Source organism: Tabrizicola sp., assembly GCF_016792905.1.
Lineage (GTDB): Bacteria > Pseudomonadota > Alphaproteobacteria > Rhodobacterales > Rhodobacteraceae > Tabrizicola.
On sequence record NZ_JAEULP010000088.1, the window covers coordinates 110,363 to 163,851 of the forward strand.

Sequence of the window (53,489 nt, forward strand, 5' to 3'; positions counted from 1 at the left end):
CGACAGGATCATCGCCCCCTGCCCCAGATAGTTCAGCACCAGCGCAGGCAGGACCAGCGCGAACCAGGCCAGCATGATCGGTTTGCGCCCGAAATGGCCAAGGTCGGCATACAGCGCCTCGCCCCCGGTCACGGCCAGGAAGACCGCGCCAAGGACGACAAAGGCCACGCCGGGGTGATGCAGAAGGAACGACACCCCCCAGACCGGGCTGAAGGCGCGCAGCACCATCGGGCCGTCGGCGATGTGCCACAGGCCAAGGCCGCCCAGCGCCAGGAACCAGACCACGCAGACCGGGCCGAACAGGGCCGCCACGCTGGCCGTCCCGCGCCGCTGCACTATGAAGAGCGCCACAAGGATGCCCAGCGTCACCGGCAGCACATAGGCGGAAAGCCGGGGCAGGATCAGCCCCACGCCCTCGACCGCCGACAGGACGGAAATCGCCGGCGTGATCGCCGCGTCGCCAGCGAACAGCGCCGCGCCCCCCAGCGCCAGCAGGAGCACCGGCACTGACCGCCTGCCCGCCGCCAGCCGGACCAGCGTATAAAGCGCAAGAATCCCGCCCTCGCCCCGGTTGTCGGCGCGCAAAAGGACGAAAACGTATTTCACCGTGACGATCAGGATCAGCGTCCAGATCAGGAGCGACAGGATGCCCAGTACCTCCGGCGCGCCGGGGCTCACCGCGCCCGTGGCCTTCAGCGCCTCGCGGAAGGCGTAGATCGGCGAGGTGCCGATGTCGCCGTAGACCACCCCGATCGCGCCCAGTGTCAGGGCCGCGACCCCGTGCTTGCGGGTCTCGTCGGTGTGGATGTCATCCGCGCGCGGTTCGGATTTCAGATAGTCGGCGATGTCCAGCGCTTCCTCGTCGAACAGCGGCAGGACGGGCTGGTCGGCCCGGGGAATGGGGTCGTGAATCATGGTTCACCCTTGGGTGTTGATCCGGCTTGGGATGTGAAGGTTTGGGTCGGCTTGTCCGGACATTGACGCATCGCAATCATGCGGGTCTCAATCCGGTTCCCTCCTGGCAGGAGGGGCGCACTTTGGCTCCGATGCCGTTACCGACGCTGAGTCGGCGATGGCGCAACTCATACTCCGATAACGCTCCTGTGACAATATGCTGCACCTGCACGGTGGCCGAATCCGGCTTGGACGCATCGCGAACGGGCAACCTTGGATCGGGTTTTCCCAACCCGACAGCGCGGGTCTTCCGCGCTATGTCCGTCCTGAAACACATGTTTTCGTCAGGACCCCACGATGCGTTCTCTCTCCCTCACCGCCCTTGCCGCCGCCGCTTTCCTCTCGCTCTCGCCCGCCCCTGTCCGCGCGCAGGACATCTACCCCTGCGACGGAGCGGGCCCGGGCGAGGTCATCATCGGGATGGAGCCGAACGGACCCGGCATGCCAGACACCCCGATCTGCCAATATGTGGGAGAGGACGATGGCGGCGATCCCGGCGGCTACTGGGTCGACCAGTATGCCTCTCTGGCCTGGGCACAGGAGGCGAACGGGGAACCGACCTATACCTGGTACGTCAACGCCGCCAGCCAGGCCGAGGCCGACAATGGTGCCCTCGCGCAATGCGCCGCCTCGGGCTTCCGTGACTGCCGCGTCGCGACCTGGGTGGTGAACGGCGCCATCGCAATTGCCGTCGATTCTGCCGGGACGCTCTATTCCGACCACGGCGAGGATGCCCGGCAGGCCGGGAAGAAGGCCCTGCGCGCCTGCAAGCAGCAGGGCGGCAAGGGCTGCAAGGTCGAACAGACGCTGGAAAGCCTGCCCGCTTGGGTCAACGGCTAGGTGGCAACGGCAGCGCAGCACGCTTGCTGGCAAGCGCGCTGTGCCACGCAACCGGGCGTCAGCCCTGGTTGTCGACCTGCGCCCTGACCGACAGCCGCCCCAGCCGCGAGATGCGGTAGGGGCCGCCGCCTTCCGACGCGATCAGCCGTTTCCGGCGCAGGCGCTGGAAGACCGGCATTGTGCAGTCCGACAGGATCAGCCCGTCGCGGGTGATACAGAGGATCGTGTCGACCTTGTTGCCGTGGTTGCGGGTATGGTCGATGCGCCCGCCAAGGGCGAGGACGTGCAGCACGCGCTGCTCGTTCCGGGAGATGTTCATTGGGAAGTCCGAAGTCTGTCGCCATGCCGGACCAGCCGAAGGCAGACGCGCTTCGCCGGTCGTTCATGTCATCCCTGGCCCGGATTGCTCCAGGCGGATGACGTCAGCAGGCTGCCACAGGTCCCGACATAAGGCGCACTCCGGGGGGCCGTCGTGGCCCGTGCGGGATGTTGTATAAGGCGAACCGGCAGGCCGCACAATGGACAGCTTCCCCGCCAACGCATTTCCTAAGATCTGGTAAATGTCCGCGACCAACCCATTGATTTCATGGTGTCCAAAAATCTGTCCACCGTGGACAGCTTTTGTCAGCCCCTCCGCAAGGCCGCGATCAGCCCGGCCATGTCGGCAGGCAGCGGCGCGGAAAACTCCAGCCTCTCCCCCGTCACCGGATGGTCGAACCCCAGCGTCGCCGCATGCAGCGCCTGCCTCGGGAAGCCGTTCCCGACCGCCGCCCCCTGCCCCAGCGCGGCCCCCAGCCGCTTTTTCCCGCCATAGGTCTGGTCCCCCACCAATCCGTGCCCGGCATAGGCCAGGTGGACCCGGATCTGATGCGTCCGACCCGTCTCCAGCCAGCAGTCGACCAGCGCCGCCTGGCCCCCGAACCCCTCCACCACCCGCGCCCGGGTGACGGCGTGGCGGCCCTGGTCCCAGACCACCGCCTGCCGCTGCCGGTCGGTCCGGTGGCGGGCCAGGAGGGTCGCGATCCGCAGGATGCCGCCCGCCTCGAAGCTGATCCCCTTCAGCCCGCGCAGCCTTGGATCGGCGCTGGAGGGCACGCCATGGACCACCGCCAGATAGTGCCGCGTGACCGAGTGATCCTCGAACTGGCGGGCAAGGCCATGATGCGCCCGGTCCGATTTGGCCACCACGAGGAGGCCGGACGTATCCTTGTCGATCCGGTGCACGATCCCCGGCCGCCGCTCGCCGCCGATCCCCGACAGCGTGTCGCCGCAATGGTGGAGCAGCGCGTTGACCAGCGTGCCGGAGGGAGACCCCGGCGCGGGGTGGACGACCATCCCGGCAGGCTTGTCGATGACGACAAGATCGGCATCCTCCCACACCACGGTCAGGGGAATGTCCTCGGGCAGGGTCTCAACCTCGATCGCCGGGTCGAGCCGCAGGGTGTAGACCTCTCCCTCCACCACCTTCGCCTTGGGGTCGGTCACGGCCACCCCGTCGCGGAAGACGGCCCCCTCGGCGATCATCCGCATCAGGCGGGACCGCGACAGCGCCGCTTCCTCTGGCACCGCGGCGGCAAGCGCCTTATCAAGACGGCCGGGGGCGTCCTCGCCGATGGTCACGGTCAGCGTTCCGTCCCCGTCCTCGAAAGGCCCGTTCATGTCGTCTCCCATGTCCGACCCCGCCACGCCCGATGCCTCCGATCCGGTCCTGCCGCCCAGCCTGCGGCTTCTGAAGTGGCTGGTCATCCTGCTGACGCTGTCGATGATCGGGGCCGTCATAACCGTGGTCTGGCTGCTTGTCACCCGGATGCCCCAGTCTTTCGGTGCCCCGGCCCCACAGGTGCCTGCCGGGCTGGCGCTGCCCGAGGGCAAGACCGCCGCCGCCGTGACCTTCGGCCAGGGCTGGACCGCGGTCGTCACAACCGACGAACACATCCTGGTCTTCGGCGCGGATGGCAGGCTGCGACAGGAGGTCACGATCTCGCCCGCACCCGGGCCTTGACCGACCGCACAGCCATGGGGCTACTGTCGGCCCCAAGATTCATTCGGTTGGTGTGCGCAGTTGATGGCTTCCCTCGCTTCCCTGTCCAGGTCAGAAGGGGAACAGCGGCGCGAAGAATTGCAGCGCCAGTACCGCATCCTGCGCAGCGAGTTTGTCCCCCGCATCCTTCTGGTCGCCTTCGGCTACGCGATCTGCTCAATCTATGTGAGCCTGATATTGTTGGCGGCTCTGTTCCTGGTCGAGCTGGTTGGCGAGTTCATCTCTCAAGGACTGTTGCGCGGGCTTGACCCGACAAGATCGCCCGTCCGCTACCGGGCCTTCCTTCTGTCGCTGGTACCGATGGAGGCATCGCTCGTCACCGCTGCCGGGCTCTTGTGGATGCATGACGACCCCTATGCCAAGGCGATCGCCATCGCCATCACCATGACAGCGCTTCTTCACCTGTGCTCGGTCCGGTCGATCCACCTCGCGCTTGGGATGATCGGCATGGCAACGGTTGCGACCGTGGCGCTGGTGTTCAACACACTGCACTGGGTTGGCCTTGGCAACTGGACCGGGCTGGCGGTTTCAACGGTCACGGCGCTCGTCGGGCTAGGCTATGCGGCCATCGCCATGGTGTCGAACAACCGCCTGCACCGGACCGGAGACGAGGCCGCTGCAACGGCGCGAGCGGCGAATGAGGCGAAGGGGCGGTTCCTCGCGCAGATCAGCCATGAGCTGCGGACCCCTTTGAACGCGGTCATCGGATTGAGCGAGATTGAGGCGGCAGCGGCGACGGGTGCGTCGCGGAAGCGGCTGCGGACGGTCGTGACCTCGGCCCGTGACCTTGCGGTGATGCTGGATGACGCGGTCGACTATTCGGCCATCACCGAAGGGCGGGTCACGGTCACGCCGCGGCCGGTTTCGGTGCCCGCCGAGCTTTTGGGCAATCTCCTGGCCTTCGAGTTGCAGGCCCGCAAACAGGGCCGCGATCTTGTGGTCACGGTCGACGCGAATATGCCCGATGTCCTCATGATCGACGGGCAGCGGGTCCGGCAATGTCTTGGCAACATGATCGGCAATGCGCTGAAGCACACTTCGCACGGGCCGGTCGCAGTGCAGGTCCGCCATGCGAAAGGTCGCCTGGTGATCGACGTGGCCGACGAGGGCCCGGGCATCCCGCAGGAATCGCACGAGAAGGTTTTTGAGCCGTTCTATCGCGGGTCGAGCGGGACGCCAGGCGTCGGCCTGGGACTGGCGATCAGCCGGGCCGTTGCGCGGCAGATGGCGGGCGACCTCGTCGTCGTGCCCTCGGTCCGTGGTGCGACCTTCCGGCTGACGGTCCAGGCACCCGAGGCCGAAGCCGCGACCGAGCGCAAGGGCGCCGCCGATTTCCGCAATACGACGATTCTTGTCGTGGACGACATCTCCACGAACCGGATGGTGGCCGCGCAGCTTCTGGTGGCGACCGGGGCGCGAGTGATCGAGGCTTCGGGCGGCCCGGAAGCGCTGGCGCGGCTGGCCCAGGGCGGGATAGACGCGGTCCTTCTGGACCTGATGATGCCGGACATGGACGGACGCGAGACTCTGCGCCGGATCCGGGCGGCGCATGGACGGAGTGTGCCGGTGGTGGCAATGACGGCGGATGTCCTTTCAATTCATGGCGAGGACGACCTGAGTTCGGCCCTGGACGGGTTCCTGCCGAAGCCGATCCTGCCAGAAACGCTGCGCGACGTGCTGGGTTCCGTGCTGACCCGGGGTTGACCGATAGCGGCAAGCCATGTCGGTTGCGGGCATGACGGGGGCTTCGGACAGACGGCAGTCTGAAGATGTCAGCAGGGAGAGGCCGGAATGATCGGAGATCTTGGCGCAGCCGACGCAACCGAACTGGCGGCAATGGTCGCACGCCGCGAATTATCGCCAAGTGAACTGCTGGATGCGGCGCTGGCTGCGGTCGAGGCGCGAAATCCTGCGATCAACGCGGTGGTGCTGGTGCAGGAGGGCGTGGCGCGGAAGGCGATTGCCGAGGGCCTGCCGCCGGGACCCTTCCGGGGGGTGCCGTTCCTGATCAAGGACCTGGGCTGCGAGGCGAAGGATTTCCCGTCGCACAACGGCTCGCGCCTGTTCGCGAACACGGTTTACCCCGGCGATTCCGCGATCTTCGAGCGGATCAGGGCGACGGGGGTCGTGACTTTCGGGCGCACGACCAGCCCCGAGGGCGGGGTTGGTACGGTGACGGAAGCGGCGGTCTACGGCGGGCCGACACGGAACCCGTGGAACCTTGACCATACCTCCGGCGGGTCCTCCGGGGGGGCGGGGGCGGCGGTGGCGGCGGGGATCGTCGCCATGGCGCATGGGTCCGACGGGGGCGGGTCGGTGCGGATACCGGCCTCGTCCTGCGGGCTGTTCGGGTTCAAGCCGACGCGGGCGCGGCTGCCGGACGGGCCTTATGCGGGCGAAGGCTGGGCGGGCATGGCGATCGACGGGTTCCTGACGCGGTCGGTCCGCGACACGGCGGTGATGCTGGACGCCTGCGCGGGGCCGGACCTGGGCGCACCCTATGTAGCGCCGCCGCTCCACCATGGCCATGCGGCAGCGATCAGTCGTCCGCCGCGCCGGTTGCGGGTGGCGATCTGCGACACCACGCTGACCGGCGCACCGATCCATCCCGAGGTGGCCGAGGCGGTACGGGCCGCCGGGCGCCTGCTGGAATCGCTTGGCCATGCGATCGAACCGGCGCGGCCCGACGCGGATGTGCCGATGATGATGCGGGCCTGGACGGACATCGTCGGTGTCGGCACGGCCCTGTCGATCCGGTCGAAACTGGGCGACCGTGCTCCGCGCGCAGAGGAGGTGGAGGGCGTCAGCCGGGGCGCCTGGGCACATGCGCAGGGGCTGCATCCGACACGCTACCTGCAGGCGGTCGGCGAGATCCACGCCTTTGGCCGCCAGATGGCCGGGTTCTTCGACCGGGGGCCGGATGTGCTGCTGACGGCCACGCTGGCCGAGCCGCCGGCCAGGGTCGGTCGCTTCACGCCGACGACCGAGGACTATGTCGCCTATCGCACCGGCCCGCAGGGCATCTTCGCCTACTCGCCGTTCTGCGCCGCGTTCAACGCCAGCGGCCAGCCCGCCGCCTCGCTGCCTCTCGGCTGGTCCTCGGACGGGTTGCCGATCGGCGTCCATCTGGCGGCAGGCTATGGCGAGGATGAGCTTCTGATCAGTCTCTGCGCAGAAGTCGAGCGCGCGGCCCCCTGGACGGCAAAGCGCGCACCCGTGGCGGGGTGACGCGGAAGGAATCGCTTGTCAGCGCAGAATTGCTCGGATCAATATGATCAAATATGGGGAGTCGAAGGGGGACGACCGTGGCCGATGAGGTGACGATCTCTGCCCGGAATGTCGTGAAGGCCTTCGGGCAGGGCGCAGCTACGGTGCGGGCGCTGGACGACGTTTCGGTGGACATCCGGCGGGGAGAGTTCTTCACGCTTCTGGGGCCCTCGGGCTGCGGCAAGACCACGCTTCTGCGGCTGATCGCGGGCTTCGAGATGCCGACCGACGGCACGATCCTCTTGGACGGGACCGACATCACCACGCTGCCGCCGAACCGGCGGCCGGTGAACACGGTGTTCCAGAGCTATGCGCTGTTTCCGCACCTGACGGTGGCGCAGAACATCGCCTTCGGGCTGGAGATGCTGGGTAAGCCCGCTGCGGAAGTGAAGACGCGGACGGCGCAAATGCTGGCGCTGGTCAAGCTCGACGCGATGGCGGGGCGCAAGACCAGCCAGCTTTCGGGCGGGCAGCAGCAGCGGGTGGCACTGGCCCGCGCTCTGGCGCCGCAGCCGAAGGTGCTCTTGCTCGACGAGCCGCTGAGCGCACTGGACCTGAAGCTGCGCAAGGAGATGCAGATCGAGCTGAAGCGGTTGCAGCTGGAGACCGGCATCACCTTCATCTTCGTCACCCATGACCAGGAAGAAGCCCTGACCATGTCCGACCGCATCGCGGTGATGAGTGCGGGCAAGATCCAGCAGGTCGGCACGGCGAAGGACATCTACATCCACCCGAAGAACCGCTTCGTCGCCAGCTTCATCGGCGAAACCAACTTCCTGACCGGCGCCGCCGAAGACAGCACGCTGCGCCTTGGCACCGGGGAACGGATCGACGTGCCGGGTCTGCGGGCGGGTGGAAGCGCAACCGTCAGCGTGCGACCGGAGCAGTTGCGTCTCGGCAAGGCGGAAGACGGCGGGTTGCAGGCCAAGGTCAGGACGCTGGTCTATTTCGGCACCGACACGCATTGCCATCTTGCGCTTGCCGACGGCACCGAGGTCGTCGCGCGCCTGCAAAGCCCGGCCACGGGCGAGGCTGGTCTGTCCGAGGGGCAGGAGGTCGGCGTGAGCTTTGCCAAGGGCGCCGTGCAGCGGGTGGAGGACTGATGAGCCCCGCCGAGGAAACCGCCGTCCGGGATCAGGTGCGCAGCGCCTGGTATCTGTCGGCCCCGGCGCTTGCGGTGCTGACCCTGGCGGCGGTCGGCCCCTTGCTGATCGTGCTGGTCTATTCCTTCCTGACCCCCGGCACGCATGGCAACATCGAATGGATCTTCAGCCTGGAGGGATGGCGCGGCGTCCTCTTTGAATACGACATCTTCGACGACACGCTGAAGCTGGCCGACGGCAACCTGACGATCTTCTGGCGGTCGGTGAAACTGTCCTTCGTGACCACGGTGCTGACCTTCATCGTGGGCTTTCCGACCGCCTGGTTCATCGCGACGCGACCGACGAAGGCCCGGGCGGCCTGGCTGTTCCTGATCACCATTCCCTTCTGGACCAACCTTCTGATCCGGACCTTCGCCATCAACCAGATCATCCGCAACGAGGGCGTTCTGAACACTCTCCTTTTGAAAGCCGGGGTGATCTCGACGCCGATCCAGCTGACCTATACCGATACCGCTCTGCTGATCGGGATGGTCTATGTCTATTTGCCGCTGATGGTGCTGCCGCTCTTCGCGACCATCGACCGCTTCGACATGCGGCTTCTGGAGGCGGGCTACGACCTTTACGCAAGCCGCTGGCAGGTGCTGCGCCGGGTGATCCTGCCGATCATCAAGCCGGGGATCATCGCGGGCTCGATCCTGGTCTTCATCCCCTGCCTTGGCGCCTATGTGACCCCGCGCATCCTGGGCGGCGGCAAGAACATGATGATCGGCAACTTCATCGAGCTGCAATTCGGCCAGGGCAAGAACTGGCCGCTGGGCGCGGCGCTGTCGGTGGCGCTGCTGGTGATCGTGACCATCGCCCTCCTCGTCTATGTCCGCACCATCAGCGGGGAGCGCAAGAATGGCTAGGCGGCGTGATTTCGCGGTGAACGACCTGCCGGGCGCGACGCTGATCTCGATGCTCGTCTTCATCGGGCTTTACGCCCCGATCCTGGTCCTGATCGTTTATTCCTTCAACGCGGGCGACAGCGTGGCCAAGTGGCAGGGCTGGTCGCTGGACTGGTATCGCACCGCCTGGGCCAACGACGAGGTCAAGGCCGCGACCTGGGTCAGCCTGGTGGTCGCCACCGGGGCTGCGGTCCTGTCGACGGCGCTGGCCACGATGGCGGCCCTTGGCACGACCCGGCGACCGGCATTCCGGGGACAGACCTTCATCTACGTGATGATCAACCAGCCGCTGATGGTGCCGGAAATCGTGACGGCAGTGGCGCTGCTGCTGGTGACGGCGGCGATCAAGAAGGCCACCGGCTACAGCGGCCTTGGCTATCTGATCGTGGCCCATGCCGCCTTCTGCATTCCCTTCGCCTATCTGCCGATCCGCGCCCGGCTGGAGGGGATGGACCTGACGCTCGAAACCGCGGCCTCGGACCTGTACGCCAGCCGCTGGCAGACGTTCCGGCGCGTCACCCTGCCCCTCTTGATGCCCGGCATCCTGGCGGGGGCTATGCTGGCCTTCGTGACCTCGCTGGATGACGTGGTGATCACCGAATTCATCAAGTCGCCCGGACAGGACACGCTGCCGACCTATATGCTTGGCCAGCTGCGCCGGGCGATGAAGCCGGACGTGAACGCGATCTCGACACTTCTTCTGGCGCTGACGCTGGTGCTGCTGTCGGCGTTCTTCCTACTGACCCGAAACCGCAAGTGACCTGCGGGTGAAGCTGCAGGCAATGATCCAACTGAAGGAGACACCGATGAAGACACTGCTTGGCGCTGTTGCGCTCATGATGGCGGGAACCGCCCTCGCCCATGCCGAGGGCGAGCTGTTCCTTTACAACTGGGGCAACTACACCAGCCCCGACATGATCAAGAAGTTCGAGGACAAGTATCAGGTCAAGGTAACGATCACCGACTTCGACTCGAACGACACCGCGCTGGCCAAGGTCGAGGCGGGCGCCTCGGGCTTCGACCTCGTCGTCCCCTCGGCGGGTTTCGTCGGCATCTATGCCGAAAAGGGCCTGATCCAGAAGCTCGACCTGTCCAAGCTGCCGAACCACAAGAACATCGCCCCCGAATGGCTGGATGTCGCCTGGGATCCGGGCCGGGAATGGAGCGTTCCGTGGCAGTGGGGATCGACGGGCATGTCGGTCAACGTCAAGGACTATGCCGGTGACATCAACACCAGCGACATCTTCCTGAACCCGCCGGCCGAGCTGGAAGGCAAGATCAACGTCATCCCGGAAATGGGCGACGTGCTGGCGCTGGCGACGATGTGGGCGGGCGGCACGGTCTGCTCGGAAGACCCGGAAGTGATGAAGAAGGTCCGCGACGCCCTGCTGGCCGCGAAGCCCAAGTGGATGTCGATGGACTATTCCACCGTCGAGAAGATGATCAACCACGACTACGCCGCGACCGTCGACTGGAACGGGTCCGCGATGCGGGCGCGGCTGGGCAACCCCGACGTGGCCTATGGCTATCCGAAGGAAGGCTATGGCCTGTGGATGGACAACGTTGTGCTCTTGTCGGACGCGAAGAACGTCGACAACGCCTATCTGTTCCTCGATTTCATCATGGACCCGGAAAACGCGGCGATGCTGTCGGCCTTTGCTCGCTATGGCAACGGCATCGCCGGATCGGACGCCTTCATGCCGGAGGACATGAAAACCGCGCCCGAGATCGTGCCGCCGGCCGAATTTGCCGCCAAGGGCCAGTTCGTGACCGTCTGCACCGGCAAGGCGCTGGAGTACCAGACCGCGATCTGGACCGAACTGCAGAAGTAAGGTCCGGCCCGCCTGTCGAACCGGCGAAGCGGGAGGGTGTCGCACCCTTCCGCTTCCTGTGTTGAACATTACCGCCCGGAGGGTGCCCATGCTGGAATGGTCGGCCACGGAACTGTCTGCCGCGATCCATGCGCGGCAGGTCGCACCGTCCGAGGTGATGGCGGCCTGGCTGGCGCAGGTCCGGGCGGTGAATGGCGCGATCAATGCAGTCATCTCGCTGCGCGATCCCGACGAATTGATGGCCGAGGCACGGGAGCTGGACGACGCAGCGCCGCAGGGCTGGCTGCACGGGATTCCCCTGCCGGTCAAGGAGCTGGTGGCCACGAAAGGGTTGCGGACGACCTGGGGGTCGCCCGTCTACGCGGACAATGTGCCCGCAAAGGACGATATTCTCGCGGCACGGATGCGGGCGGCGGGGGCGATATTCCCGGCCAAGACCAACGTGCCGGAATGGGGCCAGGGATCGCATTCCTTCAACCCGATCTTTGGTGTCACCCGCAACCCCTATGAGCTGTCCCGCAGCGCGGGCGGCTCGTCCGGCGGGGCGGCGGCGGCGCTCGCCGCGCGGATGGCCTGGGTCGCGGATGGCAGCGACATGATGGGGTCGCTGCGCAATCCGGCCGGGTTCTGCAATGTCTATGGCCTGCGCCCGACCTGGGGCCTGGTGCCCGCGGATGCCGAGGGCGACACCTATCTTTCGACGCTTGCCACCGAAGGCCCGATGGCCCGGACGGTCGAGGATCTGGCGCGGCTTCTGATCGCGCAGGCGGGCGAGAACCCCGAGGTGCCCTTCCCCCGCCCGGTGCCCGACCTGCTGTCGGGGCTGGAACGGGGCGTCAAGGGGCTGCGCATCGGCTGGCTCGCCGACTGGGGCGGGGCCTATGCGATGGAGCCGGGCATCCTCGACGCTTGCGAAAGCGGCCTGAGGGTGCTGGAGGATCTGGGCGCGGTGGTCGAACCCCTGCCCCCGCCCTTCCCGGCCGAGAAGCTCTGGTCGTCCTGGGTCACGCTCAGGGCGATGCTGAATGCGGGCGGCAAGCGCGCCCTGGTCGAGGACGCCGCCAAGCGCGCATTGACCAAGTCCGAGACGCTGTGGGAGATCGAGCAGGGCATGGGGCTCTCGGCACAGGCGGTCTACGAGGCGAGCGTGATCCGCAGCCGCTGGCACGCGCATGCGGCGCGGCTCTTCCGGCGTTTCGACGCCGTGGTTCTGCCCACGGCACAAGTTTGGCCCTTCCCGGTCGACTGGCGCTGGCCGGAAGCGATCAACGGGCAGAAGATGGACACCTATCACCGCTGGATGGAGGTGGTGGTGCCTGCGAGCCTGATCGGCCTGCCCGCCCTGTCGGTGCCGGTCGGCTTTTCGCCCGAGGGGCTGCCCTCGGGAATGCAGATCATGGGACGGTCTGGCGATGATGCCGGAGTGCTTGCCATCGGCCAGGCCTACCACCGCGCGACCGAGTGGCCACAGCGGCATCCGCCACGGCTGGCCTCGCCGATCCCCTTGCGTTAAGCCTTGGCGAAACAGGAGGCCGGGATGATCCTTGGGCATATCGGGGCGCGCAAGGGCTCGAAGGGCGTGCCGGGCAAGAACTTTCGCCTGATCTGCGGCAAGCCGCTGATCGACTGGTCGCTGGACCAGCTTTTCGCCAATCCCCGGGTCGGCGCGGTCGTGGTCTCGACCGATGACGAGGCGATCCATGACCATGCCGTCCGGCGTGGCGCGCTGGAGATCGGCCTGCGCCCGGCCGAACTTGCCACCGACACTGCGCCGAAATGGGGGGTCTGGCAGCACGCGCTTGCCGCAAGCGAAGCGATCACCGGGCCGGTTTCGGCCTTTCTCGACCTCGATTGCACCTCACCGCTGCGTCTGCCGGAAGATATCGACGGAGCGCTCACACTTTACGAAACCGAACATCCAGATATGGTCATGAGCGTGTGCGAGGCGCGGAAGAATCCATATTTCAACCTTGTGGAACCGGATGCGACCGGAGCGCTGCATGTGTCAAAACCGTTGCCCGGAGGGGTCTGGGCGCGGCAGGATGCGCCGGTGGTCTACGAGCATGTCGGCATGGTCTATGTCGTTGACCCGCAATACCTGGCCCATGCAAGTACGATCTACGAAGGGCGGGTCATTCCCTATGTGCTGCCGAGCGAACGCTGCCACGACATCGACACGCCCTACGACATGCGGCTGGTCGAATTCCTGTTGTCCGAACAGCTGAAATCGGGCCTGGTCAAGGCCTGAGCAGCGGCGCAATCGCCTGCACCGTCCGCGCTGCAGCACCCGAATGTGCCGCAACGAAGCGGGTGATGGTTTCCGGTGCCGGGTCGGGCCAGTTCATCACATCGGCCACCAGTCGTTCGGCGCTGGTTTGCAGGCAGACCCCGGCGGCAATCGCCTCGACGGCCGGGTATTCGATGGTCTGGATGTGGGGCCCGACGATCACCGGGCGTCGCAGCGCCAGGGGCTCGATGATGTTGTGCGAGCCCTTCGGCTGGAACCCGCCGCCCACGACAACCCGGTCGGCCAGCGAGAGGTAGAAATACATCTCGCCAAGCGAATCTCCCAGCAGTACATCCACTGGCGCGAAATCCCTCCGGATAAAATCCGCCGTCAGGTCCACACTGCGTCGCGCCACACGGACGCCAAGCCCGTCGAGCAGCCTTGCCACGTCGTCGAAGCGCTCCGGCGCCCGCGGAATGAACAGGATCAGCGGCGGGTTTTCGGTCGCGAGGATGGCCTGGGTGGCAGACAGGAAAAGCGCCTCTTCCGGTTCCGTCACCGAAGCGAAGGCGATGATCCGGCGTGATCCGGCAAGGCCGGTGCGCAATCTTGCGCCCGCAGCCAGTTGCTCCGCCGGGATTGGCTGGTCGAAGCGCAATTCGCCCGTCACCGTGATATTGGACACCCCGACCGAAGCGAAGCGTTCCGCTTGCAGGTCCGACTTCACCAGCGCCCCGGCAAATCCGCGCATCAGGGCAGGCCGGACCCCGAACCGGGCGTCGCGCGCCATGGAGTCGGACGGATACTGCGCGTTGCACATCAAAAGCGGCACGCGAGCCTTCCGCGCGGCAAAGATCATCCGGGGCCAGATTTCGATTTCCATTACCAACCCGAGCTTTGGCCGGAAGGCGCGGAAGAAGCCGCGATAGGCCCAGGTCGTTTCGAAGGGCACCCAGACGGCGACAAGCCGACCAGAAGCGATTTCGGGGGCGAAGACACGCTCTGCCTCCCGTCGGCCGGCAGGGGTAAAATGGGTGGTGACGACCACCTCTCCCCGATCGAGCAGCGCACGCACCAGCGGCACGGCCGATCGTATCTCGCCAAGGCTCACGGCATGGATCCAGACCGCGCCGGGCAGGCGGGGCCGGTAGCGACCGAAGCGCTCGCCCAGATGCCGGGCATAGAGCGGGTCCTTGCGACCGCGTTTCCAGAGGTAGATCAGGACCACGGGCAGGCCGATATGCCAGAGGGCCGACCAGAGCCGCAGGAAGAGCCAGAGCCTCATCCCAGGCCTCCGAGCGCAAGGAGCTCGGCGGCGAGGGGCGCGAGCGCCTGCCGCGCGCGGTCAGAAAGCAGGCTGGCACGGGTGGCCATTTCGGCATGGTCGGCCAGAACCGCAGCGGCCAGCCCGTCGGCCGAAACCGGCTGCGCCGCGCCGAATTCGTGCAGTGTGGCGAAATCGGCGGCAAAGTTGGCGATCCGTGGCCCGTGCAGGATGGCAGAGCCAAGCGCCGCCGGTTCCCAGGGGTTGTGGCCTTCGGTCGGACCGAAACTGCCGCCGACAAGACAGGTCGGGCAGAGCCGATACCAAAGGCCCATCTCGCCCAAGGTATCGACAATCCAGACATCCGCCGTCGGCCCCTGCCCCGCGCTGCGCCGGGTTGCGGTCAGGCCGTGCTCTGCCGCCCGCGCCGCGATCTCGGCGCCACGGCCCGGATCACGCGGAGCGATGACGAGGAGCGGCCTGGGATGCAGCGCGCGGAAGGTTGAAAACACGACAAACTCATCCTCGGGATGCGAGGAGGCGAGGAGGATGGGGCGGAGGCCCGCCAGCGCCTCGCGCGCAGCCGAAAGCGCCTTCGGCTCGGCGGACAACGGCGGCGCGGCGGCCTTGAGCGAGCCCGTCACCCGCACCTCGGCCGCGCCAAGGTCCTGCAGGTGGCGCGCCGTCGTCGGGTCCTGCGCGGCGATCAGACAGAAGCGGGCGAGGAGATCGGAGTAGAGGCCCTTTCCTTTCACCCGCCGGGCATAGGCCGCGGCATTCATGCGCGCATTGATCAGCGCCAGCGGGATGCCGCGCGCGGATGTGGCGACAACCGCTCCGGGCCAGAGGTCCTGCTCGGCCCAGACCGAGAGGCTCGGGCGCCAATGGTCGAGAAAGCGGGTCAGGTAGGCAGGCGCATCGAGCGGCAGGAACTGGTGGAAAGTGCGGGGCGGCAGGTTCGCCGCAAAGACCTCGGCCGAGCCGCGGGTGGTGGACGTAACCAGAAACCCGGCAGCCGGTGCCTGGTCGGCCATCGCGGCGATGAGCCCACGCAGGGCGAGCGTTTCGCCAAGGCCCACGGCGTGGAGCCAGATGAGCGGTCCGTCCGGGCGGGGCAGCGAGGCTTCGCCCAGCTTCTCGCGCCAGCGGTCGGGCAACTCCTTGCCACGGGCCAGACGGCGGCGCAGCACCATCGGCGCAGCCAGGGGGATCGCCCGCGCGGCCAGGAGATAGGCCCGCAGCCCTGGTCCGGTCGGGCTAGTCACGGAACGCCTTCTGCAGGCTGAGCGTCCAGAACTCCGGCCGGGCCAGGACTTCGGCGAAGCGCCCCGCGGCCGAACCCTTGCCATAGCCCTGATGCCGTTCGGCGGGACGGCCCCAATGCGTTGCCAGGAAATCGAGGATCACGGCCCGCTCCCCCGCCTCGCAGGACACGACCGAGGGTGCCTCGGCGCGGTTGGTCTGGCGACTGCCGACGTCAAGCGACGGCAGGCCAAGGAACGGCGCCTCGCGCACCCCGGCGCTGGAGTTGCCGACCATGCAGGCGGCGTTCTTCATCAGCTCGGAAAAATGCGCGAAGCGCATCGAAGGCAGCACCCGGAAGCGGTCCTTCGGCAGGCGATCCAGCACCGCGAAGATTGCCGCACTTCCGGGGTCGTTGTTCGGCGCGATCACCACGAAGCTCCGGCCCGAGGCCTCAAGCGCGCCGAAAAGATCCGCCGCCTGCTGGCCGATCGTGTCCTGTTCGGAGGTGACAGGATGGAAGGTCGCGATGCCATAGTCGGCAAAGGCGATGTCGTAGCGTGCGCGCACGTCGTCCAGCGTGACACCGGAGGGTCTGGCGTGGAAGTCAAGCTCGGGCGAGCCAATGACGTGGATCGTCTCGGGCGGTTCCCCCAGCGCCATGACGCGGCGGGCGGCGGCCTTGGATGACACGAAGTGGTGCGTGCAGAGCTTGGTGTTGCAGTGGCGGAAGACCTCGTCGATGGTGCCGGACACCTCGCCGCCCTCGACATGGGCGGAACGGACGTAGTTGGTGGCCGCAACAAGCGCGCCCGCCAGCGCCTCGATCCGGTCGCCGTGCAGGACGATCAGGTCGGGCCTGGAGTCGCGGACATAGGCCGAGAAGCCGGTGACGGTGCGTGCCAGGATCAGGTCCTGCGGATCGCCCTCGTGCTGGTTCTCGAACTCCTCGACCGCGATGCCGGGCGTCCGGCGCACCTCGTTCCGGGTCAGGCCGTAGCGCTCCATCATATGCATCCCGGTGACGAAGAACGTCACGCGGTGCCCCGCATCGCGCGCCGCGGCAGCAAGCGGTTCCAGCTTGCCGAAATCGGCCCGTGTGCCGGTGAGGAAGAGGAGGTGGCGGGTCATTGGGCCTGGCTCTGGAAGCGTCTGCCTGTCTAACCCCCGGGGCGAACGCTGCGCAAGACTCGGTGCAGCGGGTTGTCGTATGCAGGCCGACCTCCTATCCTCGGTCGCGCACTCCAATTTCCCGGGGCCAGATGCCTATCCTCACCACCGTTCGCGCGTCCATCGGTCGCAAGCTTCGACCGCGCCGCGAGGTAGAGGTCAATTCGGGGGATGATCTGGTGGAATTCGCCCACTGGATCGAACGTCCCGCGCTGCGACTTCTCGTGCCGCCCGACCTGTTGCGGATGCAGGGCGGCTTCGTCTACGGACCCGGCCACCCGTTCGTCGCGGCACAGACCGAGGGGGCAGCGATCCTGCGCGCGTTCTATTCGACCTGCCAGCCCAAGACGATCAGCGATTATTACGGAATCGATGGTCGGGGTCGCGCAGGCGCGGACTTGCCCCCCTGGGAGATTCCCTGGTACGGCCGCAGCCAGCGCACCCCGCCGCCGGGAGAGCTGGAGCTGGGTCCCGAGCACGGCGTCAGCTTCTACGGCCCGGTGAGCGAGCGGAAGATCGGCCTGGAACTGCGGCGCCTCGATCGCCTTGCGCTTGGCATCAGGCAGAACGGTTACGACCCCGACGCTTTTGGCGATATCGAGGGCTATATCCTGGACAACGGCAGCGGGGCCGCCTTCTTCGTCCGGGGCGGCAAGCACCGCGCAGCCGTGTTGACGGCCCTGGGGCACCGCCGCATTCCGGTTGCGTTCCGCTCAAGCTGGCCGCGGCTGATCCACTCCGGCGATGCGGGCCGTTGGCCGCTCGTGCGGTCGGGGAGCATGGAAATCTCGCTGGCGAAGGATATTCTCGAAGCCTATATCCGGGGCCGGACGCAGTGACGGGATAGCGATGGACAAGCTTCTGGAGGCCTATTCGGGCGACAAGGCGCGCGGCTATGATGCGCGGCGGTCGCAGTCGAAACGCTGGAAACGCGAAGTTGCCGCGATGGAGGGCATGCTTGCCGCGATCCGCCCGGCAACCGTGCTGGATTGCCCCTTCGGCACCGGTCGCTGGGTCGAGCAGTACGAAGCCATCGGTGCCAGCGTAACCGGGGTCGACCTGTCGCAGGGCATGCTGGATGAGGCGGCCGGGAAGATCGCAACCCTTCCGACCGACCGTCGGTCGGCCTATGTCCTGCGCTGCGCCAGCATCTTCGACCTTGCCCCTGCCCCCGGCCCGGCGCCCGAGCTTGCGGTCTGCATCCGCTTCCTGAACTGGGTTCCGTTCGCCGATGCCGAACGCGCGCTGGAACGGCTTACCGCGCTCGGTTCGCCCGCGATGATCATCGGGGCCAGCCTTGTCCCTGATGACGCCGGCCCCTTGCGCAGGCTGTGGTATCGCCTGTCGCTCGGCCTGATCAACCTGCGCTCCCGGAACAAACCGCAGCAGCATGTTCACCGCGAGACGGCATTTCTTGCCAGCCTGACGCGCCTCGGCTGGCGGGTTGCGGACCGACGCGAGATCATGCGCCGCAACGCCAGGGTCAATTCCTTCTTCCGCCTCGAACGCGCATGACGGACGGGCGGCGCGTCCTTCTGCTGAACGACACGGACGAAGGCGGCACCCATTTCGGCTGCATTCGCGTGATGCGCACAATTCGCGATGAGCTCTCGCAGCGCGGGTTGACCGACCTCCCCTCGATCAAGGTCGGGACCGACTGGCGGCACGATCCGGCCCTCACCGCACAGATCGACGCAGCCGACCTGGTGGTGATCAACGGCGAAGGCACCCTGCACCACGGCAAGCGGCGCGGGCGCTGGCTTATGGAGGCAGGTGCCCGGGTCAAGGCGCGCGGTGGCCGCGTCGCGCTGATCAATGCGCTCTGGCAGCAAAACCCGCCGGACTGGGGCGCAATGGCACGCGACTTCGACATTCTCGCCTGCCGCGACAGCCGGTCGATGACCGATCTTGCAGCAGAGACCGGGCGCGACGTCACCTGCCTTGGCGACCTGTCGATGCTGCATCCCTGGCAGGATCCCGGCGCAAGGCGATCCGGTGTCATGGTGGGATGTTCAGTCCATGGCAAGGTGACCGAGTCCCTCGCCCGGTTTGCCGAGGAGGGCGGGCATGATCTTGTCCCGGTGACAACGGTGATCAAGGCGGTTCCCGCCCGCCTGACGGGCTGGCGGCGCTGGCTGCGGGCCCGGCGTTGCGACTGGCAGAACCGCAGGTTCATCGCCCGGCACCCGACAACCCGGCTCGTCGCCGATGACGCAGCCTATCTTGCCCAGCTGTCGCGTCACAGCCTTGTCGTCACCGGACGCTTCCATTCCGTCTGCCTTGCGATTCTCTCGGGGACGCCGTTCCTTGCCGTCTCGTCGAACAGCTGGAAGATCGAGGCCCTGATCGCCGACATCGGCCTTGATCCCGCACGGGTCCGCCCGCTTGCCGACCTTCGAGAGGCGACCCTTGCCGAACGCGACTGGAGCTATTCCTCAGAGGAGAAGGCCGCCATTGCGGCAAGCCTGCAACGCTGGCGGCTTGAAGGTCGCAACCTGTTTGACCAGATCGCCGCGCTTATCCCAGATCGGCCCACTTGAGCTGCGTGTTCCGCGTCACCGCCCGCGTCAGCCGTTTCCCCAGCACCTTGTCGAAGTCATAGGCCGCGATCTCGCCTGACCCCGGGCGGCGGGCCCAGATGTCGGTTTCGGCGATGACATGGCCCTCGGCCAGGTCGCGGTCGGCCACGACCGAGCCGCGGGCGAAGCGATAGACGTCTTCCTCCGGGGCGGAGCGGCTCTTCGGGTTGTTGGCGGCGATCCATATTTCCTTCGAGCGGTCGATCAGGAAGCGCAGTTCCGCCGGGTCCATCGAGTTGATGATGTCGGGGCCCTTGCGGTAGCGGCTGTCGGTGTAGTGGCGCTCCAGGATGCAGGCGCCCAGCGCGACCGAGGCCAGCGCCATTTCCGGGCCGATGGAATGATCGGAAAAGCCGACAACGGCTTTTGGGAAGGCCTGTCTCAATTCGGTAACGCCCCGCAGCGAGACGATCTCCGCCGGGCTGGGATACAGGTTCGTGCATTCGAGAAGCGCATAGTCGACCCCTGCCTTGTCCAGGATCTCGACCGAAGCGCGGATGGTTTCAATCGTTTGCATCCCCGTCGACAGGATCACCGGCTTGCCCTTGCGCGCGATGTGGCGGATCAGCGGCAGGTTGTCGGCCTCGCCACTGCCGATCTTGTAGGCCGGGACATCCTGCGTCTCCAGCCAGTCGGCGGCGGCGCGGGAGAAAGGGGTCGAAATCCAGATCAGCCCCAGGTTTTCGGTATAGCGCTTCAGCTCCGCCTCTTCGTCCAGCGTCAGCGCGCAGCGTTCCATCACATGCCAGATCGAGACATCGGCATTCGGCGGGAAGATCGACTTCGCCTCCTCGGTCATCTCGTCTTCGATGATATGGGTCTGGTGCTTGATCATCTCGCAGCCTGCGCCCGCCGCCAGCCGCACCATTTCCTTTGCCACGGAAAGATCTCCGCCGTGGTTGATGCCGATCTCGGCGATGACAAGCGGCGGATGGTTCTGGCCGATCTCGCGGTGGGCGATCTTCATGGGGCACTCCTTGGGCTTGGGTCCCGTGCTGCATGAGGCGCCTGCGCCTGTCAAGCCAAGGGGTAGCGGGCCAGGGGCCGGTACTGCGGACCCCTGCCGGTCAGGTGGCTTTGCCAAAGCGTCAGGTCACGGACCTCCCAGGGTTCCGTGCAAAATCCCGCCCCCATGGCAACGGCGCGTTCCAGCCGGGCGGTGTCGGCGGGGTCCGGCACCGGAAAGCGGCCCAGCGTGACATGTGGCACAAATTTGCGGGCATCGACCCTGCAACCGGCGCGGCGGGCGATCGTCTCGACCTTGGCCTGCAGATGCATCAAGGGCGCCGAGGGGGCAACCCCGGCCCAGGCAGTGTGCGGCCTTGCCTTGCCGAAAAGGCCAAGCCCTTGCAGAGCCAACGGAAAGCCGTTTTCCCGCAGCGCCTCGAAGCCCTCATGCGCAGCCTCGATCATCGGTTCGGGGCAGTTTCCAAGGAAGACCAAGGTCAGGTGCAGGTTCTCGGGCTCGACCCTGCGTGGCAGCGGCAGAAGGAACTGCTGGACCTGAAGCGCGCCACGGATGGCGGGGGGCAGGTCCAGACCAAGGAAGGCCCGGATCATGCAGCGGCCCGGCGCGGGTCGGAACCGGTCGTGTTACGGGCTGTCCGGCCCCTGGTCTGGATGCCTTTGTTCGTCATGCGGCCGGAAGGTAGGGCATTCCGACCGGGCTCGCGATCAATTCCATGGGAAAACACTATAATTTCGGCCTTTCCCATGTCATATTCATTACCGAGGATAATGGGCAGCGGCCAGACCCGGGAACCGGGCGGCCAAGTGGGCGTGACATGGGTTGGCAAGACAAGATAGCGGCACCAGGGGCCGACGCGGGTAGTACGCGCATGCAGTATGGGGCGTTGTGCTGGCGGCTCGCTGAAAAGGATGTCGAGATTCTTCTGATCACCAGCCGCGATACCGGTCGCTGGGTAATCCCGAAGGGTTGGCCGATGCCGGGGCTTTCACCGGAAGCCGCGGCGGCGCAGGAAGCCTGGGAAGAGGCGGGGGCCTCCGGCACGATGAACCCGCTTTGCGTGGGGCGCTACGGCTATCAGAAATGCCTCTCCGTGACGTCATCGGTGCCCTGCGCCGTCGCGGTCTTCGGAATGCGCGTCGACAAGCTGGCCAAGACATTTCCCGAGGCGAAGGAACGGCGGCGCAAGTGGTTCCCGCTGCGGGAGGCTGCGGAAATGGTGGCCGAGCCGGAGCTGGCGATGATCATCGCGGGGTTCATCCCCCCGATCGCCGGGCGCGCTGCGCCAATCACGGGGGATGACGACGATGCCCCGACACCTGCGGCGCGGAAACGCAAGGGTCATTGACCTTTCGTCAGCAGTGCCTAGCTATCGGAAGTGTCGTCTGCGGGACGTCGGGAAATGATCCGTTACAGCCTCAAATGCGCGGCCGGGCATGGCTTCGAAAGCTGGTTCCAGAATGCTGCGGCCTTTTCGGCGCTGCTGACGGCCGGACAGGTGTCCTGTCCGGTCTGCGGCAGTGACGCGATCGAGAAGGATCTGATGGCCCCCGCCGTCCGTCCGGCCCGCAACGCCGCCCAGGCCGTGCCGTCGGACCGGCCCGACCTCTCTGCCCCCGCCTCGGCGATCGAGGAGAAGATCGCGGCCCTGCGGCGGCAGATCGAGGAAAACTCGGAATATGTCGGACTGAACTTCGCCGCCGAGGCGCGCCGGATTCATTCCGGTGACGCGCCGGAGCGGTCGATCCATGGCGAGGCCAAGCCGGACGAGGCCCGTCAGATGATCGAGGACGGGCTGCCCGTCGCGCCCCTGCCCTTCCTGCCCGCCCGCAAGGTGAACTGAGCCGGGGGCCCGGACCTGTCCACGGTGGACAGATTTTCCAAGCTCATGAAATCAATGGGTTGCGCGCGGGCGTTCAGGCATTCTTAAGATTCCCCGCCCCGGGTCCCAGCTTCCTCCTGGCAAGAAATACTCCGCCGAAGGTATGATCCCGGGCCGGGCCGAGCGTCAGTAGATATACCGGATCTGTTCGGTCCAGAACCGTTCCATCCGCTTCAGCGACATGTTGATCTCGTCCATGCCGGAGGCGTCGATCAACCCGCGCCTTTCGATCCCGTCGGAATGTCGGGCGAAAAGATCGGACAGAAGCCCCCGGACATGGCGGCCCTTTTCCGTCAGCTTCACGCGGACCGAGCGGCGGTCGATTTCCGAGCGCTGGTGGTGCATGTAGCCCAAGTCCACCAGCTTTTTCAGATTGTAGCTGACGTTCGAGCCCTGGTAGTAGCCGCGCGACTTCAGCTCGCCCGCCGTCACCTCGTTCTCGCCGATGTTGAACAGCAGCAGCGCCTGGACCGAGTTGATTTCCAGGATGTTCAGGCGTTCGAATTCATCCTTGATCACGTCAAGCAGCAGCCGGTGCAGCCGTTCGACCAGCGCCAGGTTGTCAAGATAGCAGGACAGGAACGCCTTTTGCGATCCGTCCAGCAGCGGGGCATAGATTGTCATTCCGTTTCTCCACCGTTCGCACGGGCGCAGAATCGGCACAAAGCACAAACATTCCGTAAACTTGCAGAGAACTGCGCCTAGTTTCCGCGCGTCAGTCGCGTTTCGGCGAAGGCGGTGATCCGCGCCAGGAGCGGCGCCAGCACCGGCGGCGGCGCGGATTGGCCGAGGATCCAGGCCATCAGGTCCTGGTCATTTTCAGCCAGCAGGGCGTCGTAGGTCACAAGATCGGCCTCTGACAGCCCGGCAAGATGCGCGTCGGCAAAGGGGCCCAGCACGAGGTCCATCTCCTTGGTGCCCCGCCGCCAGGAACGCATCGCCATCCGCTTCAGGCGTGCTTCAGCCGTCTCGCCCATTCTGGCTCCGTTCCCGCTTGAACCGCATCCGGGCGGACCCTAAGACAGGCCGAACGGAAACTCCACCACCGAAAGGGGCGGTTCATGGCCTTCCTGTCCGACACGCTGGCGCGCGTGAAACCCTCGCCCACCATCGCCGTGACCACGAAGGCGCAACAGCTGAAATCCGAAGGCAAGGACGTGATCGGCCTTGGCGCGGGAGAGCCGGATTTCGACACGCCCGAGAACATCCGCGAGGCCGCCAAACGTGCCATCGACGCTGGCCGCACCCGCTATACGGCCGTGGACGGCATACCGGAGTTGAAGGCGGCGATCTGCTCCAAGTTCCTGCGCGAGAACGGGCTGACCTACACGCCGCAGCAGATTTCGGTGGGCACCGGCGGCAAGCAGATTCTCTACAACGCGCTGATGGCAACGCTGAATCCCGGCGACGAGGTGATCATCCCGGCACCCTATTGGGTGAGCTATCCCGACATGGTGCTGCTGGCGGGGGGCGTTCCGGTCCCCGTGGTCGCGGGAATCGAGACCGAGTTCAAGCTGACCCCCGCGCAGCTGGAAGCCGCGATCACGCCGAAGACCAAGTGGTTCATCTTCAACTCGCCGTCCAACCCCACCGGGGCGGGCTATACCCGGGCGGAGCTGAAGGGGCTGACGGATGTGCTGATGCGGCATCCCCAGGTCTGGGTGATGTCGGACGACATGTACGAACACCTTGTCTTCGACGATTTCGAGTTCTGCACTCCGGCGGAGATCGAGCCCGGGCTTTACGACCGCACGCTGACCTGCAACGGGGTGTCGAAGGCCTATGCGATGACGGGCTGGCGGATCGGCTATGCCGGGGGGCCGGTCGCGCTGGTCAAGGCGATGGGGACGATCCAGTCGCAGTCGACCTCGAACCCCTGTTCGGTCAGCCAGTATGCGGCGCTGGAGGCCTTGAGCGGCCCGCAGGACTTCCTGGCCGACTGGCGCAAGGTGTTCCAAGGGCGACGCGACCTGGTGGTGTCGATGCTGAACCAGGCGAAAGGCATCCGCTGCCCGAAGCCGGAGGGAGCGTTCTACGTCTATCCCGACATCTCGGGCTGCATCGGCAAGGCCACGCCCGCGGGCACGGTGATTTCCAACGACGAGATCTTCGCGACCGCGCTTCTGGAGGAAACCGGGGTGGCGGTGGTCTTCGGCGCTGCCTTCGGCCTTTCGCCCAACTTCCGGGTCAGCTACGCTACTTCGGACGAGGTTCTGCGCGAGGCCTGCTCGCGCATCCAGGGCTTCTGCGCCGCATTGGTCTGAAAGGACATCATGGCCGACCGGATCACCGCCAATCTTCCGGCCCGCGACTTTGCGGCAACGTCGGCTTTCTATGACACACTCGGCTTCCGCGAGGATTTCCGCGACGAGGGCTGGATGATCCTGAAGCGCGGGCCCATGGTGCTGGAGTTCTTTCCGCATCCCGACTGCGACCCCAAGACCAGCTGGTTTTCAGCCTGCATCCGGGTGGACGAACCCGACACGCTGCTGGAGGAGTGGCGCGCGGCGGGACTGCCTGCCGACCACAGGTCGATCCCCCGCCTGACCGGATTTTTCAAGCAGGGGGCTGCGCCGCGGATGTTCGCGCTGGTGGATGAGAACGGCAGCCTATTGCGGGTGATCGACAACCGCGACGCCGGAGAGCCTGGATGAGTGCCGATCTTCCCGACTACTATTTCCGGGTGCGCGAGAATGGCGCGGCGGTGTTCCGCTTGGGCACCGAGAACCGCCAGCGCCGGATCGAGATGGACGAGATCGCCACGGTCAACGTGAAGAACGGCAACATCAAGCCGCATGGCGAGGTGGAGCTGACCGAGGCCGACCGGACGGCCATCCGGGACTGGCTGGCGGCGCGGCAGGCGCAGCTGGCGATGCGCGAGGTCGATGACATCCTGCGCACGGTCGACCACCTGAACCTGACGACGCAATGGGCGCAGTCACGCGCGACGGACGCGCAGCTTGAGGCGGTGACGGACGCGCTTCTGCTGGCGATGCACGACCTGCGCACGATGCTGGTCCGGCGCAAGTCGGACCGGCTGGGGAAAGGCGAGGGCTGACGGCTTGCCGTTCGGCTTTGTCTCCGCGTCGCCCTGCGAGCCGGGACGAAGCGTGGGCGAGCCGTGGCTTCAGATCTGCTTTTCCGGCATCTCGACGCGCAGCCCGTCAAGCGCGTCGGAAACCTTGATCTGGCAGGTCAGGCGCGAGCGCACCGGATCGGGGTTCCAGGCGAAGTCGAGCATGTCGGCTTCCATGTGGTCCTTCTTCGGCAGTTTCTCGACCCAGGCCGCGTCGACATAGACATGGCAGGTGGAACAGGCGCAGGCGCCGCCGCAATCGGCCTCGATCCCCGGAATGCCGTTGTCGCGCGCGCCTTCCATCACGGTCAGGCCATTCGCGACCTCGACCACATGCTCTTTGCCACTGTGTTCAACGTAGGTGATCTTCGCCATTCTCAGGTCTCCCGGGATCGTCTGCCCGTGACATAGGCCAGCGCGGCCGGATTTGCCAGAGGGTGCGCAGACTTGCCTCGTCCCGCAAATGTTCTAGTATTGTTCGCATGACCGCCCATACCCCCCTCCCCCCTGCCACCACCTCGCGCGCGGGACCGTGGCCCCGCCCTCCCCGGGCATTGCAGGCTGCGCGGCTGGGCGAACCCCCGGCCGGAGCGCGGGTCACGGTGGCGGGGCTGGTCCTGGTGCGGCAAAGGCCGGGTACGGCGAAGGGGGTGATCTTCCTCACGCTGGAGGACGAGACTGGGGTGGTGAATGTCGTCGTCTGGGCCAATGTCTACGAACGCTTCCGCCGCGCGGTGATCGCCGGGCGGCTTCTGCGGGTGACGGGCAAGCTGCAGCGCGAGGCGGGGGTGGTGCATGTGGTGGCGGAACGGATCGAGGACCTGTCGCCGCTGCTGGACCGGCTGCTGGAGCCGGGGTTCCGGCACGACGACGCGCGGGCGGGGGATCAGTCATAGGGCCGGAATCCAAATTCCTTAAGGACGGAATTTGACAAGTTTCTTGCTCAAGAAATTTGGCGGCGAGGGATCCCGCCGCCAATCAAACCCTTGAGCCGAGGCTATTATTCGATCGACAGCGCCACGAAGCGCGGGTCGCCGCCGCGCCGGACGAGAAGCAGGATCGACTTGCGGCCCGCGTCCTTCGCCTCCCTGATGCGGTCCTCCAGGTCCTGCAGGCGCACGACCTTCTGCTGCCCGGCCTCGGTGATCAGATCGCCCTCGACCAGGCCCTTGGTGAAGGCTTCCGATGCCTGGTCGACCTTCATGATCATCAGGCCCTCGGACCCGGCATCAAGACCGAGGCGCGAGCGCATGTCGTCGCTGAGCGGCGCCAGCGTCAGGCCCAGCGTCTCCATCTCTTTCGGCGCCTCGGGCGCGGGCGAGGAGGCGGGCATCGTCTTGGCCTCGGCATCCTCGCGGCGGCCAAGGGTGACGGCCAGCGTCTCGGTCCGGCCGTCGCGCAGGACGATCACCGGCACCGCCTCGCCGATCGGGGCGTCGGCGACGCGGCGCGTCAGATCACCGGCGCTGGTCACGTCATTGGCCCCGAAGCGGGTGATCACGTCGCCCGACTGGATGCCTGCGTCCTTGGCCGGGCCGTCCGGCACGTCCGTGACCAGCGCACCCTTGGCATCCGCCATGCCCATCGACTCGGCGATTTCCGGGCTCATGTCCTGGATCCGCACGCCCAGCCAGCCGCGCCGGGTTTCGCCGAATTCCTTCAGCTGGTCGACGACCTTGGTCACGACGTTCGAGGACATCGAGAAGCCGATCCCGATGGAGCCGCCGTTCGGCGACATGATCGCGGTGTTCACGCCCACGACCTGCCCGTCCATGTTGAACAGCGGGCCGCCCGAGTTGCCGCGGTTGATGGCGGCATCGGTCTGGATGAAGTCGTCATAGCTGCCGGAAAGCTGGCGCCCCCGCGCCGAGACGATGCCCGCAGAGACCGAAAAGCCCTGGCCCAGGGGGTTGCCCATCGCCATGACCCAGTCGCCGACGCGCATCAGGTCGCTGTTGCCGAAGCTCACGAATTCCAGCGGCTTGTCGCTTTCGACCTTGAGGAGCGCGATGTCGGTCTTCGGATCGGTGCCGACTAGCTTGGCCGTCAGCCGCTCGCCCGAGAAAAACTCGATCTCGATCGAATCCGCGCCTTCGATGACGTGGTTGTTGGTGACGATGTAGCCGTCCTCGCTGACCACGAAGCCAGAGCCCAGCGCCTCGGACCGTTGCGGGCCGCCCTGGCCGGGGCCGCCGAAATCATCGAAGAAGTCCTGGAAGGGACTGCCCTCGGGTACCATGGGCATGCCGTCGGTGGGCGCGGCGATCATCGCGCTGGTGGTGATGTTCACCACGGCAGGGCTGATCTTCTGCGCCAGTTCGGCAAAGCTTTCGGGCGCGCCGAAGGCCTGCACGTCGCTGGCCGGCGCCACGCTGAGACCGAAGCCCAGGACCAGTGCCAGAAGCGTGCTGGAGCGCAGGGCGTTACGGATGGAAGGGGTGAGATCGGGCAAGATGCGAACTCCTGTTCAACAGATCTGGCGACGGTGGCGTTCCACTCTGGAACCCTGCCGCGTCGGCGTTGAAGAAACAGTTAGTCAAAGCCCCCCGCAATGCAAACCCTGTCGCGGCGCATCAAAGGGATGTGAATGCATTTGTCATCCGGGCCGGTTCAGGAGGGACCGGCGAGCCAGACCAGAGCGACCCCGAGAGCCAGAGCGACCAGCCCGATCACCCGCCGCTGATCGACGCGCAACGAGGCGATCAGCCGCAAGGCATCCTCGATCCGGCGGGGGGCCAGTGCCAGCACCAGCCCCTCCACCGCCAGCACCAGACCCAGTGCCAGGATGATATGGCTCACGGGGCCGCCGGGGCCTCGGGCGCCGTCGGTCCGCGATCCGACCGCAGGTAATCGAAGAACTCGCTGTCGGGCTGCATCACGATCGAGGAATTGCCGCCCTTCAGGCTGGTCTCATAGGCTGCGAGCGAGCGGATGAAGGCGAAGAACTCGGGATCCTTGCCATAGGATTCGGCAAGGATGCGGTTCCGTTCGGCATCGGCCTCGCCGCGGATCACCTCGGCCTGGCGCCGGGCGTCCGAGGTCAGCTCGACCACCGTCCGGTCCGCCGCAGCCCGCACGCGCTGCGCCGCCTCGCCGCCGCGGGCCACTTCGTCGGCCGCTTCGCGTTCGCGCTCGGCCCGCATCCGGGCGAAGGTCGCTTCCAGGTTCTGCTCGGGCAGGTCGGTGCGGGTCAGCCGCACATCGATGACATCGACGCCCAGTGCCGCGCCTTCGCGCTTGGCGATGGTCAGGATCTGGTTCATCAGCCCGGCCCGATCCTGGGACAGGACCTGTTCCTGCGTCGCGTTGCCCAGCACCTCGGGGATGGCCTGGGACAGGATGTTGCCCAGAAGCTGCTGCGCCCGATCCTCGCCCCCGGTACCGACCGACTGGCGGAACTCCACCAGATCGACGATGCGCCAGCGGGCAAAGGCGTCGACCACCAGGCGGCGGTCGGACAGGAGCGTTACCTCGATCGGCTGGGTCTGCAGGCCGAGGATGCGGTCCTCATAAAGGACCACATCCTGCATCAGGGGGATCTTGAAGCCAAGGCCCGGCTCTTCCTTCACCTGCATGACCTGTCCGAACTGCAGGACCAGCGCCTTCTTGCGTTCGTCGACGATGAAGACCGAGGACAGAACCAGCACCAGAAGGACGACCAGCGCCGGAACAAGATACATCGCGCGCATCAGTTGGTCCCTCCCGCAGAACCCGCAGTCTGGCCGGCGCCCTGGGCCGGGCTCATCCGGCCAAGTTCGTTCAGGGGCAGGAAGGGAACCACGCCCTGACCTGCCTCGCCGCCGCTCACACCGTCAAGGATGACCTTGTTCATGCCGCCAAAGACCCGCTCCATGGTTTCCAGATAGAGCCTCCGCCGCGTCACCTCGGGCGCCTTCACATATTCCGCAAAGACCGAGAGGAAGCGCGCGGCCTCGCCCTGGGCGGAGTTCACCGCTTCGGCGCGGTAGCCTTCCGCCGCTTCCAGAAGCCGCGCGGCCTCACCCCGGGCGCCTGCCGTCACCTTGTTGGCATAGGCGTCGGCCTCCTTTTCCAGCCGGTCGCGCTCCTGCTGCGCCGCCTGCACGGCGCGGAAGGCGTCGATCACTTCGCGGGGAGGCTGGGCGACCTGGAGGTTGACGCGGATCACGGTGATCCCGGCGTTATAGCTGTCCAATGTCGCCTGGACGGCGGTCCGCAGGTCGGCGGCAATCACGCCCCGATCGCGGTTCAGGATCGGCGACAGCTCCGAGCGGGCGATGATGTCGCGCATCGCGCTTTCGCTGACCGCCTTGATGGTCAATTCCGGTTCCGCCAGGTTGAACAGGTATTTCTCGGGGTCCGAGATGTTCCAGACCACCTGGAAGCCGATGTCGACGATGTTCTGGTCGCGCGTCAGCATCAGGCCAGAGTCGCTGCCGGCCGCCTGGGTGCCGATGTCGGTCGTGCGTTCGCCCGTCACCTGGACCTTCTCGTAGCTCACGATGGGCCAGGGCGCGAAGTTCAGCCCCGGGTCGCCGACGCCCGAGCTTTCGCCCAGGAACAGCTCGACCGAGCGTTCCTCGGGCCGAACGGTGTAGAACGACATGAAGGCCCAGACCGCGACCAGCGCCAGCGCGCCAAGCGCCATGCCCTGCCGGGTGAAGATCGGACTGCCGGGATCGCCACCGGGACCACCCGTCCCGCGATTGCCGCGCCCTCCCATCAGCACGCGCAGCTGTTCCTGCCCGCGTTTCATCAGCTGGTCGACCTCGGAGATTTGCGGTCCGCCCTCGCCGCGCCGACCGCCGCGACGGTCGTCGTCGTCGTTGTTGCCCCTGCCGCCCCGGTCGTCTCCGCCCGGGCCACCGCCGCCGCCCCAGGGACCGCCACTTCCTGCCATTGATCAGAACCTCTTCTTACGCTTTTCCCTAAGCTGGTCATATCCGGCCGGAAATCAACCCACCGTGACCCCGTGTCAGGCCGTTCGCACCGGTTTTCGCATCGTCACCAGTTCTTCCGCCATCGTCGGATGCACCGCGCAGGTGGCGTCGAAATCCTCTTTCGTGGCGCCCATCCGGATCGCGATGGCGGCAAGCTGGATCATCTCGCCGGCTTCGGGTGCGACGATATGGCAGCCAAGGACCTTGCGCGTGGCCTGGCTGACGATCAGCTTCATCAGCACCCGTTCCGGCCTGCCCGCAAAGGCGGTCCGCATCGGGCGGAATGCGGTGGCGTAGACCTCGATCGACTCCTGTTCGCGCGCGGCTTCCTCGGAAAGGCCGACCGAGCCGAGTTCCGGCTGGGTGAATACGGCCGAGGCGACAAGCTGATGGTCAAAGGTTGTGGGTCTTGCGCCAAAGACGGTGTCGGCGAAGGCATGGCCCTCGCGGATGGCGACCGGGGTCAGGTTGATCCGGCCGGTCACATCGCCCACGGCGAAGATCGAGGGCACGGCGGTCTGGCTGTAGGCGTCCACCGGAATCTCGCCGGTGCGGCCAAGCTCCAGCCCCAGCGCCTCAAGGCCAAGTCCCGCCGTGTTCGGGCGGCGGCCGGTGGCGTAGAGCACCAGGTCGACCTCGCGTTCCGACCCGTCGGAGCCGGTGACGCGGATGCCGGTCGGGGTCTTTTCCAGTTTCGTGACGGCGGTGCCGAGGTGGATGCCGATCCCCGCCTCGCGCATCGCGTTGGCGACATGGCCGCGCACTTCGTCATCGAAGCCGCGCAGGATCTGGGCGCCGCGGTAGTACTGGCTGACCTCGACCCCCAGGCCATTGAGGATGCAGGCGAACTCCCCGGCGATATAGCCGCCGCCGACCACCAGCGCGCGTTTGGGCAGCGCGTCGAGGTGGAACATCTCGTTCGAGGTGACGGCAAGATCCGACCCGGGAAACTCCGGCACGAAGGGCCAGCCGCCGGTGGCGACCAGGATGTGCTTGGCGGTGAACTCCTCGCCGGTGGCGAGCCTGACCCGGTGCGGATCGACGATGGTGGCGCGGGTGTCGTGGACGACGACCCCGGCGTTTTTCAGCGTCGTGCGGTAGGCGGCTTCCAGGCGGTCAAGCTCGGCCTCCAGCCGGTTGCGGAACACGCGCCAGTCGAAGGTGCCGCCCTCCGCCTTCCAGCCATAGGCCTGCGCGTCCTCGAACATGGCCGGGAAACCGCTGGCGAAGACCATCAGCTTCTTCGGCACGCAGCCCCGGATGACGCAGGTGCCGCCCATCCGGCTTTCCTCGGCCAGGCCCACCTTCGCGCCCCAGTCGCCCGCCGCGACCCGCGCCGCCCTGACCCCGCCCGAGCCGCCGCCGATGACAAAGAGATCGTAGTCGAAGGCCATGATGGATCCCGCCTGCCGCATAGTCGCGACCACAGCTATGCGCTAATGCCGCGCCGCGAAAGCCCCGGAGGACGTTTTTCGGTCCCCCCGCACAGATCACGTTCGTCGTCGACTTCCCCGAGCGATGGGCCCCGGTCCGGCGCACCGACAACATGCTGTCGCCGGCGCTTGACTGGGGGACGACCCGGCACATGTCCCCAGATAGCGGGCGATCCGGCCCTTCTGCGATGGACGGAACGCGATGATTCCGCCAATATCAGGGTTCTCATGGAGGTGAGCCTTGGCAACCTCATTGCTCAGGTTCCGGAGGTTGCGGATGCAAGATACGACTTTCAGACCAGAAGCTTCCGGGATGGAACTGACCGACGCATTCTTGACGATGGTAACAACAGTGCCGGGATCACGGGTGCTGAACGAGGCATACCTTCCTCCGGCGACGGCGGAACCGTCCGATCTGGTGAAGGCGAGTCCGTATCTGATGGAACTGCTGCAACTTGGGATGGATTCACGAGAAGTCCAGCGCCGCGCATTGGGCGCGCAACGCCTGAAAGAGGCTTTCTCCGCGATACCCTGGCACGTCGAGAAAGCGGAGCGCTACGCGGATCACTGGAACATTCTCTATGCCAGCCGGGTAAACTGGTAAGCCCCGCGCGCACCTTCCATTTCGAGAGCGACAAGCCGAGATCGCACGTTTCCCAGATCGCCGACGCCGACTTCGGCGCGATGACCCGCGAGATGAACGCGGAAATGGCGCGCACCGGGCTGGCTGGCTAGGTCAACGGCCAGGTCGTCAAGAACCTCTACAGCCGCTCCATTGGGCAGTCCATCCAAGGCAGGTTCGATGTGACCCGGGACCAGAGCGGCGGGGGTTGGTTGCGCCAGCCTCAGTCCAGGTCGGCGAAGATGTTGCGGCTTTCCGACATGTCGACCGAGCCATTCTCGACCTTGCCCGAATTGATGTCGCGCACCGTGACCCGGCCATCGCCATGGCCGATCACCACCACGTCGCAGATGTCGATGAAAAGCCCGTTCTCGACCACGCCGGGGATCTGGTTCAGGACCAGCGCCAGCTGCCGCGGGTTGCCGATCCGCGTGAGGCTGAGGTCCAGGATGAAGTGCCCCTCGTCGGTGCGGAGCGGCGCGTCCTTTGCCATCCGCAGCGCCACATCCCGGCTCATCACATCCAGGCTGTAAAGCGTTTCCTCGATCAGGGCCTTCGTCGTCTGCCAGCCGAAGGGAATCACCTCGACCGGCAGGGGGAAGGCACCAAGCTGGGCCACTTCCTTGGCCGCATCCGCGATCACGATCATCCGGTCGCTGGCGGTCGCGACGATCTTTTCCTGCAAGAGCGCCGCGCCGCCACCCTTGATCAGGTTCAGATTCGCGTCGAATTCATCCGCCCCGTCGATGGTCAGGTCGAGCCATTTCGTTTCGTCCAGAGTGACGACCGTCAGCCCGAGGCTTCGCGCCAGGTCCGCCGTGCGCGAGGAGGTCGCGACGCATGTCACCGACAATCCCTTGTCCCGGACCCGTTCGGCCAGGCAGCGCACCATCCAGGCGGCGGTCGACCCGGTGCCAAGTCCCAGCTTCATGCCGTTTTCCACGAAATCCACCGACCGGCGGGCGGCCACGAATTTGGCCTGGTCGATCGGCGAAAGTTCGGCAGCCATGGATTTCCCCCGTGTTAGCTGACCCGAGATAGCGCAAAGGCCGCCGAAGGGCGAGAGACTTCGCAACGGCAGCCTACGCAGGCTTTGTGGCACAATCAGGTCGCATCGGACGCCCGCGCGACGGCGGCCGAAACCTCCGCCACGCTCAGCGCGCCGTCGCCATTGGCATCAAGCCGCAGCATCGCGCGCAGGAGGCCCGCCTCCTCCTCGCCCAGCGCGGCCAGCCCCGCCGCAGCCCCCGCCGCTGCCATCTCGCCCGCATCGACCACCGCGTCGCCATCGGCATCCGCCGCCGCAAACTGCCGCTCCATCCGGCCCCGACCCTGCGCGCTTGCCGCGTGCTGGACAGTTGCCAGCTCATTGCGGTCGACTGAGCCATCGGCATCCAGATCCATCGCAAGAAAGCGACGCATCGCACTGGCCCGCGCCCCTGCCCGCTCCAGCGCGACATGCGCCTCGATCCCTTCCAGCCGCAGCCCGCCCGGCCCGCCGAAACCCGCGATCAGGTCGATGGCCCGCGCCTCGAACCGGGCGGGATTGCGCGCCATCTCCTCGGCCAGCGCATCCTCCTCGGCCCGGGCCGCCCCGGCCAGCAGAAGCCCCGCTACCATGATCACCGCCCGTCGCCGCATCATCGACCCTTTCGCATCCGTCGCGCCCGAGCCTGCCCCGAAGAAGGTTGATGATCGGTTAATGCCTTCGGGTTCTTCGGCGCGCGGCATCACAATGCTGCGCAGTCCCGCGTCATTCGGTCGCTTTTCGCCTTTCCCCGGCGCAAAACTTCGCCATCTTGGCAGGATGGCTTCTGGACCACCGATGTACACGCTGCACTACGCCCCGGACAACGCGTCGCTGATCATCCGGCTGGTGCTGGACGGGGCGGGCATCCCCTATCGCACCGTGCTGGTCGACCGGGCAAAGCGGCAGCAGGACAGCGCCGCCTACCGCGCGCTGAACCCGACCGGGCTGATCCCGACGCTGGAAACGCCGGTCGGGCCGATCACGGAAACCGGGGCGATCCTTCTGTGGCTGGCTGACACCCATCACCTTGGCCCCGGCCCCGGTGATCCGGACCGGCCCGTCTTTCTCAAGTGGTTGTTCTTCCTGTCGAACACCGCGCATGCCGACCTGCGCCAGATCTTCTACCCGCACCAGTACGCCCCGGTCGACGCCCATGCCGGGTTCACCGAGATCATGGCCAACCGGATGCTGCGCCATTTCGGGCTGCTCGACGCCGCCGCGGCACAGGTGCCGAAGCTGTTCGCGCCGGGCCGACCGCTGGGCGTCTATGCCGTGGTCCTGACCCGCTGGGCCGCGCTTTACCCCGAAACCGGCCCGCGCTGGCTGGACCTGTCCGACTTTCCGAACCTGACCGCACTTGCCCGGGCGCAGGAAGCCCGTGTCGAAACCCCCGTTGTCGCCCGCGCCGAGGGGCTCGGGGCCCATCCCTTCACCCGGCCCGAACAGCCGAACCCGCCGGAAGGAAGCGTGCTATGACCCTGACCCTGCACCATGCCCCCGACTTCGCCTCGACCATCGTCCGCTTCGCGTTGGAGGAACTGGAGCTGCCCCATACGCTCGCCATCGTCGACATCGAGGGCGGGGCGCTGGCCAGTCCGGAATACCGGCGGGTGAACCCCGTGGGCCTGATCCCGGCGCTGGAAACCGATCATGGCCCGATGTTCGAGACGGCGGCGATCCTTCTGTGGCTCGTCGACCAGACGGGGCGCCTGGGCCCTGGCCCCAGGGACCCGGACCGCGGCCCCTTCCTGTCCTGGCTCTTCTTCACCTCGAACGCGCTGCATCAGGCGGCCCTCGCCATGTTCTACCCGCACCGCCCGGCGGGCGAGGCGAACTCCGCCGCCGCCCAGGCCGCCGCGCAGGACCAGATCACCGCCCGCCTCGGCCTGATCGAGACGCTGATCGAGACGCAATCCCCGCGCTGGCTGTCACCTGACCACCCCGGCGTACTGGGCTATTACATCGGCATCCTGGTGCGCTGGCTGATCCTGCTGCCGCCTTCGCCCTACGGCATTGATCTGGCGGACTTCCCGCATCTCCGCGCCGTTCTCGCCGCGCATGAGGCCCGCCCTGCGGCGCAGCGTGTCGCGGCCTCCGACGGCCTTGGTCCCACTCCTTTCACCAATCCGGGTTCCTGATGTTTCTCTCTGTCTTCGACATGTTCAAGGTCGGCATCGGCCCGTCGTCCAGCCACACGATGGGTCCGATGGTCGCCGCCGCGCGCTTCCTCGACGGCTTGCGCGCCTCGCCCTTCCATTTCCACGGGCTGAGGGCGTCGCTGCATGGCTCGCTGGCCTTCACCGGGGTCGGGCATGCCACCGACCGGGCGACGATCCTTGGCCTCGCGGGCTTTGCCCCCGACAGCTATGACGCCGACAAGGCCGAGACCGCCCTTGCCCGTATCCGCGAGACGAAGACCATCGAGGCCCCCGGTCTTGGCACCCTCGCCTTCGACCCGTCGAAGGACCTGACCTTCGACTATGGCCCTGCCCTGCCCGGCCATGCCAACGGCATGGTCCTGAAGGCGACCGACGCCCAGGGTGACGTGATCCTGGAGGAGACCTACTATTCCATCGGCGGCGGCTTCGTGCTGACCGAGGCCGAGCTGGCCGAGGCCGGAGGGGCCAAATCGAAGGCCCGGGCCGATGTGCCATATCCGTTTGAATCCGCTGCGGAAATGCTTGAGATGGCCAGGAAATCCGGCCTTTCCGTCGCGCAGATGAAGCGGGCGAACGAGCTGAAATTCCGCACGGCTGCCGAGCTGGACGCCGGGATCAACCGCATCTGGCAGGTGATGAACGACTGCATCTCGCGCGGCATGAAGGGCGAAGGTATCCTGCCCGGAGGCCTGAAAGTGCGCCGCCGCGCCAAGGGCATCCACGACGCGCTTCTGGCCGAACGCGGGCTGAACCTGACGCCGCCGCACACGATCAACGACTGGATGAGCCTCTACGCCATGGCGGTCAACGAGGAGAACGCCGCCGGCGGCCAGGTCGTCACCGCCCCCACCAACGGGGCCGCAGGGGTTGTCCCCGCCGTCATCCGCTACTGGCTGGACCACGTCCCGGGAGCCAGCGTCGCGAAGGTCGGCGATTTCCTCCTCACCGCCTCGGCCATCGGCGGCCTTTGCAAGCACAACGCCTCGATCTCCGGCGCCGAATGCGGCTGCCAGGCGGAGGTGGGCAGCGCCGCCGCGATGGGCGCCGCCGGATTGGCCGCCGTGCTGGGCGGCACCCCCGAACAGGTGGAAAACGCCGCCGAAATCGCGTTGGAACACCACCTCGGCATGACCTGCGACCCGGTGAAGGGCCTCGTCCAGGTGCCCTGCATCGAACGGAATGGCCTCGGCGCGATCAAGGCGGTCTCCGCCGCTTCCCTTTCCCTGCGCGGCGATGGCCAGCACCTCGTCTCGCTGGACGTCTGCATCGAGACGATGCGCCAGACCGGCAAGGACATGCACGAGAAATACAAGGAAACCTCGCTCGGCGGTCTTGCGGTCAACGTGCCGAACTGCTGACGCCAAGCCCTTTCACATTTGCCCAAGTATCCCACGGGGGTTTGGGGGTGTGAACCCCCCAAGACCCGAGGAGGAGGGCGAAGTCCCGACGACGAGACAAAGGACTTGCGCGTCAGCGCTCAACTAGAAAACCGCCCCAACCCCCGCGATGTCGCTTTCAGGCAGGCGACCCGCGCAACCACCGGCTAGGCAACCCTCATGACCCGCGACACGACCCTCCAGGGCGTCATCCTGATGCTCGCCTTCTGCGTGATCGCACCGCTTCTGGACGTGGGCGCCAAGCTTGCGGCCCAGAACGGAATCCCCGTCGGCCAGATCACCGCCGCCCGCTTCGTGGTGCAGACCGCGCTGATGCTGCCGGTCGTCCTGCTCATGCGGCTTTCCATGGCGCTCTCGGGCAAGGCGCTCGCCTACACCGCGCTGCGCGCGCTCCTTCTCATCGTCTCGACCTTCGCCTTCGTCTCCGGCATCCAGGTCATGCCGCTCGCCGATGCCCTCGCCATCGTCTTCGTCGAGCCGTTCATCCTGCTGATTCTCGGCCATTTCCTGTTCGGCGACCAGGTCGGCCCGCGCCGCATCGCCGCCTGCGCCGTGGGCTTCGTCGGCGTGCTTCTCGTCATCCAGCCCTCGCTCGCCGCCTTCGGCCTCGTGGCACTCTGGCCGCTCGCCACCGCCGTCCTCTTCGCGCTCTACATGCTGGTCACGCGCGGGATTTCGACGTGGATGCACCCCGTCACCATGCAGTTCCACACCTCCTGGACCGGGCTCCTCCTCTGCATGCCGGTGATGCTCCTCGCCGACGGTTCCGGCATCCCCGCGCTTGATCCGGTCTGGCCCATGGGCTGGAACTGGCTCTGGCTCTTCATGGTCGGCTTCTTCGCCGCCGTCAGCCACATGTGCATGACCTACGCGCTGAAATTCGCCACAGCCTCCGCGCTGGCCCCCCTGCACTACCTGGAGATCGTCACCGCCGTCACCCTCGGCTACCTGATCTTCAACGACTTCCCGAACGCCATGACCTTCGCAGGCATGGCGATCATCGTCGCCTCGGGCCTCTACATCATCCACCGCGAACGGCTGTCCGCGAAGGCCAAGGCGCGTGAGCCGCAGATCAGCCTGCTGCCAGAAGAGCCCTGATCGCCGCGTCCAGCCGCCGCCTGGGCAGGATCACCAGCATCCCCCGCCGGTCGAACTCCAGCACGACCTGCCGCGCCCTGACCCGGTTCGAGGTGCCGATCATCCCGTCCGGCGCGAAGCTGATCCCGGCAATCGGCCATTCCAGCCCCGCGCTGCGACCCGTCACCGGCGCCATCGGGAACAGCGACAAGGGCTCACCCGGCCCCAGCGCCAGCTCCAGCCGCGACGGGGCGGCAAAGGCCAGGTCCTTTGGCCCGATCAGGATGCAGCGCCGCTCTGCCCGCGTGATCAGCGTCGCCATCGCCGCAAGCCCGTGGTCCATCCGCGCGCCGGCAAAGCCCAGCGCCAGCACCAGCGGCGCCTCGATCAGCCGCAGCGCCTTGTCGAAGTCGGTGGTCGCCTGTTCCGCGACAAGATGCTGGCGCTCGACGGGAATCCGCGCCCGCGCCGCGGTCGAGATCGAATCCATGTCGCCGATCACGGCTTCGGGCATGGCACCCAGGTTCAGCAGGCGATCCGCCCCGCTGTCCGCCGCCACCGGCACCGGGGCCCGCTTCAGGGCAAGTGCCAGATCGCGCGCAGAAAATGGGCCCCCGCCCGCCAGCGTTACACCTTGGGTTGACTGGACAATCGGCAAATTCATGTAAGACTGTATCCAATTAAGGCAGGATTCCCGGGGTCCGGCCACAATCAATCCATCAAATTACCCCCGTCTGTCCATGCAATAGGACGGTCGCAGGGTAGTATGGCGCGACGAGCAAGGCGAAAGGCTGTCCAGTCATGACCAGTGAAAGCAAGATCCTGACCGTGTCCTACGGCACATTCAGCTGCACGCTGGAAGGGTTCGACAATCCCTTCGACACGATGAAGGCCATCGCCGAATATTTCCGCGACCTCGCCGCGCAGGACCGCCACTTCGGCGCCGAACCGCCGCCGCCCGACGCCGCCATGCTGCACCGCCTGGCCGAGCGTGAGGTCTCGCGCCTGGCCGCCAGCAAGGCCGACGACAGCGCGCGCCTGCATGCCCCGGCCGAGGCTGCCGTCGCCGAAGGTCCGGTCGCGCCCCGCATCCAGATCAACCCGGTCAACCGCCGTCCGGCGCATCCCCCGGTCGAACCCGCCGCACCGGCCGAGGACGACGTCTCGGCTCCGGAACCCTCGCTGCAGGACGTGATCCCCGATGGCGTCGCTGCCAAGCTCGCCCGCATCCGCCGGTCGGTCAGCCCCGCCGTGCCGGAAGCGGCGGCCTCGTTCACGCGTTTCGCCGCCGATCCGGACCTTCAGGGCGAAGACCTGAGCCCGCCGCTGCCCGAGGTCGCCGAGGCCGTGCCTGACGATGCCGACTTGGGTATCGCCGCTGCCGAGGTGCAAGCCGACGCGCCTGCCGAAGAACCGACCCCGGCAGAGGCCGCCGATTCTGTCGCTGCGCGCCTCGGCGCCCTGATCGCCAGCGACGTGACCACGGCCTATGACGAGGAAGAGCCCGCCGTTGCCCCCGCCGCGGATTGGGCCGAGGAAACCATCGCCGAGGAGGCAGCGCCCTTCGTCGAGGTCGAGGCCGATTTCGTCGCCGAGGCGGAACTGCCCGAAGCGGTCGCCGTTGAACTGACCTCACCCGAAGACCTCGATCTGGCCAGCCAGGAAGATGATCTGGCGCTCTTGGCCGAACTGGATGGCATCGCGCAGGACGAAGCCCGGATCGCCGCCCTCCCGGACGACGTCCTGCCCGAAGACCTGCCGGTCGAGATCGACCTGGCCGAGGCCATGCAGCAGGATCCGCTTCCCGAGGCCGTCGCCGCCGATATGTCCGTTGACGCGCTTCCCGAAGCTTCGGAGGCGGTAGCCGAGCCTGTGGCAGCGGCGGAGGTACTTGCCGAAGCGACCGAGGCGCTGGCCGAGGTCGAAGTCCCCGCAGAAGCGGCCGTCGAACCCGAGGCCGAACCCGTTGCCGAACCCGAGGAACCTGCCCCGCCGGTCAGCAAGGCCGGGTCGCGGGCGCGGCGCGTCAATTCGCGCGTGGTCCGTATCCATCCCGACGATGCCGCGCTCGACCCCGAGGGCAACATCGACCTTGGCGCGACCCGGGTGCTGGCCTCTGCCAACGAATCCGATGAAATCTCCCGCCTGATGCAACAGGCCGAAGAGGTCATGGCCGAGGACGAGAACCGCCGCCGTCACGAAGCGCTGTCGCGCCTCAAGGCCGCCGTTGCCGCGACCGAAGCCGACCGCGCCGATCTCGACTACGAGGCGCCGAAGGTGGAGGCGAACCTCGACCCCTACCGCGACGACCTGGCCGAAGCGATCCAGCCCGACAACATGCCCGAGCCTCCCGCCGCGCCCGAGGTCAAGCCGCGCCGCAAGTCGATGACGATCCGTCCGGCGGCAGAACCGCGTCCGGGCACCATCCGCCCCGGCATGATCAGCCCACCGCCGCTGGTGCTGGTCTCGGAGCAGCGGATCGACCGCGTGCCCTCGCCCGGCGCCGCCCCAGCCCCGGTGCCCGCTGCCGCGCCGTCAAAGGCGCCTGTCATGCCCGGCATCAGCCCCTCGCTGCCCGAAGGACAGCCGATGGTTGCGCTTCGCACCGGCCGCCTCTCCGGCGCGATCGGGGCCGGGGCTGCCGTCGCCGCCTCGGGCATGCCGGTGCGGAACGTCGTTCTGGACAAACCCTCCTTCGGCATCGCCACCGAGGCCGAGGAAGATGAGGAGCTGGCCGAAGACAGCAAGGAGATCGACGAGCGGGGCTTCGCCAGCTTCGCCGAAACGGTTGGCGCGAAGTCGATGGCCGAGATGCTGGAAGCCGCCGCCGCCTATGCCACCTGCGTCGAGAACCGCAGCCAGTTCACCCGCCCGCAACTGATGCGGCGGATGATGGCCTCGGCCGGCACCAAGACGGTCAGCCGCGAGGATGGCTTGCGCAGCTTCGGCACGCTCCTGCGCACCGGCCGGATCGAGAAGGTGACGCGGGGCCACTACAGCCTGGCCGACACTTCGCCCTACCTGGCCGAGGCCCGGCGCCTGTCCTGAGGATTCAGCAAGCCCTTTTCAGCAAGTTCAGACGGACGGGTCCTGCCCGTCCGTCTTTCCTGCATCCGGCTCCGGCTGGCCGATGCCCCGGAAGATGAAGCGGAACGGCAGCGCCCAAAGGAACCCCAGCCCGACATAGATCGCCAGCTCCAGAAGGAAGGGCGGCCGCTCGATCAGGTCAACCAGCGTCACGGCCGCCACCACATAGACCGGCAGCCCGACCAGCAGGATCACCAGCGCCCAGCGCCTGCGGGCCTTGTAGCCTAGCGCCATGTCCGTCCCCCGAACCCGACCCTCGCGAAGAGAAGGCGAAGCCGCACGATGAGCCCCTTCAATCCGCGAACGGGTCCGTCACAAGGATCGTATCGTCGCGCTCGGGCGAGGTCGACAGAAGCGCCACCGGGCACTGGATCAGCTCCTCGATCCGGCGGACATACTTGATCGCCGCCCCCGGCAGTTCGGCCCAGGACCGCGCCCCGGCTGTCGTCTCCGACCAGCCTTCCAGCTCTTCATAGACCGGCGTGCAGCGCGCCTGCTCATCAGCGGCGATCGGCAGATAGTCCATCCGCTTGCCGTCCAGCTCGTAGGCCACGCAGATCTTCAGCCGCTTGAACCCGTCCAGCACATCGAGCTTGGTCAGCGCGATCCCCGAGACGCCGCTCGTCGCGCAGGTCTGCCGCACCAGCACCGCATCGAACCAGCCGCAGCGCCGCTTGCGCCCCGTCACCGTGCCGAACTCATGCCCGCGTTCGCCCAGCCGCTCACCGTCCGCATCATGCAGTTCCGCCGGGAACGGCCCTTCACCCACCCGTGTCGTGTAGGCCTTGACGATCCCCAGCACGAAGTCGATGGCCGTCGGCCCCACCCCCGTCCCGGTTGCCGCCTGCCCGGCGATGGTGTTGGACGATGTGACATAGGGATAGGTCCCGTAGTCGATGTCCAGAAGCGACCCCTGCGCCCCCTCGAACAGGATGCGCTTGCCCGCCCGCCGCGCTTCGGTCAGCACTTTCCAGACCGGCCCGGCATAGGGCTTCAGCTTCGGTGCAATCTCCAGCAGTTGCGCCTTCAGCGCCGCCGGATCGACCGGCTCCAGCCCGAGGCCCGCCCGCAGCGCGTTGTGATGCGTGAGCAACCGCCCGATCCGCGTGTCCAGCGTCGCCGCGTCGAACAGGTCCGCCACCCGGATCGCCCGGCGACCGACCTTGTCCTCATAGGCCGGGCCGATGCCCCGCCCCGTGGTCCCGATCTTCGCGACCGAAGTCTGCGCCTCTCGCCCCCGGTCCAGCTCGCCATGGATCGGCAGGATCAGCGAGGCATTCTCGGCCAGCATCAGGTTTTCGGGGCTGATCTCCACCCCCTGCCCGCGCAGCTTCTCGATCTCGGCCACGAGATGCCAGGGATCGACCACCACGCCGTTGCCGATGACCGACAGCTTGCCACCGCGCACGATGCCGGACGGCAAGAGCGACAGCTTGTAGACCGTGTTGCCGATGACCAGCGTATGGCCCGCATTGTGCCCGCCCTGGAACCGCGCGATCACGTCGGCCCGTTCGGACAGCCAGTCGACCAGCTTGCCCTTGCCCTCATCGCCCCACTGGGCACCCACCACGACGACGTTGGCCATGCGCACTTCCCCGAGTCGAGTTCAAAACCACGCGGGGTATAGCGGCACGCGGGATGGGGGGAAACCCTGCAATTGCGCGCCCGCAACTGTCATGCAAACGTCATGCAATTGAAATAGGCGAGGCCCATGGACGACATCATCCTCTACCACAACCCCGCCTGCGGCACCTCGCGCAACACTCTCGCCCTGATCCGTGCCGCCGGGATCGAGCCCGTGATCATCGAATACCTGAAGACCCCACCCTCGCGTCAGGACATCCGGGCGCTGGCGCTGGCGAGCGGCCAGCCGCTACGCGCCCTGCTGCGCGAGAAGGATACGCCCTACGCCGCACTTGGCCTCTCCGACCCCGGCCTGACCGACGACCAGCTTCTCGACGCGATCGAGGCGCATCCGATCCTCTTGAACCGGCCCATCGTCGTCACGCCCAACGGCACCCGCCTCTGCCGCCCGTCCGAGGCCGTGCTGCCCCTCCTGCCGCCGATGACGGGGCGGTTTACCAAGGAAGACGGCGAGGTCATCGACCTTTCCGTCCGGACATGACCCCGCGCGCCCTTGTTGCCGAGGCGCTGGGGACCGCACTTCTGGTCGCCACGGTGATCGGCTCGGGCGTCATGGCCGACCGGCTGTCCGGCGGGTCGGTGGCGCTGGCACTCCTCGCAAACACGCTGGCGACCGGGGCGATCCTTGTTGTCCTGATCACCACTCTCGGCCCGCTGTCCGGCGCGCATTTCAACCCGGTCGTCAGTCTGGTCATGGCGCTTCGCCGCAACCTGCCCTGGCGCCGCCTGGCCCCCTATGTTGCGGCCCAGATAGCAGGCGGGGCCGCCGGGGCGATCCTTGCCAACCTGATGTTCGACCTTGCCCCTGTCACGCTTTCCGACACTGCCCGGGGCGGGACCGGCCAGCTGATCTCCGAGTCCGTCGCGACCTTTACCCTGATCGGCGCCATTCTCGGCGGCCTGGCCTTTGCGCCGCAGGCGATCCCCTGGCTTGTCGGCCTGACGATCACCTCGGCCTACTGGTTCACCGCCTCGACCTCCTTCGCCAACCCGGCCGTGACGCTGGCCAGGTCCCTTTCGGACAGCTTCGCCGGAATCGCCCCCGCTTCGACCCCCGGTTTCATCATCGCGCAACTGGCCGGAGCGCTGGTCGGTACCGCGCTCTGGGGCTGGCTGTTTGCCGTTCCCCGGCCGGACCCGGCTTAGAGATGAAGCCGCGGCATGCGTCCGCCCGATTGCAAGGTGACCACGACGCCAGCGACCACGAAGATCGCCAGCAGCCCGACGAGAAGCCACAGAAGCCCGCGCGGACACCGCCCGGTCGCCAGCATTGCGCCACCCATCGCCACCAGCACAGCCCCGGTCACCATAAGCCAGAGGACAGACAGGCCCGCCCCATCCGGCGTGATCCGCCAGCGCAGGACGCCGCTGAACAGATGCACCCCGGTCCAACCAAGCGCCGCCCCGCCGAGCAGGAAGACCAGCCCCCCGATCCGCATCCGTGACGCCGTCGCCGCGTCCGTCGCCATTCCCCGCCCTTTCACTTGGCCTTCGCACACCGCTCAGGCTAGCATGGCCCGACCGTGATCCCAAAAGGACAAGCAGATGGGCTTCCTTCTTCGCTGGCTTGGCGCGTTCCTCCTTCTCGCCGCGATCTTCAACCCGACCGACTGGAACTTCGTCCGCTGGGCGCAGTCCTCATGGGGGGCGCAAACCTCGCTGGTCGTCTTCACCGGCCTGATCCTTGCCGTCGCGGCCATGGTCTACCTCGTCGCCACCATGCGCTCGATCGGCGTGCTTGGCGCGATCATCATCGCCGCGATCTTCGGCGCCGGGCTCTGGGTGCTGACCGACTGGGGCCTTCTCGGCCTCGACAATTCCAGCCTGAACACCTGGCTCGGCATCTTGGTCCTGTCGCTGATTCTCGGCATCGGCATGTCCTGGTCGATCCTGCGCCAGCGCCTGTCGGGCCAGCAGACCACGGACGAGGTCGATGGCTGAGACCTTCCTCTACCTTACCCTCGGCAGCAACGACATTGCCCGCTCCGCCCGCTTCTACGATGCCGCACTTGCGCCCCTTGGCCTTGTCCGCCGCGCGACGGAGGATGACGAAATCGGCTACGGCCTGCCCGATGACCGTCGCACCAGGCTCTGGATCACGCGCCCCTTCGATGGCAGGCCCGCGACGGTCGGCAACGGTTCCATGCCCGCCTTCGTCGCACCCGGTCGGGACGCAGTGAAGGCCTTCCACCGCGCCGCCCTCGCGCATGGCGGCAGCGACGAAGGCGGGCCCGGCCTGCGACCCTTCGGCCCCTCCTTCTTCGCGGCTTATGTCCGCGATCCCGACGGCAACAAGCTCTCCGCCGTCCACGAGGGCTGAGCCGCGTTTTCCCCTTGGCCGAAATATCCCCGCCGGAGGCATCGACGCGCGGCAGGCCGGGCGTCTGGTCCGCGGTAGCGCCGCCCGAGGGGCTCGATGCCCCGAGGGCGGCTCCCCCGCCGGGAACCCTTGCGCCCCGGCCCCCTTCCGCCTAGATAGGCGCGTCAGCCGCCAGAAGCCCGCCGGAGCCTGCCTTGGAAAACGTCGTCCTCACCATCCACCTGATCCTCGCGCTCCTTCTCATCGGCGTGGTGCTCCTGCAGCGCTCCGAAGGTGGCGGGCTCGGCATGGGTGGCGGCGGCGGCACGATGTCCGCCCGGGGCGCGGCCACGGCGCTGACCAAGCTGACCTGGATCTTCGCCTTGGCCTTCATCGTCACCTCGATCACCCTGACCATCCTGTCCGCCCGCGGCGGTGATGTCGGCTCGGTGGTCGACACCGCGACGACCGATGCCGCGACCGAGGCTCCGGCGACCGAAGCCCCGGCCACGACCGGCGGCGGGCTTGCCGGGACCGACCTGACGCTGCCCGGCACCGCCACGGCGCCTGCCGCCCCGCCTCCGGCCGATGCGCCCGCCGCACCGCCCGCCAATCCCTGATCCCACAACTGCTTGCCTGCCCTCCGACCGTGCCCGCATGATCTAGCGGGGGGCGTTGCCTATTCCAGCGGGAGTCGCTATATCTCGACTCCCGTGGTGCCGCGATTCCACCTGTCCCGAATCGCGCTCAATGACACGGGAGTCCCGCCTTGGCGCGTTATATCTTCATCACCGGTGGTGTGGTTTCCTCCCTCGGCAAGGGCCTTGCCTCGGCCGCCCTCGGTGCGCTTCTTCAGGCAAGGGGCTACACCGTCCGCCTGCGCAAGCTTGACCCCTACCTGAACGTCGACCCCGGCACGATGTCGCCTTTCGAACATGGCGAGGTCTTCGTCACCGACGACGGCGCCGAGACCGACCTCGACCTTGGCCACTACGAACGCTTCACCGGCGTCCATGCCCGGCAGACCGACAGCATCTCCTCCGGCCGGATCTATTCCAACGTGCTGGAAAAGGAACGCCGGGGCGACTACCTCGGCAAGACCATCCAGGTCATCCCCCACGTCACCAACGAGATCAAGGACTTCCTCAGGATCGGTGACGGTGAGGTCGATTTCATGCTCTGCGAGATCGGCGGCACGGTCGGCGACATCGAGGGCCTGCCCTTCTTCGAGGCGATCCGCCAGTTCATCCACGAACGCCCGCGCGGCCAGTCGATCCTGATGCACCTGACGCTTCTCCCCTACCTTTCCGCCTCTGGAGAGCTGAAAACCAAGCCCACCCAGCACTCGGTCAAGGAACTGCAGAGCATCGGCCTCGCCCCCGACGTGCTCGTCTGCCGCAGCGAACACCCGATCCCCGACCGCGAGCGGGAGAAGATCGCCCTCTTCTGCAACGTCCGGAAAGAGGCCGTCATCCCCGCCTATGACCTGAAGACGATCTATGAGGCGCCGCTGGCCTACCACCGCGCGGGCCTCGACCAGGCGGTCCTCGACGCCTTCGGCATCACCCCGGCGCCGAAGCCCAACCTCGCCCGCTGGGAAGACGTGATGGACCGCATCACCCACCCCGAGGGCGAGGTCCGCGTCGCCATCGTCGGCAAGTACACCCAGCTGGAAGACGCCTACAAATCCATCGCCGAGGCGCTGACCCATGGCGGGATGGCCAACCGCACCAAGGTTCGCGCCGAATGGATCGACGCCGAGATCTTCGAACGCGAGGACCCCGCGCCCTGGCTGGAGAACTTCCACGCCATCCTCGTGCCCGGCGGCTTCGGCGAGCGCGGCACCGAGGGCAAGATCAAGGCCGCCACCTTCGCCCGGCAACGCAAGGTGCCCTATCTCGGCATCTGCCTCGGCATGCAGATGGCGGTGATCGAGGCGGCGCGGAACCTTGTCGGCGTGAAGAATGCCGGCTCCGAGGAATTCGACCACGAGGCGGGCGCGAAACGCTTCACCCCGGTCGTCTACCATCTGAAGGAATGGGTCCAGGGCAACCACACCGTCCGCCGCAAGGCCGACGACGCCAAGGGCGGCACCATGCGCCTCGGCGCCTATACTGCAAACCTGAAGGACGGCTCGGCGGTGGCCCGCATCTACGGCACCAACGTCATCGAGGAGCGCCACCGCCACCGCTACGAGGTCGACATCCAGTACCGCGAGGACCTGGAGAAATGCGGGCTGATGTTCTCCGGCATGTCCCCGGATGGGCGCCTGCCGGAGATCGTCGAGGTCAAGGACCACCCCTGGTTCATCGGCGTCCAGTTCCATCCCGAGCTGAAGTCGAAACCCTTCGCGCCGCACCCGTTGTTCGCGGATTTCGTCAGGGCAGCGGTGGAGGGCGCGCGGTTGGTGTAGGAAGGGCACACCCTTTCGGCGCCATCGGTGTGGGTGCGCTACAGCGCACCGCCGCCTCACAACACCGGCCCCATGATCGCCAGCGCGTTGTTGGTTAGCCTCCGACCGATCCCCCAGGCCGCCACCTCCTCCAGCGTGACCTGCCGCGATTGGGCCAGGAACTCCTCCTGCCGGGCGCGCATCGCCGCGGTGGCGGCCGGGTCGACCAAGAGGATGTTGTTCTCGTAGTTCAGGTCGAAACTGCGCCGGTCCATGTTGGCCGAGCCGATCAGGGTGATCTCGCCATCCAGCGTCAGGGTCTTGGCGTGCAGAAGGCCCGGCAGAAATTCGTGCAAGCGCACGCCCGCCTCAAGGAAGCTCTCGTAATGGCTGCGGCTGGCGGCCCCCACCGCGAAATCGTCGTTGCGCGCGGGCAGGATCAGCGTGACCTCAACCCCCCGGTTCGCCGCCGCGCAGATCGCCGCCTGCAGGGCCTGGGTCGGCACATAATAGGGCGTGGTGATGAAGAGGCTCTTCTCGGCAGCGAAGATCAGGCTGGTGAACATCTCGGGCATGGCGGCATCGCGGAAGGTCGGGCCCGTCGCCACCACCTGCGCCACGAAACCCGGCCCCGGCGGCTCGGCCGGTGCCCGCAGGATCGCGGTGATGTCATCGCCGCCGTTCCCCATCCAGTCGCTGGCGAAAAGATGCTGGTTCTGCCGCACCACCGGGCCAGTGAACCGCATCACCGTATCCACCCAGGGGGCGAACCGCGCTTTCGGCAGGAAAGCGGGGTCGGCGCAGTTCTGGCTGCCGCAATAGGTGACGCGGTTGTCGATCACCAGGATCTTGCGGTGATTGCGCAGGTCGATCCGCCCGTTCAGCATCCGCAGCAGCGGATTGCCGACCGGCAGGGCGATCCGGGTCTGCGCCCCGGCCTCGGCCATCTGCCGCCAAAGCTTGGTCTTCGTGAATTGGCGCGAGCCGATGTCATCGACCATCACCCGGCAGGCCACGCCCCGCGCGGCCGCCCGCATGACCGCCTCGGCCATCCGCGTGCCGTTGCCATCATCCAGCCAGATGTAGAAGACCAGATGCACATGATCCACGGCGCCGTCGATGTCGGCCACCATGCCGGTGATCGCCGCATCCGAACCGGCCATCAGCTGCATCGCATTGCCGCCGGTCGGAGCATAGCCGGAGATCGACTGCCCGACCCGCAGCATCGCCCGCGCCGTCGTCGACAGTCGGCCATCATCCGGCAGGGCGGCGGCCTCGGGGCGCGGCAGGTCGGCGAAGGTGCGCTGCATGGTCCTGATCCGCCACCGGCCAATGCTCGTCTGCCCGAGAAGCAGATAGGCCAGCGCGCCGAGATAGGGCAGCGTCACCACGATCAAGAGCCAGGCCGCGCGGGTTTCCGGCTGGCGATGGCGCCGCAGAAGGATGTGGGCCGACACCAGAAGCGCAAAGGCGATGTGAAGCAGGATGGCGATCATGCGAACCTCGGAACATCCGGCACGACGGTGAAACCGGCGGCCACAGGCGGTCGGCGTGGCCCGGCCTTCGCCCGTGCCTTACCACAGGCAGACTGCGACAGTCCCATCCTCGCGCGACAGCCACAACCCCTCGGGTGCGGCCACGAACCAGCGAACCTCGCCCAACGCCTTCAGGTAAGCCGCCTCCCGTTCCATCCGGTCCGGCTCGACGCAGGCCATCTCCGTCACAGCGAGCGGTCCGAAGACCAGTTCGCCCGCGTCCATCTCTGCCGTTCCCGTGAAGCGGTTGCAGCCGGTGGTTCCGGTGACCGTGCCGTCAAAGCCGATCTTGAGCGACAGGCCCGCGTCCTCGGGCACCGGTACCCCGTCGATCAGCAGCGGCACCCAGATCAGGTCGGCGATCCGTCCGACCGAGATCGAGACGCCGCCCTCCAGCCCCGGATCGCCACCGTCGAAACGCGGGGGCTCGGGCTGGTTGCAGGCCAGCGCAAGGGCGGGGTTCAGGGCAAGACCGGCGATCAGGGAAAGGGCAACAAGGCGGTCCATCACGACACTCCGGCGGTTGTGGGCCGATCCTGCCACCCGGACGCGCCCCTGCCAAGACAGGTCTTCCCGACCGAAAGCAAGGGCCGGGGCCCTTGCGGCCCCCGCCCGACGTTAACACGGCACATCAAGTTCGGCCCGCAGGCTCCTGACTTTTCAAGGCAAGCGTGGAGCCGTCTTGATCAGCCCAGCATTCCCACCACCATCGGCTCCACCTGATGCCAGCCCTCCCACATCATCTTCAGCGCGACGTAGAGGATGATCAGAAGCCCGACATAGGCGATCCAGCGGTGCTTGTTCAGAAGGCTGGCGATCCAGCTCGCCGCAAGCCCCATCAGCGCGACCGACAGGATCAGGCCGATGATCAGCACGGTCGGGTGCCCATGCGCGGCCCCGGCGACGGCCAGCACGTTGTCGAGGCTCATCGAGACGTCGGCCACGACGATCTGCGTCGCGGCCTGGGCGAAGGTCTTGCGCGGGGCGCCCCCCGCCACGGTCCCGTCGGCGTTCAGGTCGGATTCGGCCAGCGCCTCGACGGCGGCATCTGCAGCCTGGTGCGTGGTGGACAACTCGCGCCACATCTTCCAGCACACCCACAGAAGCAGGATGCCACCCGCCAGAAGCAGCCCGGCGATGGCCAGAAGCTGCGTCGTGACCAGCGCAAAGCCGATCCGCATGACGGTGGCGGCGATGATGCCGACCAGGATCGCCTTGGCCCGCTGTTCTTTCGGCAAGCCCGCAGCGGCAAGACCGATGACGATGGCATTGTCGCCCGCGAGCACCAGGTCGATCCCGATGACCTGCATCAGGGCAAGGAAGCCTGCGTAAGTGAAAATCTCCATTCCGTCCCATCCATCCGTTGCGGTGTGCGTGGCCGGGCCCTGAAGGAGCTCTTCGTGCCAATGACCGGGCAGATAGGCGCGGAAGCACGGCGCCGCAAGTCTGCAACCGGCAAATACTTTGCCTTGCCCCGGCGGGCCGCGACCGGTTAGGGCTGGCCCATGCTGTCGTACCAACATCTCTACCACGCCGGGAATCTGGCCGATGTGCAGAAGCACGCGGTGCTGGCCTGGGTGCTGGACTACCTGACCCGCAAGGACAAACCGCTGACCTATATCGAGACCCATGCCGGGCGCGGGGTCTATGATCTGTCGGCCGATGAGGCGGTGAAGACCGGTGAGGCGGCGGCGGGCATCGCACTGGCCGAGCGGCTATTTCCGGCCGACCACCCCTACCGGCAGCGGCTGGACGAGGCGCGGGCGGGTTATGGGTCGCAGGCTTATCCCGGTTCACCCCTGATCGCGGCCCTCGGGCTGCGCGAGACGGACACGATCCACCTGGCCGAGCTGCACCCGCAGGAGTTCGCGGCCCTGAAAGCGGCGGCGAAGGACTGGGGGGCGCATGTCCACCAGAAGGACGGGTTCGAGCTGGTGCTGGCGCTCACGCCCCCCACCCCACGCCGGGGGCTGATGCTGATCGACCCCTCCTGGGAGGTGAAGGCCGACTACGAGGCGATCCCGCGCCACATGGCCAACATCCACCGCAAATGGAACGTCGGCATCCTGGTCCTGTGGTATCCGCTTCTGAAGGGCGGCGCGCATGGCCCGATGCTGACGGCGCTGGCAGCGGCTTTCCCCGAGGGCCTGCGCCACGAGGTCCGTTTCCCCCCCGCCCGCGAGGGGCACCGGATGGAGGGTTCCGGCCTTTTCGTCGTCAACCCGCCCTATGGTCTGGCCGAAGAAACCGCCCGGCTGACCGCGATGTTCAAGGAGCTGCGATGATCGCTTTTCACACGCTGGATGTGTTCACCGAAACGCCCTTCGCCGGCAATCCGCTGGCGGTGGTTCTGGGGGCAGACGGCTTGACCCCGGCGCAGATGCAGGCCATCGCGCGCGAGTTCAACCTGTCCGAGACGATCTTCGTCATGGCCCCGCGCGACCCTGCCCATACCGCCCGGGTCCGCATCTTCTTCCCGACCGCCGAGATTCCCTTCGCCGGGCACCCGACCATCGGCTGCGCTATCCTGTTGGCGGAGGAGGCGCATCAGGGCGACTTCTCCACCACGATCACGCTGGAGGAAGAGGCGGGTCTGGTTCCTGTCACCGTCACCCGGCAAGGCAGCAGGATCAGCGCGGAACTGACCGCGCCGGTTGTCCCCTACCCCGCTGGCGGCACACCGGACACGGTGCTTCTGGCCGCGGCGCTGGACCTTGCCCCGGACGACCTTGGCCCCCATGCCCCCGGCGTGCATGAGGGTGGCCCGCGCTTCCTGTACGCCCCGCTTGCCAGCCTGGACGCGCTGGCCCGCGCCCGGGTGGTCGAGCCGCACTGGTCGCGGCTGATCGCCGCCCATGGCGTCGACAGCGCCTATCTTTATGCGAAGGCAACGGACTGCGACTATCGCGCGCGAATGTACAGCCCGACGGCGGGCATCCCGGAGGACCCGGCCACCGGCTCGGCCAGCGCGATCCTTGCCGCGCAGCTTCTGGCCAATGGCGCGGTGCCGGAGGGAACCACCCGGCTGACCCTGCACCAGGGAGTGGAAATGGGCCGCCCCTCCGCCCTGCACCTCACCATCGAGGCCACAGGCGACGCGCTGACCGCCGTCCGCATCGCGGGCAGCGCGGTGCGGATCGGCGAGGGGCGGCTCACGCCACCCTGATCGAGCGGGGCTTCCCTTGTGACTGGCGCGGGCATAGCTTGCCCCCATGTTCGGTGATCTCCTCCGCCAGCTCCTGGCCCCCGCCCCGCACCGCCTGCCCGAGCCCGATGCCCGGCTGGCGCTGGCCGCCCTCCTGGTCCGCGTCGCCCGCAGCGACGGGCTCTACGCCGCCGAAGAGGTGGAACGGATCGACCGGGTGCTGGCGCATCGCCACGGGCTTGATCCCTTCGCCGCCGCGAAACTGCGCAGCGAGGCCGAGGATCTGGAACGCGAGGCACCGGACACTGTCCGCTTCACCCGCGCCCTGAAGGACGCGGTGGCGCTGGAAGACCGGGCCGACCTGATGACCGCCCTCTGGTCGGTGGCACTGGCGGACGGCCTGCGCGAGGCGCATGAAGACCGGCTGATGCGGCTGGTCGCAAACCTTCTGGGGCTGACCGACGTGGATTCGGCTTTGGCGCGGCAAAAGGCGGAACGGGAATGATCGCCAGCCTCGGCATGTATGACTTCGGCCCGGCGCAGGCCGCGAATGACCGGCTTTGGGCGCTGGTCCGCGATGGTCTGCGCACCCGGGGGATCGCCGCCCCGGAAACCCTGACCCGGGGCGAACATGCCTATTGGGATGCATGGCAATCTCCCCACCTGATCCTGTCGCAGACCTGCGGCTATCCGTTCCGCGCCCGGCTGCACGACCGCGTCACCTATGTCGGAACCCCGGACTACGGGGTCGATGGCTGCCCGCCGGGCTATTACCGGTCCGTCTTCGTCGCCCGCGCCGATGACCCGCGCGAGACGCTGGCCGACTTCGACGGCGCCCGCTTCGCCTATAACGAGGCGCTGTCCCAGTCCGGCTGGGCCGCGCCGCAGACCCATGCGGCGAAGCTGGGCATCCGCCTGCCCCCCACGCTGCAATCCGGCGGGCACCGTTTGTCGGCCCTCGCCGTGGCCGAGGGTCGTGCCGACATCGCCGCGCTCGATGCCGTCACCCATGCGATGCTGCGCGAGGTGGAGCCGCAGGTGGCCGCCCTGCGCGTCCTTGCCCTGACCGACCCGACGCCCGGCCTGCCCTATATCAGCGCCGCAAGTCAGGACCCCGAACCGGTCTTCGACGCCCTGGCCGAGGCCATCGCCGCCCTCTCCGCCCCCGATCGCACCAAGCTGCGGCTTAAGGGACTGGTCCGCATCCCGCGCGAAACCTATCTCGCGGTGCCCAATCCGCCATCGCCCGAGCAGATTGCCGCGGCCGGGTGATCAGATTGCCCGCGACACAGGGCCTGAACGGCTGATTCAACGTTGCAATGATGCAAAATCTCGGTCCTACTGCCGGACCAACCGACC

58 protein-coding genes and 2 pseudogenes (1 of these 60 cut by a window edge) are annotated in these 53,489 nt (G+C 67.1%); 35 read left to right on the plus strand and 25 right to left on the minus strand.

The window, feature by feature from the left end; all coding sequences use genetic code 11:
* A protein-coding gene (locus JNL31_RS18385; RefSeq protein WP_294976543.1) for a potassium transporter Kup crosses the window boundary here: on the minus strand, positions 1 to 915 show its beginning. It extends 1,062 nt beyond the left edge of the window; 915 of the gene's 1,977 nt are visible here — the first part of the coding sequence; the start codon lies at positions 913 to 915; its stop codon lies beyond the left edge, outside the window.
* Between the two features lie 336 nt (positions 916 to 1,251).
* Between JNL31_RS18385 and JNL31_RS18390 the strand changes: the two genes are divergently transcribed.
* Entirely contained in the window at positions 1,252 to 1,794 is a 543-nt protein-coding gene (locus JNL31_RS18390) for a DUF4189 domain-containing protein (protein WP_294976546.1), read from the plus strand.
* Positions 1,795 to 1,852: 58 nt separating this feature from the next.
* Here JNL31_RS18390 and JNL31_RS18395 read toward each other — a convergent pair whose 3' ends face one another.
* Both JNL31_RS18395 and JNL31_RS18400 read right to left on the minus strand, forming a co-directional pair.
* Positions 1,853 to 2,113 (minus strand): YjhX family toxin, encoded by a 261-nt coding sequence (locus tag JNL31_RS18395; RefSeq protein ID WP_294976549.1) that lies wholly within the window; start codon positions 2,111 to 2,113, stop codon positions 1,853 to 1,855.
* A 305-nt stretch (positions 2,114 to 2,418) separates the two neighbouring features.
* Positions 2,419 to 3,465 carry an RluA family pseudouridine synthase gene (locus JNL31_RS18400; protein WP_294976552.1) on the minus strand — a complete coding sequence of 349 codons (1,047 nt, stop codon included), beginning with the start codon at positions 3,463 to 3,465 and terminating at the stop codon, positions 2,419 to 2,421.
* On the opposite strand from JNL31_RS18400, the gene JNL31_RS18405 reads away from it, so the two are divergent.
* The 9 genes from JNL31_RS18405 to JNL31_RS18445 all read left to right on the plus strand — a co-directional run bounded on the left by JNL31_RS18405 (position 3,452) and on the right by JNL31_RS18445 (position 13,232).
* On the plus strand, positions 3,452 to 3,796 hold the full coding sequence (locus JNL31_RS18405) for a DUF6476 family protein (protein ID WP_294976555.1): 345 nt from the start codon (positions 3,452 to 3,454) through the stop codon (positions 3,794 to 3,796). The two genes, JNL31_RS18400 and JNL31_RS18405, sit on opposite strands and share 14 nt — an antisense overlap.
* A 117-nt stretch (positions 3,797 to 3,913) precedes the next feature.
* Positions 3,914 to 5,539 carry an ATP-binding protein gene (locus JNL31_RS18410; protein ID WP_294976558.1) on the plus strand — a complete coding sequence of 542 codons (1,626 nt, stop codon included), beginning with the start codon at positions 3,914 to 3,916 and terminating at the stop codon, positions 5,537 to 5,539.
* An 87-nt stretch (positions 5,540 to 5,626) separates the two neighbouring features.
* A complete protein-coding gene (locus tag JNL31_RS18415) occupies positions 5,627 to 7,063 on the plus strand; it encodes an amidase (protein ID WP_294976560.1) in 1,437 nt (478 codons plus the stop codon).
* 77 nt (positions 7,064 to 7,140) lie between these two features.
* Entirely contained in the window at positions 7,141 to 8,205 is a 1,065-nt protein-coding gene (locus tag JNL31_RS18420; RefSeq protein WP_294976563.1) for an ABC transporter ATP-binding protein, read from the plus strand.
* On the plus strand, positions 8,205 to 9,113 hold the full coding sequence (locus JNL31_RS18425; protein ID WP_294976566.1) for an ABC transporter permease: 909 nt from the start codon (positions 8,205 to 8,207) through the stop codon (positions 9,111 to 9,113). Before JNL31_RS18420 ends, JNL31_RS18425 begins: the two co-directional genes overlap by 1 nt.
* On the plus strand, positions 9,106 to 9,912 hold the full coding sequence (locus tag JNL31_RS18430) for an ABC transporter permease (protein ID WP_294976569.1): 807 nt from the start codon (positions 9,106 to 9,108) through the stop codon (positions 9,910 to 9,912). The genes JNL31_RS18425 and JNL31_RS18430 overlap by 8 nt, the downstream gene beginning before the upstream one ends.
* 46 nt (positions 9,913 to 9,958) lie before the next feature.
* Complete coding sequence (locus JNL31_RS18435) at positions 9,959 to 10,984, plus strand: extracellular solute-binding protein (protein ID WP_294976572.1); 1,026 nt, start codon at positions 9,959 to 9,961, stop codon at positions 10,982 to 10,984.
* 88 nt (positions 10,985 to 11,072) lie between these two features.
* Positions 11,073 to 12,497, plus strand: coding sequence for an amidase (locus tag JNL31_RS18440; protein ID WP_294976575.1), 1,425 nt, complete (start codon positions 11,073 to 11,075; stop codon positions 12,495 to 12,497).
* A gap of 24 nt (positions 12,498 to 12,521) precedes the next feature.
* On the plus strand, positions 12,522 to 13,232 hold the full coding sequence (locus tag JNL31_RS18445; protein ID WP_294976577.1) for an acylneuraminate cytidylyltransferase family protein: 711 nt from the start codon (positions 12,522 to 12,524) through the stop codon (positions 13,230 to 13,232).
* On the opposite strand, the gene JNL31_RS18450 is transcribed toward JNL31_RS18445, so the two are convergent.
* The 3 genes from JNL31_RS18450 to neuC are packed head-to-tail and all read right to left on the minus strand — an operon-like array spanning position 13,222 to position 16,848.
* Positions 13,222 to 14,496 carry a glycosyltransferase N-terminal domain-containing protein gene (locus JNL31_RS18450; RefSeq protein ID WP_294976580.1) on the minus strand — a complete coding sequence of 425 codons (1,275 nt, stop codon included), beginning with the start codon at positions 14,494 to 14,496 and terminating at the stop codon, positions 13,222 to 13,224. The genes JNL31_RS18445 and JNL31_RS18450 overlap by 11 nt on opposite strands.
* A complete protein-coding gene (locus JNL31_RS18455; RefSeq protein ID WP_294976582.1) occupies positions 14,493 to 15,740 on the minus strand; it encodes a glycosyltransferase N-terminal domain-containing protein in 1,248 nt (415 codons plus the stop codon). Before JNL31_RS18455 ends, JNL31_RS18450 begins: the two co-directional genes overlap by 4 nt.
* A complete protein-coding gene (gene neuC, locus JNL31_RS18460) occupies positions 15,733 to 16,848 on the minus strand; it encodes a UDP-N-acetylglucosamine 2-epimerase (RefSeq protein ID WP_294976584.1) in 1,116 nt (371 codons plus the stop codon). The genes JNL31_RS18455 and neuC overlap by 8 nt, the downstream gene beginning before the upstream one ends.
* A 131-nt stretch (positions 16,849 to 16,979) precedes the next feature.
* Between neuC and JNL31_RS18465 the strand changes: the two genes are divergently transcribed.
* From JNL31_RS18465 to JNL31_RS18475, 3 genes are read left to right on the plus strand one after another with little or no spacing between them, the layout of a single operon-like run.
* Positions 16,980 to 17,726, plus strand: coding sequence for a hypothetical protein (locus JNL31_RS18465; RefSeq protein WP_294976586.1), 747 nt, complete (start codon positions 16,980 to 16,982; stop codon positions 17,724 to 17,726).
* 10 nt (positions 17,727 to 17,736) lie between these two features.
* Complete coding sequence (locus tag JNL31_RS18470; RefSeq protein ID WP_294976588.1) at positions 17,737 to 18,402, plus strand: class I SAM-dependent methyltransferase; 666 nt, start codon at positions 17,737 to 17,739, stop codon at positions 18,400 to 18,402.
* Complete coding sequence (locus tag JNL31_RS18475) at positions 18,399 to 19,427, plus strand: polysaccharide pyruvyl transferase family protein (RefSeq protein ID WP_294976590.1); 1,029 nt, start codon at positions 18,399 to 18,401, stop codon at positions 19,425 to 19,427. Before JNL31_RS18470 ends, JNL31_RS18475 begins: the two co-directional genes overlap by 4 nt.
* Here JNL31_RS18475 and JNL31_RS18480 read toward each other — a convergent pair.
* Both JNL31_RS18480 and thpR read right to left on the minus strand, forming a co-directional pair.
* A complete protein-coding gene (locus tag JNL31_RS18480) occupies positions 19,405 to 20,433 on the minus strand; it encodes an N-acetylneuraminate synthase family protein (RefSeq protein ID WP_294976593.1) in 1,029 nt (342 codons plus the stop codon). The genes JNL31_RS18475 and JNL31_RS18480 overlap by 23 nt on opposite strands.
* 50 nt (positions 20,434 to 20,483) lie before the next feature.
* Positions 20,484 to 21,026, minus strand: coding sequence for an RNA 2',3'-cyclic phosphodiesterase (thpR, locus tag JNL31_RS18485; RefSeq protein ID WP_294976597.1), 543 nt, complete (start codon positions 21,024 to 21,026; stop codon positions 20,484 to 20,486).
* Positions 21,027 to 21,304: 278 nt separating this feature from the next.
* On the opposite strand from thpR, the gene JNL31_RS18490 reads away from it, so the two are divergent.
* Both JNL31_RS18490 and JNL31_RS18495 read left to right on the plus strand, forming a co-directional pair.
* Entirely contained in the window at positions 21,305 to 21,781 is a 477-nt protein-coding gene (locus JNL31_RS18490; protein ID WP_294976600.1) for an NUDIX hydrolase, read from the plus strand.
* Positions 21,782 to 21,835: 54 nt separating this feature from the next.
* Positions 21,836 to 22,276, plus strand: a complete 441-nt coding sequence (locus JNL31_RS18495) for a DUF1178 family protein (RefSeq protein ID WP_294976603.1) — start codon at positions 21,836 to 21,838, stop codon at positions 22,274 to 22,276.
* Between the two features lie 165 nt (positions 22,277 to 22,441).
* On the opposite strand, the gene JNL31_RS18500 is transcribed toward JNL31_RS18495, so the two are convergent.
* Both JNL31_RS18500 and JNL31_RS18505 read right to left on the minus strand, forming a co-directional pair.
* Positions 22,442 to 22,939: a winged helix DNA-binding protein gene (locus JNL31_RS18500; RefSeq protein WP_294976605.1), complete on the minus strand. Its 498-nt coding sequence runs from the start codon at positions 22,937 to 22,939 to the stop codon at positions 22,442 to 22,444.
* 77 nt (positions 22,940 to 23,016) lie between these two features.
* Complete coding sequence (locus tag JNL31_RS18505; RefSeq protein ID WP_294976608.1) at positions 23,017 to 23,292, minus strand: succinate dehydrogenase assembly factor 2; 276 nt, start codon at positions 23,290 to 23,292, stop codon at positions 23,017 to 23,019.
* Between the two features lie 84 nt (positions 23,293 to 23,376).
* On the opposite strand from JNL31_RS18505, the gene JNL31_RS18510 reads away from it, so the two are divergent.
* Genes JNL31_RS18510 through JNL31_RS18520 form a run of 3 tightly spaced genes read left to right on the plus strand, consistent with a single transcriptional unit; the run spans position 23,377 to position 25,373 of the window.
* Positions 23,377 to 24,579: a pyridoxal phosphate-dependent aminotransferase gene (locus tag JNL31_RS18510; RefSeq protein WP_294976611.1), complete on the plus strand. Its 1,203-nt coding sequence runs from the start codon at positions 23,377 to 23,379 to the stop codon at positions 24,577 to 24,579.
* A 9-nt stretch (positions 24,580 to 24,588) separates the two neighbouring features.
* On the plus strand, positions 24,589 to 24,969 hold the full coding sequence (locus JNL31_RS18515) for a bleomycin resistance protein (RefSeq protein WP_294976614.1): 381 nt from the start codon (positions 24,589 to 24,591) through the stop codon (positions 24,967 to 24,969).
* Positions 24,966 to 25,373 carry a hypothetical protein gene (locus JNL31_RS18520; protein WP_294976617.1) on the plus strand — a complete coding sequence of 136 codons (408 nt, stop codon included), beginning with the start codon at positions 24,966 to 24,968 and terminating at the stop codon, positions 25,371 to 25,373. The genes JNL31_RS18515 and JNL31_RS18520 overlap by 4 nt, the downstream gene beginning before the upstream one ends.
* Positions 25,374 to 25,442: 69 nt before the next feature.
* Here JNL31_RS18520 and JNL31_RS18525 read toward each other — a convergent pair whose 3' ends face one another.
* Positions 25,443 to 25,766 (minus strand): 2Fe-2S iron-sulfur cluster-binding protein, encoded by a 324-nt coding sequence (locus JNL31_RS18525; RefSeq protein WP_294976620.1) that lies wholly within the window; start codon positions 25,764 to 25,766, stop codon positions 25,443 to 25,445.
* 107 nt (positions 25,767 to 25,873) lie between these two features.
* On the opposite strand from JNL31_RS18525, the gene JNL31_RS18530 reads away from it, so the two are divergent.
* Positions 25,874 to 26,287 carry an OB-fold nucleic acid binding domain-containing protein gene (locus JNL31_RS18530; protein ID WP_294976623.1) on the plus strand — a complete coding sequence of 138 codons (414 nt, stop codon included), beginning with the start codon at positions 25,874 to 25,876 and terminating at the stop codon, positions 26,285 to 26,287.
* 104 nt (positions 26,288 to 26,391) lie between these two features.
* On the opposite strand, the gene JNL31_RS18535 is transcribed toward JNL31_RS18530, so the two are convergent.
* From JNL31_RS18535 to gor, 5 genes are all read right to left on the minus strand, one after another.
* Positions 26,392 to 27,786, minus strand: a complete 1,395-nt coding sequence (locus JNL31_RS18535) for a Do family serine endopeptidase (protein ID WP_294976751.1) — start codon at positions 27,784 to 27,786, stop codon at positions 26,392 to 26,394.
* A 215-nt stretch (positions 27,787 to 28,001) separates the two neighbouring features.
* A complete protein-coding gene (locus JNL31_RS18540) occupies positions 28,002 to 28,190 on the minus strand; it encodes a DUF2065 domain-containing protein (protein WP_294976626.1) in 189 nt (62 codons plus the stop codon).
* Complete coding sequence (locus tag JNL31_RS18545) at positions 28,187 to 29,083, minus strand: protease modulator HflC (RefSeq protein ID WP_294976754.1); 897 nt, start codon at positions 29,081 to 29,083, stop codon at positions 28,187 to 28,189. The genes JNL31_RS18540 and JNL31_RS18545 overlap by 4 nt, the downstream gene beginning before the upstream one ends.
* Positions 29,080 to 30,270: an FtsH protease activity modulator HflK gene (hflK, locus tag JNL31_RS18550; protein WP_294976629.1), complete on the minus strand. Its 1,191-nt coding sequence runs from the start codon at positions 30,268 to 30,270 to the stop codon at positions 29,080 to 29,082. The genes JNL31_RS18545 and hflK overlap by 4 nt, the downstream gene beginning before the upstream one ends.
* Before the next feature lie 75 nt (positions 30,271 to 30,345).
* Positions 30,346 to 31,704 carry a glutathione-disulfide reductase gene (gor, locus tag JNL31_RS18555; RefSeq protein ID WP_294976632.1) on the minus strand — a complete coding sequence of 453 codons (1,359 nt, stop codon included), beginning with the start codon at positions 31,702 to 31,704 and terminating at the stop codon, positions 30,346 to 30,348.
* Positions 31,705 to 31,856: 152 nt separating this feature from the next.
* Here gor and JNL31_RS19195 point away from each other — a divergent pair.
* A pseudogene (locus JNL31_RS19195) lies at positions 31,857 to 32,478 on the plus strand (hypothetical protein).
* Positions 32,479 to 32,588: 110 nt separating this feature from the next.
* On the opposite strand, the gene rpiA reads toward JNL31_RS19195, so the two are convergent.
* Together rpiA and JNL31_RS18570 are read right to left on the minus strand one after the other, a co-directional pair.
* A complete protein-coding gene (rpiA, locus tag JNL31_RS18565) occupies positions 32,589 to 33,374 on the minus strand; it encodes a ribose-5-phosphate isomerase RpiA (protein WP_294976636.1) in 786 nt (261 codons plus the stop codon).
* A gap of 95 nt (positions 33,375 to 33,469) precedes the next feature.
* Complete coding sequence (locus JNL31_RS18570; protein WP_294976638.1) at positions 33,470 to 34,096, minus strand: hypothetical protein; 627 nt, start codon at positions 34,094 to 34,096, stop codon at positions 33,470 to 33,472.
* A gap of 76 nt (positions 34,097 to 34,172) precedes the next feature.
* On the opposite strand from JNL31_RS18570, the gene JNL31_RS18575 reads away from it, so the two are divergent.
* The 4 genes from JNL31_RS18575 to JNL31_RS18590 all read left to right on the plus strand — a co-directional run bounded on the left by JNL31_RS18575 (position 34,173) and on the right by JNL31_RS18590 (position 38,049).
* Positions 34,173 to 34,871, plus strand: coding sequence for a glutathione S-transferase (locus JNL31_RS18575; protein WP_294976640.1), 699 nt, complete (start codon positions 34,173 to 34,175; stop codon positions 34,869 to 34,871).
* Positions 34,868 to 35,533 carry a glutathione S-transferase family protein gene (locus tag JNL31_RS18580; RefSeq protein WP_294976642.1) on the plus strand — a complete coding sequence of 222 codons (666 nt, stop codon included), beginning with the start codon at positions 34,868 to 34,870 and terminating at the stop codon, positions 35,531 to 35,533. The genes JNL31_RS18575 and JNL31_RS18580 overlap by 4 nt, the downstream gene beginning before the upstream one ends.
* Positions 35,533 to 36,912 carry an L-serine ammonia-lyase gene (locus JNL31_RS18585; protein WP_294976644.1) on the plus strand — a complete coding sequence of 460 codons (1,380 nt, stop codon included), beginning with the start codon at positions 35,533 to 35,535 and terminating at the stop codon, positions 36,910 to 36,912. The genes JNL31_RS18580 and JNL31_RS18585 overlap by 1 nt, the downstream gene beginning before the upstream one ends.
* Positions 36,913 to 37,110: 198 nt before the next feature.
* The gene (locus JNL31_RS18590; RefSeq protein ID WP_294976647.1) at positions 37,111 to 38,049 is read left to right on the plus strand and encodes a DMT family transporter; all 939 of its coding nucleotides are present in this window, start codon (positions 37,111 to 37,113) and stop codon (positions 38,047 to 38,049) included.
* Here JNL31_RS18590 and JNL31_RS18595 read toward each other — a convergent pair.
* Positions 38,024 to 38,692, minus strand: a complete 669-nt coding sequence (locus JNL31_RS18595) for a thiamine diphosphokinase (RefSeq protein WP_294976650.1) — start codon at positions 38,690 to 38,692, stop codon at positions 38,024 to 38,026. The genes JNL31_RS18590 and JNL31_RS18595 overlap by 26 nt on opposite strands.
* Before the next feature lie 137 nt (positions 38,693 to 38,829).
* Between JNL31_RS18595 and JNL31_RS18600 the strand changes: the two genes are divergently transcribed.
* Positions 38,830 to 41,076, plus strand: coding sequence for a hypothetical protein (locus tag JNL31_RS18600; RefSeq protein WP_294976653.1), 2,247 nt, complete (start codon positions 38,830 to 38,832; stop codon positions 41,074 to 41,076).
* 27 nt (positions 41,077 to 41,103) lie between these two features.
* Here JNL31_RS18600 and JNL31_RS18605 read toward each other — a convergent pair whose 3' ends face one another.
* Positions 41,104 to 41,349, minus strand: coding sequence for a DUF2842 domain-containing protein (locus JNL31_RS18605; protein WP_294976656.1), 246 nt, complete (start codon positions 41,347 to 41,349; stop codon positions 41,104 to 41,106).
* 58 nt (positions 41,350 to 41,407) lie between these two features.
* On the minus strand, positions 41,408 to 42,700 hold the full coding sequence (locus JNL31_RS18610; RefSeq protein WP_294976659.1) for an adenylosuccinate synthase: 1,293 nt from the start codon (positions 42,698 to 42,700) through the stop codon (positions 41,408 to 41,410).
* A 126-nt stretch (positions 42,701 to 42,826) separates the two neighbouring features.
* On the opposite strand from JNL31_RS18610, the gene arsC reads away from it, so the two are divergent.
* Together arsC and JNL31_RS18620 are read left to right on the plus strand one after the other, a co-directional pair.
* Positions 42,827 to 43,240, plus strand: a complete 414-nt coding sequence (gene arsC / locus JNL31_RS18615) for an arsenate reductase (glutaredoxin) (RefSeq protein ID WP_294976662.1) — start codon at positions 42,827 to 42,829, stop codon at positions 43,238 to 43,240.
* Positions 43,237 to 43,905: an MIP/aquaporin family protein gene (locus JNL31_RS18620; protein WP_294976664.1), complete on the plus strand. Its 669-nt coding sequence runs from the start codon at positions 43,237 to 43,239 to the stop codon at positions 43,903 to 43,905. The genes arsC and JNL31_RS18620 overlap by 4 nt, the downstream gene beginning before the upstream one ends.
* On the opposite strand, the gene JNL31_RS18625 is transcribed toward JNL31_RS18620, so the two are convergent.
* Positions 43,902 to 44,228: a hypothetical protein gene (locus JNL31_RS18625; RefSeq protein ID WP_294976666.1), complete on the minus strand. Its 327-nt coding sequence runs from the start codon at positions 44,226 to 44,228 to the stop codon at positions 43,902 to 43,904. The two genes, JNL31_RS18620 and JNL31_RS18625, sit on opposite strands and share 4 nt — an antisense overlap.
* A 76-nt stretch (positions 44,229 to 44,304) precedes the next feature.
* Here JNL31_RS18625 and JNL31_RS18630 point away from each other — a divergent pair, with 76 nt between their 5' ends.
* The 4 genes and pseudogenes from JNL31_RS18630 to JNL31_RS18645 all read left to right on the plus strand — a co-directional run bounded on the left by JNL31_RS18630 (position 44,305) and on the right by JNL31_RS18645 (position 47,471).
* The gene (locus tag JNL31_RS18630; protein WP_294976669.1) at positions 44,305 to 44,700 is read left to right on the plus strand and encodes a DUF6524 family protein; all 396 of its coding nucleotides are present in this window, start codon (positions 44,305 to 44,307) and stop codon (positions 44,698 to 44,700) included.
* A complete protein-coding gene (locus JNL31_RS18635) occupies positions 44,693 to 45,079 on the plus strand; it encodes a VOC family protein (RefSeq protein WP_294976672.1) in 387 nt (128 codons plus the stop codon). Before JNL31_RS18630 ends, JNL31_RS18635 begins: the two co-directional genes overlap by 8 nt.
* Before the next feature lie 194 nt (positions 45,080 to 45,273).
* A pseudogene (secG, locus tag JNL31_RS19200) lies at positions 45,274 to 45,489 on the plus strand (preprotein translocase subunit SecG); the annotation flags it as partial.
* 338 nt (positions 45,490 to 45,827) lie between these two features.
* Positions 45,828 to 47,471, plus strand: coding sequence for a CTP synthase (locus JNL31_RS18645; protein WP_294976678.1), 1,644 nt, complete (start codon positions 45,828 to 45,830; stop codon positions 47,469 to 47,471).
* 56 nt (positions 47,472 to 47,527) lie between these two features.
* Here the strand turns inward: JNL31_RS18645 and cls are convergent, their stop codons facing one another.
* The 3 genes from cls to JNL31_RS18660 all read right to left on the minus strand — a co-directional run bounded on the left by cls (position 47,528) and on the right by JNL31_RS18660 (position 50,331).
* Positions 47,528 to 48,946 (minus strand): cardiolipin synthase, encoded by a 1,419-nt coding sequence (gene cls, locus JNL31_RS18650; protein WP_294976681.1) that lies wholly within the window; start codon positions 48,944 to 48,946, stop codon positions 47,528 to 47,530.
* A gap of 78 nt (positions 48,947 to 49,024) precedes the next feature.
* Positions 49,025 to 49,492: an META domain-containing protein gene (locus JNL31_RS18655; protein WP_294976684.1), complete on the minus strand. Its 468-nt coding sequence runs from the start codon at positions 49,490 to 49,492 to the stop codon at positions 49,025 to 49,027.
* Positions 49,493 to 49,671: 179 nt separating this feature from the next.
* Complete coding sequence (locus JNL31_RS18660) at positions 49,672 to 50,331, minus strand: TerC family protein (RefSeq protein ID WP_294976686.1); 660 nt, start codon at positions 50,329 to 50,331, stop codon at positions 49,672 to 49,674.
* A gap of 159 nt (positions 50,332 to 50,490) precedes the next feature.
* On the opposite strand from JNL31_RS18660, the gene rlmJ reads away from it, so the two are divergent.
* From rlmJ to JNL31_RS18680, 4 genes are read left to right on the plus strand one after another with little or no spacing between them, the layout of a single operon-like run.
* Positions 50,491 to 51,270, plus strand: a complete 780-nt coding sequence (rlmJ, locus tag JNL31_RS18665) for a 23S rRNA (adenine(2030)-N(6))-methyltransferase RlmJ (protein WP_294976689.1) — start codon at positions 50,491 to 50,493, stop codon at positions 51,268 to 51,270.
* Positions 51,267 to 52,151: a PhzF family phenazine biosynthesis protein gene (locus JNL31_RS18670; protein ID WP_294976693.1), complete on the plus strand. Its 885-nt coding sequence runs from the start codon at positions 51,267 to 51,269 to the stop codon at positions 52,149 to 52,151. Before rlmJ ends, JNL31_RS18670 begins: the two co-directional genes overlap by 4 nt.
* A 46-nt stretch (positions 52,152 to 52,197) precedes the next feature.
* The gene (locus tag JNL31_RS18675) at positions 52,198 to 52,635 is read left to right on the plus strand and encodes a TerB family tellurite resistance protein (protein ID WP_294976696.1); all 438 of its coding nucleotides are present in this window, start codon (positions 52,198 to 52,200) and stop codon (positions 52,633 to 52,635) included.
* Positions 52,632 to 53,402 (plus strand): PhnD/SsuA/transferrin family substrate-binding protein, encoded by a 771-nt coding sequence (locus tag JNL31_RS18680; RefSeq protein WP_294976699.1) that lies wholly within the window; start codon positions 52,632 to 52,634, stop codon positions 53,400 to 53,402. Before JNL31_RS18675 ends, JNL31_RS18680 begins: the two co-directional genes overlap by 4 nt.
* The last annotated feature ends 87 nt before the right edge of the window (positions 53,403 to 53,489 follow it).

Excerpts from the sequence above, each read along its gene's own strand:
- JNL31_RS18390 (WP_294976546.1), top strand. The coding sequence starts at position 1,252 with ATGCGTTCTCTCTCCCTCACCGCCCTTGCCGCCGCCGCTTTCCTCTCG.
- JNL31_RS18395 (WP_294976549.1), bottom strand. The coding sequence starts at position 2,113 with ATGAACATCTCCCGGAACGAGCAGCGCGTGCTGCACGTCCTCGCCCTT.
- JNL31_RS18405 (WP_294976555.1), top strand. The coding sequence starts at position 3,452 with ATGTCGTCTCCCATGTCCGACCCCGCCACGCCCGATGCCTCCGATCCG.
- JNL31_RS18400 (WP_294976552.1), bottom strand. The coding sequence starts at position 3,465 with ATGGGAGACGACATGAACGGGCCTTTCGAGGACGGGGACGGAACGCTG.
- JNL31_RS18415 (WP_294976560.1), top strand. The coding sequence starts at position 5,627 with ATGATCGGAGATCTTGGCGCAGCCGACGCAACCGAACTGGCGGCAATG.
- JNL31_RS18425 (WP_294976566.1), top strand. The coding sequence starts at position 8,205 with ATGAGCCCCGCCGAGGAAACCGCCGTCCGGGATCAGGTGCGCAGCGCC.
- JNL31_RS18430 (WP_294976569.1), top strand. The coding sequence starts at position 9,106 with ATGGCTAGGCGGCGTGATTTCGCGGTGAACGACCTGCCGGGCGCGACG.
- JNL31_RS18435 (WP_294976572.1), top strand. The coding sequence starts at position 9,959 with ATGAAGACACTGCTTGGCGCTGTTGCGCTCATGATGGCGGGAACCGCC.
- JNL31_RS18440 (WP_294976575.1), top strand. The coding sequence starts at position 11,073 with ATGCTGGAATGGTCGGCCACGGAACTGTCTGCCGCGATCCATGCGCGG.
- JNL31_RS18445 (WP_294976577.1), top strand. The coding sequence starts at position 12,522 with ATGATCCTTGGGCATATCGGGGCGCGCAAGGGCTCGAAGGGCGTGCCG.
- JNL31_RS18450 (WP_294976580.1), bottom strand. The coding sequence starts at position 14,496 with ATGAGGCTCTGGCTCTTCCTGCGGCTCTGGTCGGCCCTCTGGCATATC.
- neuC (WP_294976584.1), bottom strand. The coding sequence starts at position 16,848 with ATGACCCGCCACCTCCTCTTCCTCACCGGCACACGGGCCGATTTCGGC.
- JNL31_RS18465 (WP_294976586.1), top strand. The coding sequence starts at position 16,980 with ATGCCTATCCTCACCACCGTTCGCGCGTCCATCGGTCGCAAGCTTCGA.
- JNL31_RS18470 (WP_294976588.1), top strand. The coding sequence starts at position 17,737 with ATGGACAAGCTTCTGGAGGCCTATTCGGGCGACAAGGCGCGCGGCTAT.
- JNL31_RS18475 (WP_294976590.1), top strand. The coding sequence starts at position 18,399 with ATGACGGACGGGCGGCGCGTCCTTCTGCTGAACGACACGGACGAAGGC.
- JNL31_RS18480 (WP_294976593.1), bottom strand. The coding sequence starts at position 20,433 with ATGAAGATCGCCCACCGCGAGATCGGCCAGAACCATCCGCCGCTTGTC.
- thpR (WP_294976597.1), bottom strand. The coding sequence starts at position 21,026 with ATGATCCGGGCCTTCCTTGGTCTGGACCTGCCCCCCGCCATCCGTGGC.
- JNL31_RS18490 (WP_294976600.1), top strand. The coding sequence starts at position 21,305 with ATGCAGTATGGGGCGTTGTGCTGGCGGCTCGCTGAAAAGGATGTCGAG.
- JNL31_RS18495 (WP_294976603.1), top strand. The coding sequence starts at position 21,836 with ATGATCCGTTACAGCCTCAAATGCGCGGCCGGGCATGGCTTCGAAAGC.
- JNL31_RS18500 (WP_294976605.1), bottom strand. The coding sequence starts at position 22,939 with ATGACAATCTATGCCCCGCTGCTGGACGGATCGCAAAAGGCGTTCCTG.
- JNL31_RS18505 (WP_294976608.1), bottom strand. The coding sequence starts at position 23,292 with ATGGGCGAGACGGCTGAAGCACGCCTGAAGCGGATGGCGATGCGTTCC.
- JNL31_RS18510 (WP_294976611.1), top strand. The coding sequence starts at position 23,377 with ATGGCCTTCCTGTCCGACACGCTGGCGCGCGTGAAACCCTCGCCCACC.
- JNL31_RS18515 (WP_294976614.1), top strand. The coding sequence starts at position 24,589 with ATGGCCGACCGGATCACCGCCAATCTTCCGGCCCGCGACTTTGCGGCA.
- JNL31_RS18520 (WP_294976617.1), top strand. The coding sequence starts at position 24,966 with ATGAGTGCCGATCTTCCCGACTACTATTTCCGGGTGCGCGAGAATGGC.
- JNL31_RS18525 (WP_294976620.1), bottom strand. The coding sequence starts at position 25,766 with ATGGCGAAGATCACCTACGTTGAACACAGTGGCAAAGAGCATGTGGTC.
- JNL31_RS18530 (WP_294976623.1), top strand. The coding sequence starts at position 25,874 with ATGACCGCCCATACCCCCCTCCCCCCTGCCACCACCTCGCGCGCGGGA.
- hflK (WP_294976629.1), bottom strand. The coding sequence starts at position 30,270 with ATGGCAGGAAGTGGCGGTCCCTGGGGCGGCGGCGGTGGCCCGGGCGGA.
- gor (WP_294976632.1), bottom strand. The coding sequence starts at position 31,704 with ATGGCCTTCGACTACGATCTCTTTGTCATCGGCGGCGGCTCGGGCGGG.
- rpiA (WP_294976636.1), bottom strand. The coding sequence starts at position 33,374 with ATGGCTGCCGAACTTTCGCCGATCGACCAGGCCAAATTCGTGGCCGCC.
- JNL31_RS18570 (WP_294976638.1), bottom strand. The coding sequence starts at position 34,096 with ATGCCGCGCGCCGAAGAACCCGAAGGCATTAACCGATCATCAACCTTC.
- JNL31_RS18575 (WP_294976640.1), top strand. The coding sequence starts at position 34,173 with ATGGCTTCTGGACCACCGATGTACACGCTGCACTACGCCCCGGACAAC.
- JNL31_RS18580 (WP_294976642.1), top strand. The coding sequence starts at position 34,868 with ATGACCCTGACCCTGCACCATGCCCCCGACTTCGCCTCGACCATCGTC.
- JNL31_RS18585 (WP_294976644.1), top strand. The coding sequence starts at position 35,533 with ATGTTTCTCTCTGTCTTCGACATGTTCAAGGTCGGCATCGGCCCGTCG.
- JNL31_RS18590 (WP_294976647.1), top strand. The coding sequence starts at position 37,111 with ATGACCCGCGACACGACCCTCCAGGGCGTCATCCTGATGCTCGCCTTC.
- JNL31_RS18595 (WP_294976650.1), bottom strand. The coding sequence starts at position 38,692 with ATGAATTTGCCGATTGTCCAGTCAACCCAAGGTGTAACGCTGGCGGGC.
- JNL31_RS18600 (WP_294976653.1), top strand. The coding sequence starts at position 38,830 with ATGACCAGTGAAAGCAAGATCCTGACCGTGTCCTACGGCACATTCAGC.
- JNL31_RS18605 (WP_294976656.1), bottom strand. The coding sequence starts at position 41,349 with ATGGCGCTAGGCTACAAGGCCCGCAGGCGCTGGGCGCTGGTGATCCTG.
- JNL31_RS18610 (WP_294976659.1), bottom strand. The coding sequence starts at position 42,700 with ATGGCCAACGTCGTCGTGGTGGGTGCCCAGTGGGGCGATGAGGGCAAG.
- arsC (WP_294976662.1), top strand. The coding sequence starts at position 42,827 with ATGGACGACATCATCCTCTACCACAACCCCGCCTGCGGCACCTCGCGC.
- JNL31_RS18620 (WP_294976664.1), top strand. The coding sequence starts at position 43,237 with ATGACCCCGCGCGCCCTTGTTGCCGAGGCGCTGGGGACCGCACTTCTG.
- JNL31_RS18625 (WP_294976666.1), bottom strand. The coding sequence starts at position 44,228 with ATGGCGACGGACGCGGCGACGGCGTCACGGATGCGGATCGGGGGGCTG.
- JNL31_RS18630 (WP_294976669.1), top strand. The coding sequence starts at position 44,305 with ATGGGCTTCCTTCTTCGCTGGCTTGGCGCGTTCCTCCTTCTCGCCGCG.
- JNL31_RS18635 (WP_294976672.1), top strand. The coding sequence starts at position 44,693 with ATGGCTGAGACCTTCCTCTACCTTACCCTCGGCAGCAACGACATTGCC.
- cls (WP_294976681.1), bottom strand. The coding sequence starts at position 48,946 with ATGATCGCCATCCTGCTTCACATCGCCTTTGCGCTTCTGGTGTCGGCC.
- JNL31_RS18655 (WP_294976684.1), bottom strand. The coding sequence starts at position 49,492 with ATGGACCGCCTTGTTGCCCTTTCCCTGATCGCCGGTCTTGCCCTGAAC.
- JNL31_RS18660 (WP_294976686.1), bottom strand. The coding sequence starts at position 50,331 with ATGGAGATTTTCACTTACGCAGGCTTCCTTGCCCTGATGCAGGTCATC.
- rlmJ (WP_294976689.1), top strand. The coding sequence starts at position 50,491 with ATGCTGTCGTACCAACATCTCTACCACGCCGGGAATCTGGCCGATGTG.
- JNL31_RS18670 (WP_294976693.1), top strand. The coding sequence starts at position 51,267 with ATGATCGCTTTTCACACGCTGGATGTGTTCACCGAAACGCCCTTCGCC.
- JNL31_RS18675 (WP_294976696.1), top strand. The coding sequence starts at position 52,198 with ATGTTCGGTGATCTCCTCCGCCAGCTCCTGGCCCCCGCCCCGCACCGC.
- JNL31_RS18680 (WP_294976699.1), top strand. The coding sequence starts at position 52,632 with ATGATCGCCAGCCTCGGCATGTATGACTTCGGCCCGGCGCAGGCCGCG.